Here is a 54,714-nt window from a genome sequence, read left to right on the forward strand (position 1 = left end):
CGACGTCGAGCAGCAAGCGCACAGGATGCACTCGTACAGACCGTCGAGCTTCTCACGCTCTTCCGGGGACTGCAGACGCTCGATGGCCGGGGCCGGCGTGTCGTTCTGCAGGAACGGCTTAACTTTCTCGTATTGCTTGTAGAAGATGCTCATATCCACGACCAGGTCACGGATAACCGGCAAACCTGGCAGCGGACGAACGATCAACTTGTTGCCTTTAACCACGGCAGACAGCGGCGTGATGCACGCCAGGCCGTTTTTGCCGTTGATGTTCATGCCGTCGGAACCGCACACACCTTCACGGCAAGAGCGACGATACGAGAAACCTTCGTCCTGCTCTTTGATCAGCGCCAATACATCCAGCACCATCAGGTCTTTACCACCGGTATCAACCTGGAACTCCTGCATGAACGGCGCAGCGTCCTGATCAGGGTTGTAGCGATAAACACTGACTTTCAACATGGCAGCCACCCTTAGTAAGTCCGAATCTTCGGTTCAAACGTCGGTACCGTCTTCGGCGAGAAGTTCACGGCACGCTTGGTTACGCGCTTGTCACCCGGGAAGTACAGGGTGTGGCACAACCAGTTTTCGTCATCGCGATCTTCAAAGTCTTCACGCGCGTGAGCACCACGGGATTCTTTACGAACCTCGGCGGCGATCGCAGTCGCTTCAGCCACTTCCAGCAGGTTTTGCAGTTCAAGGGCTTCGATACGAGCGGTGTTGAACGCCTGGCTCTTATCGTTGATCTTGACGTTGGCGATGCGCACGCGCAGATCGGCCAGTTGGGCAATACCCTTCTGCATGTATTCGCCAGTACGGAATACACCGAAGTAGTTCTGCATGCAGCTTTGCAGCTCGCGACGCAGGGTAGCTACGTCTTCGCCATCAGTGCGCGAGTTCAGCGCATTCAGACGGGCCAGGGCCGCTTCGATGTTGGCGTCGGTCGCGTCATCGTATTCGATGCCGTCGGTCAGCGCTTTTTCGAGGTGCAGGCCGGCAGCACGACCGAATACCACCAAGTCGAGCAGCGAGTTGCCGCCCAGACGGTTGGCACCGTGTACCGATACGCACGCCACTTCGCCTACGGCGAACAGACCATGAATGATCTCGTCCACGCCTTCAGCGTTTTGGGTGATCGCCTGGCCATGAATGTTGGTCGGCACGCCGCCCATCATATAGTGGCAGGTTGGAACAACCGGAACCGGTGCAACTACCGGGTCAACGTGTGCGAAGGTCTTGGACAGCTCGCAGATGCCTGGCAGGCGGCTGTGCAGCACTTCTTCGCCCAGGTGATCGAGCTTGAGCAGTACGTGGTCGCCGTTCGGGCCACAGCCGTTGCCGGCAATGATTTCCTTAACCATCGAACGGGCTACAACGTCACGGCCAGCAAGGTCTTTCGCGTTCGGCGCATAACGCTCCATGAAACGCTCGCCGTGCTTGTTGATCAGGTAACCACCTTCACCACGGCAACCTTCTGTAACCAATACACCGGCGCCGGCGATGCCGGTCGGGTGGAACTGCCACATTTCGATGTCTTGCACTGGCACGCCGGCACGCAGTGCCATGCCAACGCCGTCACCGGTGTTGATCAGGGCATTGGTGGTCGACGCGTAGATACGGCCTGCACCGCCCGTCGCCAGAACAGTAGCCTTGGCGCGGATATAGGTGGTTTCACCGGTTTCAATGCAGATGGCGATCACACCGACGAATGCGCCGTCGGCGTTCTTCACCAGGTCAACCGCGTAGTATTCGTTCAGGAACGTGGTGCCGGCTTTCAGGTTGCCCTGATAAAGCGTGTGCAGCAGCGCGTGACCGGTACGGTCGGACGCGGCGCAGGTACGGGCAGCCTGCCCGCCTTTACCGTAATCCTTCGACTGGCCGCCGAATGGACGCTGGTAGATACGGCCTTGCTCGGTACGGGAGAACGGCAGACCCATGTGGTCCAGCTCGAACACCGCGGCCGGGCCTTCCTGGCACATGTATTCGATAGCGTCCTGGTCACCGATATAGTCGGAACCCTTGACGGTATCGTACATGTGCCAGCGCCAGTCATCGTTCGGGTCGGCGGAGGCGATGGCGCAGGTAATGCCACCCTGGGCCGATACGGTGTGGGAACGGGTCGGGAACACCTTGGTGATCACGGCAGTCTTGTGACCGCCCTGTGCCAGCTGCAGCGCAGCGCGCATGCCAGCACCGCCGCCACCAATAATGATGGCGTCGAATGAAATAGTTGGAATGTTAGCCATGAATCAGATACCCCAAAGAATCTGCACACCCCAGACGAAGTAAGCGAACATCGCGATGCCGCATACTGCCTGGAAGAGGAAACGTACTGCGGTCGCGGACTTGCCCAGCGCCATTGGCGTCAGGTAGTCGGTCGCGATGGTCCACATGCCAACCCAGGCGTGAGCACCCAGGGCAACAAGGGCCAGCAGACTGAAGATTCGCATCGCATTGTGGGAAAACAGGCCGTGCCATTGCTCATAGCCGATGCCCGGATTTGCGACGAGGTATCCGATCAGGAAAATGAAATAAGCCGCGAGAACAACCGCAGACACACGTTGTGCCATCCAGTCATAGAGGCCCGAACGCGATAGGTTCGTAACGCTGGTTACCATATCCAAACTCCTGCCAGAACGATCAGCACCACGGAGATGGCGATGATGATTTTCGAGCCCAGGCGGCCGCCTTCCAGCGTCTCACCGATGCCCATGTCCATGATCAAGTGGCGCACACCGGCTACCAGGTGATACAGCAGAGCGGACAGGAGGCCCCATGCTACGAACTTGGCCAGCGGGCTGGTCAAGCATGCCTTCACCTCGGCGTAACCTTCCTCGGAACCCAGGGATTTGCTCAATGCATAAAGCATGATGCCCAAGCCCAGGAACAGGATGATGCCGGAAACACGGTGCAGGAACGACGTAACGCCGGTGATGGGGAGTTTGATGGTCCTTAGGTCTAGGTTTACAGGTCGTTGGCTATTCACGGCTTTTTTCACACTTAAGAGCCCCTAACAATCAGGGCAAAGTTGTCGGGGAGTGCACTGGTCAGGTAAGCACCACCCAGGGAGTGCGACCCCCAATGAAAGCAAGCCCAAAAGCCCTTGGCGGTCGGTGGCCGAGTATAGACAGTTAGGTTACTAATGACAACGCGCTCACCTCACCCTAATAGCGGATTGCGCTGGCGGGATAAAAGGCGTAAACGGCAGTCAATTTCGAGGAAAAAGTACGGTTAAAGCCTTCTGGGGCAAGACTTTAGGCAAATTGACATCTGAATTTATCTCACTATAGTGGTGCGGGCCCTGCGTGGGGGGTCTGTCTGATGATTTGAAGCATAAATAGGAGGCCACATGGCTGACAAAAAAGCGCAGTTGATCATCGAGGGCGCAGCCCCCGTCGAGCTGCCCATTTTAACCGGCACCGTTGGTCCCGATGTTATCGACGTACGGGGCCTGACGGCCACGGGCCGTTTCACTTTCGACCCAGGCTTCATGTCGACCGCCTCTTGCGAGTCGAAGATCACCTATATCGACGGCGATAATGGCATTCTGCTTCACCGCGGCTACCCGATCGAACAACTGGCTGAGAAGTCGGACTACCTGGAAACCTGCTACCTGCTGCTAAATGGCGAATTGCCAACAGCCGAGCAAAAAGCCCAGTTCGTCAGCACCGTGAAGAACCACACCATGGTTCACGAGCAGTTGAAGACCTTCTTCAACGGCTTCCGTCGCGACGCCCATCCGATGGCCGTCATGTGCGGCGTGGTCGGCGCCCTGTCGGCCTTCTATCATGACTCCCTCGACATCAATAACCCGCAGCATCGCGAAATCTCCGCGATCCGCCTGGTTGCCAAGATGCCGACCCTGGCCGCAATGGTTTACAAGTACTCCATGGGCCAACCCATGATGTACCCGCGCAACGACCTGACGTACGCGGAAAACTTCCTGCACATGATGTTCAACACGCCGTGCGAGATCAAACCGATCAGCCCTGTGCTTGCCAAGGCCATGGACCGGATCTTCATCCTCCACGCCGACCACGAACAGAACGCCTCGACTTCTACCGTGCGTCTGGCAGGTTCTTCGGGTGCGAACCCGTTCGCCTGTATCGCCGCCGGTATCGCCGCACTGTGGGGCCCTGCCCACGGCGGTGCGAACGAAGCCGTGTTGACCATGCTCGATGAAATCGGCGATGTCTCGAACATCGACACATTCATCGCCAAGGCCAAGGACAAGAACGACCCGTTCAAGTTGATGGGCTTCGGTCACCGGGTCTACAAGAACCGCGACCCGCGCGCCACCGTCATGAAACAGACCTGCGACGAAGTGTTGAAGGAACTGGGTATCAAGAACGATCCGCAACTCGAACTGGCCATGCGCCTGGAAGAGATCGCCCTGACCGACCCGTACTTCATCGAACGCTCGCTGTACCCGAACGTCGACTTCTACTCGGGGATCATCCTCAAGGCGATCGGCATTCCAACCAGCATGTTCACCGTGATCTTCGCCCTGGCGCGGACCGTGGGCTGGATCTCCCACTGGAAAGAAATGCTCTCCAGCCCGTACAAGATTGGCCGCCCGCGCCAGCTGTACACCGGCTACGAGTCGCGTGACATCACCAAGCTGGAAGATCGCAAGTAAGCACTGGCTGCAAGCTGTACTGAGAACGGCCTCCCTTAGTGGAGGCCGTTTTTGTTTGTGCCGCCTGACATACCGCTTTCGCGAGCAAGCCCGCTCCCACAGTTGACCGTGTACATCCTTTGAAATGCGGTCAACTGTGGGAGCGGGCTTGCTCGCGAAAGCAATAGCCCAGGCAACACAGAACCCCAGGCAAAAAAATGCCCCAGCGTTTCGGCCGGGGCATTTCTTATTTAGTTACAACCTTAGTGATTAACCGCCCCGCTCGCCCCCAGGCCAGTTTGCGAACGCACAAACTGCGGGAAGTACAGCGCACGCTCTTTCTCTGCCGCCGCCGACTTGTCGGTGATGGAGAAGAACCAGATGCCGACGAACGCAATGATCATCGAGAACAGCGCCGGGTACTCGTACGGGAAGATGGCTTTTTCGTGGTGCAGGATCGAGACCCAGATGGTCGGGCCCAGCACCATCAGGCCAACGGCACTGATCAAGCCCAGCCAGCCGCCAATCATCGCGCCACGGGTGGTGAGGTTTTTCCAGTACATGGAAAGCAGCAACACCGGGAAGTTACAGCTGGCCGCAATGGAGAACGCCAGGCCGACCATGAACGCAATGTTCTGGCTTTCGAACAGGATACCCAGGCCGATAGCCAACACGCCCAAGGCGATGGTGGTGATCTTCGATACGCGAATCTCATCCTTGTCGTTGGTCTTGCCTTTCTTGATCACGCTGGCGTACAGGTCATGGGACACCGCCGAAGCACCGGCCAGGGTCAAACCGGCAACCACCGCGAGGATAGTGGCGAACGCCACGGCCGAGATGAAGCCCAGGAAGATACTGCCACCCACCGCATTGGCCAGGTGCACTGCCGCCATGTTGTTACCGCCCAGCAAGGCGCCTGCCGCATCTTTGAACGCCGGGTTGGTGCTGACGAGCAGGATCGCGCCAAAGCCGATGATAAAGGTCAGGATATAGAAGTAGCCGATGAAGCCAGTTGCATAGAGCACGCTCTTACGCGCTTCCTTGGCGTCGCTTACGGTGAAGAAGCGCATCAGGATGTGCGGCAGGCCAGCGGTACCGAACATCAGTGCCAGGCCCAGGGAGAATGCCGAGATCGGGTCTTTCACCAAGCCGCCGGGGCTCATGATCGCTTCACCTTTAGGGTGAACCTTGATCGCCTCGGAGAACAGGGCGTTGAAGTCGAAGTTGACGTGCTTCATCACCATCAGCGCCATGAACGAGGCACCGGACAGCAACAGCACTGCCTTGATGATCTGCACCCAAGTGGTCGCCAGCATGCCGCCGAACAGCACGTACATGCACATCAAGATACCCACCAGGATGACCGCTACGTGGTAGTCCAGGCCGAACAACAGCTGAATCAGCTTGCCCGCACCAACCATCTGCGCGATCAGGTAGAACGCCACCACCACCAAAGAGCCACACGCGGACAGGCTGCGGATCTGGGTCTGGCCCAGGCGGTAGGAGGCAACGTCAGCAAAGGTGTACTTGCCCAGGTTGCGCAGGCGCTCGGCGATCAGGAACAGAATGATCGGCCAGCCCACCAAAAAGCCGATCGAGTAGATCAGGCCGTCATAACCGGAGGTATAAACCAGTGCGGAAATCCCCAGGAAAGACGCCGCCGACATATAGTCACCGGCAATCGCCAGGCCATTCTGGAAACCGGTGATCTTGCCGCCAGCCGCGTAGTAATCGGCCGCCGACTTGTTGCGCTTGGACGCCCAGTAGGTGATGCACAAGGTGGCACCGACAAACGCGACAAACATCACGATGGCCGAGATGTTCAGCGGTTGCCTTTGCACTTCACCGGTCAATGCATCCGCCGCCCAGACGGCCGGAGCAAAGAGCGAAGCGCCGAATACTGCCAGTAGACGCCGGATCATTGCGCAGCCTCCTTGAGAATCGCATTGTTCAGGTCGTCAAACTCGCCGTTGGCCCGCCGCACATAGATGCCGGTCAGGATAAAGGCCGACACAATCAGCCCGACACCCAGGGGAATGCCCCAGGTAATCGACGAGCCAGGGCTGAGTTTTGCCCCCAGCACTTGTGGCCCGTAGGCGATCAACAGGATGAAACCGGAGTAAAGCCCTAGCATGATCGCCGAGAGAATCCAGGCGAACCGTTCCCTTTTTCTCACCAGCTCCTTGAAACGCGGGCTGTTTTGAATCGAGAGGTAAATGCTGTCGTTCATTGTTTTTATCCTCGCAGCACAGCTTTTTTATTATTGGTACGTATCCACTGTATGCGGCTGCACAAAGGGTTCCAGACGACCTTAGTATTAGAACGACATGAGGGTTATCGCCAGTTTTGCACTGACTGAATTGACAGGTTTTGACCCAGAAACGACAAAGCCCGCCTGACGACAACGCCAGACGGGCCTGCAAGGTGCTATCTAGACACTTCGGGGTTTATTTACCGACCCACTCGGCAACACGCTCAGGGTGCTTGGCGACCCAATCCTTGGCCGCTGCATCAGGCTTGGCACCTTCTTGTATCGCCAGCATGACTTCGCCGATTTCGTCCTTGGAAGCCCACTGGAATTTCTTCAGGAAGGCTGCGACTTCCGGCGCTTTCTTCTCCAGGCCCTTGCTGCCGATGCTGTTGACGGTTTCAGCAGCACCATAAATCCCTTTTGGATCGTCCAGGAAACGCAGTTTCCACTTGGCGAACATCCAGTGTGGCACCCAACCGGTAACCGCAATGGACTCCTGTTTGTCTTCGGCACGGGTCAGCTCGGCGATCATCGCCGCGCCCGAACTGGCTTGCAGCTTGTAGTCGAGGCCATATTGCTTGATGGCTTCGTCGGTCTTGAGCATCACACCTGAACCCGCGTCGATGCCGACGATTTTGTTCTTGAAGGTAGTGTCAGTCTTGAGGTCTTCGATGGACTTGGCCTTGACGTACTCCGGCACGATCAAGCCGATCTTAGCGTCCTTGAAGTTGGGGCCGTAATCGACCACCTTGTCCTTGTTCTTGGTCCAATACTCACCGTGGGTGACCGGCAGCCAGGCAGAAAGCATGGCGTCGAGCTTACCGGTGGCAACACCCTGCCACATGATCCCGGTGGCGACCGCTTGCAGTTTCACGTCATAGCCGAGCTTTTGCTTGATCACCTCTGCCGCCACGTGCGTGGTGGCAACGCTGTCCGACCAGCCATCTACGTAGCCGATGCTCAGGGTTTTGCTGTCGGCGCTGGCCAGTGTGGAGCTCATCGCAACTACCAGAGTGGCAGCTGCGCCCAAGAGTCGTCGCATCTTCATTGTGCTTCCCCGAAAGTGCTGCGCCCAGCGGATGCCGAGCGACGTCAACCTGTTGTTCTGTGGTGCACCGCGCCCCCTTCACGCGCATCGATCCGGCTGCTGCGCCGTCAGTGGAGTGCTGACACCTCGATCATCGACCTGACTGGACTTGGAACCTGCTCTGTCAGCGACCTTGTACAAGCAAGAAACGACATCACATCGCCAGTAGGACGCTTTGTAGGACTTGACGCCAAAATCCCGCCCGAACTTTGCATGTCAAAATTATGCTGCCCCACTGGGACTCGCCAAATCCGGGTAAGATGCGCGCCTTTGCTCTTCCAGATAAGCCGACCATGCCCGCGAATGCCCGCTTCCCTGCCCTGCCCTATTTCTTTGCCTTGCTCCTCGGCCTGTTGGCCCTGATCGGTTACTGGTATGGCCTCGGCCGGCCCGTGATGTTGCCAGACGTTGCCAGCGCTACGCACAAGATGCAGTGCGCGTCCTACACACCGTTCGACAAAGACCAATCGCCGTTTGACCAGCCGTTCAGGCTGCGCCCTGAACGCATGGACGCCGACCTGGCCCTGCTAGCCACTCGCTTTGAATGCATTCGCACCTACTCCATGACCGGCCTGGAAGCCTTGCCGGACATGGCGCGCAAGCATGGGCTGAAGGTGATGGCCGGCGCCTGGGTCAGCAGCGACCCGGTGGCGACCGAAAAGGAAATCGACCAGTTGATCGCCTCGGCCAACGCCAGCCCGGATGTCGTGACGTCGGTGATCGTCGGCAACGAAGCCCTGCTGCGCAAGGAAGTCACCGCCGCGCAACTGGTAAAGCTGATTCAGAACGTCAAACGCCAGATCAAGCAGCCAGTGACTTACGCGGACGTGTGGGAGTTCTGGCTGCAACACCCGGAAATAGCTCCGGCGGTGGATTTCCTGACCATTCACCTGCTGCCGTATTGGGAAGATGATCCGTCCGGCATCGACCAGGCCCTCAAGCACGTGGGCGATGTGCGCCAGACCTTTGGCAACAAGTTTGCGCCCAAGGACATTCTGATCGGTGAAACCGGCTGGCCCAGCGAAGGCCGCCAGCGCGAAACCGCGGTGCCAAGCCGGGTCAACGAAGCCAAGTTCATGCGCGGCTTTGTGGCCATGGCTGAGGCCAATGGCTGGCGTTACAACTTGATCGAAGCGTTTGACCAGCCCTGGAAGCGCGCCAGCGAAGGCGCCGTAGGTGGTTACTGGGGCCTGTTCGATGCCGATCGCCAGGACAAAAGCATCCTCGCCGGGCCGGTGACTAATGTGCCGTACTGGCCACTGTGGCTGGGCGTGGGTGGGATTATCCTGTTGGGCACCTTGGCGCTGGGTGGGCGTGTACGCAGCACGCGCGCTGCCATTGTGCTGCCGCTGCTGGGTGCAGTCGCCGCCTGCTCCATAGGCACCTGGGCTGAGCTGAGCCGCGTGACCGCACGCTTCAGTGAGGAATGGGTGTGGGCAGGTTTGCTGATGGTGTTGAACTTGTTGGTGCTGGCTCACGCCGCGCTGGCTTTGAGCGCGCGGGAAGGCTGGCGTGAGCGGGCGTTCAACTGGCTGGAGCAGCGTGCAGGCTGGCTGGTGGCGATCGCCGGGTTTGCCGGCGCAGTGATGATGTTGGCGTTGGTGTTCGACCCGCGTTATCGCAGCTTCCCGAGTGCGGCGCTGGTGTTGCCTGCCCTGGTATACCTGGTACGTCCGGTAACGGGGCCGCGTCGGGAGATTGCGCTGCTGGCTTTTATCATCGGTGCCGGCATCGCGCCGCAGTTGTACCGTGAAGGGTTGTTGAACCAGCAGGCTTGGGGTTGGGCGGTGGCCAGCTTGCTCATGGTTGTGGCTTTGTGGCGTTGCTTGCGGGTGCGTAAGGCTTAAGACCGCTTTCGCGAGCAAGTTGAAGCGTCGAACCGCCGCTTCGACTTACTCGCGAAGAGGCCCTATCAAGCAGCCCGAGGCTTCCTGACCAATCGCAACCCCGCAATCACCACCGCAAACACCGCAAACGCAGTGTTGTACAACGCCAGCGCCGGCAACCCGAACACCATCCCCAGCACTGCCAACCCCCATCCCGCACGACCCGGCACGAAAAACGCCAGCACCGACGTAACCAACGCCGCCCAGCCGAGCACCCTGAAGTGAATCATCAACCCCAGGTTCGAACGCAGCTGACATTCCCAGCGGCTGGCTTCATCGGCGCAGATGCCAACCCACCGGCCATCTTCCATAAAGCCGTAACGCGCGCCATAACTGGCGGCCAGCCACAACGGCAAGGCAATAAGCAGCAAAATCAGCGGCAAACGACGGGACATGGGGTACTCCGATAGGCAAAAACGGCGCTCAGCTTAATGCTCCGGCGGCCGTTAGCAAGGTGTACGCGCAGATAACTGTTCACCAATGCGCGGCAAAGTGTATCTTCTCGCTACTATTACCCCGATTCCGACGTTATTTTCCGACTTTTCGTGCCGAGAGCTGGCACTTCGGTGGCAACGCGGTGGTCATAGCCTGCGAACTTTATTAAGCACGTTTCCTCCTAGGGATTAAGTCATGCTCCGTTCCTTGCGCTGCGCTGCCTTGTTGGGCAGCCTTTTTTTGAGTGCGTCAGCACTGGCCGTCGACATCGACCAGGCCACCTATGGCTTCCCTTTGACGAATCCGTTCGAAGCGACCATCGCCACTACCCCGCCTGACCTTCGGCCGAAATTGCCGAGCGATGACGAGATCAACCAGTCCGACTACACCCTGAACATGCGCCCCGAGCGCGAGTTCAGCCTGCCGGACAACTTCTGGGCGGTGAAGAAACTCACCTACCGCATCGCCAAGCAGGATCGCGCCGCGCCGTTGATCTTCCTGATCGCGGGCACCGGCGCGCGGTTTGACAGCAGCATCAACGAATACCTGAAAAAGCTGTATTACCAGGCCGGTTACCACGTGGTGCAGCTGTCGTCGCCCACCAGCTTTGACTTCATCAGCGCCGCCTCGCGCTTCGCCACCCCGGGTATCACCCAGGAAGACGCCGAGGACATGTACCGCGTGATGCAAGCCGTGCGCGCGCAGAATGCCTCGCTGCCGGTGACCGACTTCTACCTCACCGGCTACAGCCTCGGCGGCCTGGATGCAGCGTTTGTCGCCAAACTCGATGAGACCCGCCGCAGCTTCAACTTCAAGAAAGTGTTGCTGCTGAACCCGCCGGTCAATCTCTACACCTCGATCACCAACCTCGACAAGCTGGTACAGACCGAAGTCAAGGGCATCAACAACACCACCACCTTCTATGAGTTGGTGCTGAACAAGCTGACCCGCTACTTCCAGCAAAAGGGCTACATCGATCTGAATGACGCCCTGCTCTACGACTTCCAGAACTCCAAGCAGCACCTGACCAACGAACAGATGGCCATGCTGATCGGCACCTCGTTCCGCTTCTCGGCCGCTGACATCGCCTTTACCTCGGACCTGATCAACCGCCGCGGCCTGATCATCCCGCCGAAATACCCGATCACCGAAGGCACCAGCCTCACGCCGTTCCTCAAGCGTGCGCTGCAATGCGACTTCGACTGCTACCTCACCGAACAAGTGATCCCGATGTGGCGCGCGCGTTCCGACGGCGGCAGCCTGTTGCAACTGGTCGACCAAGTCAGCCTGTACGCCCTCAAGGACTACCTGCACACCAACCCGAAGATCGCCGTCATGCACAACGCCGACGACGTGATCCTCGGCCCAGGCGACCTCGGTTTCCTGCGTGAAACCTTCGGCGATCGCTTGACCGTCTACCCGCTGGGCGGCCACTGCGGCAACCTTAATTACCGCGTCAACGCCGACGCCATGCTGGAGTTCTTCCGTGGCTAAATATCTTCTGCTGCTTGCCGCCTTGATGTGCGCAGGCGTGGCCAATGCCGACAACAGCAAGGCTCACGAACCCACCGTGGTTGGCTCAGACGGCTTCAAGGAGCCACTGACCAAGCTCAAGTTCAACCCGGGCCTGGACCAGCGTGAATTCGAGCGTTCAACGCTCACCGCGCTCAACGTCTACGACCCGCTGGAAGCGTGGAACCGTCGCGTGTACCACTTCAACTACCGCTTCGACCAATGGGTGTTCCTGCCCGTGGTCGACGGTTACCGCTACGTCACCCCAAGTTTCCTGCGCACCGGCGTGAGCAACTTCTTCAACAACCTGGGCGACGTACCGAACCTGTTGAACAGCCTGCTGCAGCTCAAGGGCCACCGCTCCCTGGAAACCACCGGGCGCCTGTTGGTCAACACCACCATCGGCATCGCCGGCCTGTGGGACCCTGCTACCGCCATGGGCCTGCCGCGCCAGAGCGAAGACTTCGGCCAGACCCTGGGCTTCTACGGCGTGCCTGGCGGCGCGTACCTGGTGCTGCCGGTCTTCGGCCCCTCAAACCTGCGCGACACCGGTGGCTTGCTGGTCGACTACACCGCCGAAACCCAAATCAACTTCCTCAATGTGGCTGAAGTCAGCTCCAACCACCCGGAAATCTGGGCCCTGCGCGCGGTCGACAAGCGCTACCAGACCAGCTTCCGGTATGGTCAGATGAACTCGCCGTTCGAGTATGAGAAGGTGCGGTACATCTATACGGAATCGCGCAAGTTGCAGATTGCAGAGTAATCAGCGCCACAAAAAAAGGCCATTCGATTGAATGGCCTTTTTTATTGCGATTGGATCAAGTCTTCGCGGTTTTCCAGAGCTTACCCACTGCGCTGACAACGGCCAGCACCACCGCCCCCGCAACAATCCCCGCCACGCCATTCAGCAGCGTCGGCACCAACCATGCCACGCTACCCGCGCCCTGGCTGACCGTCTCGATCCAGTGATGCACCACGGGTACGCCATGGGTGAGAATCCCACCGCCCACCAGGAACATCGCTGCCGTGCCGATGACCGACAGGCTCTTCATCATGTAAGGCGCCGCGCGCAGGATGGCACCACCGATATTGCGTGCCACCTGGCCAGGCTTCTGGGTGAGCCACAAACCCAGGTCATCCAGCTTGACGATGCCGGCCACCAGCCCGTAGACGCCCACGGTCATGACGATGGCAATGCCCGACAGCACAACCACCTGCTGCATCAATGGCGCGTCAGCCACGGTGCCAAGGGTGATGGCGATGATTTCGGCGGAGAGGATGAAGTCGGTGCGGATTGCGCCCTTGATCTTGTCCTTTTCGAAGGCCACCAGGTCGGTCGCCGGGTCGCCAACAGCTTCGACCAACTGGGCGTGTTCAGCTTGATCTTCATCCTTGCTGTGCAGGAACTTGTGCGCGAGCTTCTCAAAGCCTTCGAAACACAGGTAGGCACCGCCAAGCATCAACAAAGGCGTCACCGCCCAAGGCGCAAATGCGCTGATCAACAGTGCGGTGGGCACCAGGATCAATTTATTGATAAACGAGCCCTTCGCCACCGCCCACACCACGGGGATTTCCCGCTCAGCCCGCACCCCGGAGACCTGCTGGGCGTTGAGTGCCAGGTCGTCACCCAGCACGCCGGCAGTCTTCTTCGCCGCCATTTTTGTCATCAGGGCAACGTCATCGAGTACGGCGGCGATATCGTCGATCAACACCAACAAGCTGCTTCCTGCCATGAATCGGACTTCCGTAAGAGTGAGATGGCGCGAGCATAACGCGGCGCACAGCTTTGCGGGCACATTGTTGAGGCTCGCGGATGGCCGGTGCTACCATGCGCAACCGCCTGTACTGGCAAGGAAACCTCTGGTTTATGAGCACCATTCGCGAGCGCAACAAAGAAAAGATCCTGCGGGCGGCCAGCGAGGAGTTTGCCGACAAAGGCTTCGCCGCGACCAAAACCAGCGACATCGCCGCCAAGGCCGGGCTGCCCAAGCCCAACGTGTACTACTACTTCAAGTCCAAGGACAACCTCTACCGCGAGGTGCTCGAAAGCATTATCGAGCCGATCCTGGCCGCTTCCACGCCGTTCAATCCTGAGGGCGAGCCTTCGGTGGTGCTGAGCAACTACATCCGCTCGAAGATCCGCATTTCCCGCGACCTGCCGTTTGCCTCAAAGGTCTTCGCCAGCGAAATCATGCACGGCGCGCCGCACTTGAGCGCTGATCAGGTCGAACAACTCAACGCCCAGGCCAAACACAACATCGCGTGCATCCAGAGCTGGGTGGATCGCGGCCTGATCGCAGCGATTGACCCCCATCACTTGATGTTCAGCATCTGGGCGGCGACGCAGACGTATGCGGATTTTGACTGGCAGATCTCGGCGGTGACCGGGAAGACCAAGTTGGATGAGGCAGATTATGAGGCGGCGGCATTGACGATTATTCGGTTGGTGTTGAAGGGGTGTGAGTTGGACTGAGAGACCGGGGGTGCCTGTGCCATTCGCGAGCAAGTCGAATCGTCGCACCGCTGCTCCCACAGTTGATCCGCGCCAGACACACAATGTATGAACACAGCAGATCCAATGTGGGAGCGGGCTTGCTCGCGAATGCGCCCTCCCAGACACATCCAGCCAAAAGCCTGCCATTCAGCATCAGCCACCTGGATCTAGCCTCTCAGAACCCCCACTGAAGAGAGGCCATGGAATGCCTGATTTAGCTACGTCACATCGCCTGCGTATCGGGCTCTTCAGCGAACCCAACCGCATTTACCTGATTACCACCAATACCCACGAACGTGTGCCGATATTCAGTGACTTTCATCTGGGCCGTTTGGTGGTCTGGCAATTCAGGCTTGCCCAGTATCAAGGATTAGCAAACTCGCTAGCCTGGGTGGTGATGCCCGACCATTTCCACTGGCTGCTCGAACTACAAAAAGGCTCACTGGGGGATCTGATGTGCCAAGTGAAATCCAAAAGCACTCGAAGCGTAAACGGGGCTACCGGGCGCAAAGGTCGGCTTTGGCAAACCAGCTTTCATGATCGCGAGCTGCGCAAGGAAGATGACTTGGTGAAAATGGCCAGGTATGTGGTGGCCAATCCATTGCGCGCCGGGCTGGTGACGCGGATTGGCGACTATGCGTTGTGGGACGCGATTTGGGTTTAGAGCCGGGACCGAGCTGCCGCCTTCGCGAGCAAGCCCGCTCCCACATTTGACCGTATTCACAAATATAGATGTGTGAACCCAATCAAGTGTGTGCGGGCTTGCTCGCGAAGAGGCCATATCAGTCAACCAAAAATCAAGCAGACACCCCCGCATCCGCCATCAACCCCACCCCCTCAATCGCTGTAATCGCACACTGCTCATCAATATCCGACGTATCCCCGCTGATCCCGATCGCCCCCAGCACCACACCCTCGTGACTTCGAATCAACACCCCGCCCGGCGCGGGTACTACGCTGCCCTGCCCCAAACTGTTCAACGCCGCGATAAACGCCGGGCGCTGCTGCGCGTCCAGCGCCAACAGGCGTGAGCCTTTGCCCAGGGCTATCGCGCCCCAAGCCTTGCCGATGGCGATTTGCGGGCGCAGTAGGCTGGCGCCGTCTTCGCGTTGCAACGTGACCAGATGGCCGCCGCTGTCGAGTACTGCGATGGTCAGCGGCGCCGCCGCAATGGTGCGCCCTGCGCTGAGGGCCTGGCTGACCAGTTGGGTAGCGAGTTTCAAGGTTAAAGCGCTCATGGTGCCGTCCTTCTTTTGTTATTGGGAAAGCGGTGGAGGTCTGAGAGATCAGATGCTCGATCAATTAAATAGAACACAATGATATTTATTTTTGTATACAATATTTTCAAACAAAGTCGCCATACGTCGATAAAACTCGCTCTTAAGGCCATCCGACGAACGCGCAGGCCAGAAAATAAAATGCATTGACCTGCGCAGGCGGCCGTGAATACACTTCAAGCAGAAACCACTTGTATACAATTACAAAACGCAAGAGGCACCAAAACAATGAGCAAAATGAGAGCAATCGAAGCCGCCGTCCTGGTGATGCGCCGTGAAGGCGTGGACACCGCCTTCGGTATCCCAGGCGCCGCGATCAATCCGCTGTACTCGGCCTTGCAGAAGGTGGGTGGCATCGATCACGTCCTTGCTCGCCACGTTGAGGGCGCCTCGCACATGGCGGAGGGGTACACCCGCACCAAGGCCGGCAATATCGGCGTGTGCATCGGCACCTCGGGCCCGGCGGGCACTGACATGGTCACCGGCCTCTACAGCGCCTGGGCTGACTCGATCCCGATCCTGTGCATCACCGGCCAAGCACCCCGCGCCCGTATGCACAAGGAAGATTTCCAGGCCGTCGACATCACCAGCATCGTCAAGCCAGTGACCAAATGGGCGACCATGGTGATGGAGCCCGGCCAAGTGCCCTACGCGTTCCAGAAAGCCTTCTATGAAATGCGCTCCGGCCGCCCAGGTCCGGTGCTGATCGACCTGCCGTTCGACGTGCAGATGGCCGAGATTGAATTCGATATCGATGCCTACCAACCGTTGCCACTGGCCAAGCCACGGGCAACCCGCATCCAGATCGAAAAAGCCCTGGCCTTGCTGGACCAGGCCGAACGCCCACTGCTGGTCAGCGGTGGCGGCGTGATCAATGCCGACGCCAGCGAGTTGCTGGTTGAATTTGCTGAGTTGACGGGTATCCCTGTGATCCCGACGCTGATGGGCTGGGGCACCATCCCGGACGATCACCCGCAGATGGTCGGCATGGTCGGCCTGCAAACCTCCCACCGCTATGGCAACGCGACGATGCTCAAGTCGGACGTGGTGCTGGGCATCGGTAACCGTTGGGCCAACCGCCACACCGGTTCGGTGGAGGTCTACACCGAAGGCCGCACATTCATTCACGTCGACATTGAGCCGACGCAGATTGGCCGCGTGTTCACCCCAGACCTGGGCATCGTTTCCGACGCAGGCTCGGCACTGACGATGTTCATTGAAGTGGCCCGCGAGTGGAAAGCCGCTGGCAAGCTCAAGGATCGCAGCGCCTGGTTGAATGACTGCCAGCAGCGCAAAGCCACCCTGCACCGCAAGACCCACTTCGACAACGTGCCGGTCAAACCGCAGCGCGTGTACGAAGAGATGAACCAGGTGTTCGGCAAAGACACGTGCTACGTGAGCACCATCGGCCTGTCGCAGATTGCCGGCGCGCAGTTCCTGCATGTGTACAAGCCACGCCACTGGATCAACTGCGGCCAGGCCGGCCCGTTGGGCTGGACCATTCCGGCGGCGCTCGGCGTAGTCAAAGCCGACCCGAGCCGCAAAGTGGTGGCGTTGTCCGGCGACTATGACTTCCAGTTCATGATCGAAGAGCTGGCGGTGGGCGCGCAGTTCAAGCTGCCGTACATCCACGTGGTGGTGAACAACTCCTACCTGGGCCTGATCCGCCAGGCCCAGCGCGGGTTTGAAATGGACTACTGCGTGCAGTTGTCCTTCGACAACCTCAACGCCCCGGAACTCAACGGTTACGGCGTGGACCACGTGGCCGTCGCCGAAGGCCTGGGTTGCAAGGCCCTGCGCGTGTTCGAGCCAAGCCAGATCGCGCCTGCCTTGCGCCGCGCCGAGGAAATGATCGAAGAATTCAAGGTCCCGGTGATCGTTGAGATTATTCTGGAGCGCGTGACCAATATTTCCATGGGCACCGAGATCAACGCCGTCAACGAATTCGAAGATCTGGCACTGGTCGGCAACGATGCGCCGACTGCCATTTCCCTGCTCGATTAAGGAGAACCTTATGCCGCGTTTCGCCGCCAACCTGTCCATGCTGTTTACCGAACAGGACTTCCTTGCTCGCTTCAAAGCGGCCGCCGATGCTGGCTTCGAAGGTGTCGAGTACCTGTTCCCCTACGAATTCAGCTCCGCTGAAATCAAGGCGCAACTCGACGCCCATGGCCTGACCCAAGTGCTGTTCAACCTGCCGGCCGGCGACTGGGCGAAGGGCGAACGCGGCCTGGCCTGCCACCCGGACCGCGTCGAGGAATTCCGAGCTGGGGTCAAGCTGGCGATTGCCTACGCCGAAGTGCTGGGCAATACCCAGATCAACTGCCTGGCGGGCATTCGGCCACAAGGCGTGGATGATGAAACCCTGGAAAAAACCTTTGTCGCCAACCTCAAGTACGCCGCCGACAAGCTGCAAGCGGTGGGCATCAAGCTGGTGATGGAAGCGATCAACACCCGCGACATCCCGGGTTTCTACCTGAACAACACGGCGCAGGCCCTGTCGATTCGCGAGCAAGTGGGCAGCGCCAACCTGTTCCTGCAATACGACATCTATCACATGCAAATCATGGAAGGCGACCTGGCCCGCACCATGGCCGCGCACCTGGGTGAGATCAACCACATCCAGCTGGCGGACAACCCGGGGCGCAATGAGCCGGGGACTGGGGAGATCAACTACCGCTTCCTGTTCGAACATTTGGACCGGATTGGGTACCCGGGGTGGGTTGGCTGTGAGTACAAGCCGTTGACTACCACCGAAGCGGGTTTGGGCTGGCTCAAAACCCACAACGCCATCTAACAGACACAACACAAAACAATGTGGGAGCTGGCTTGCCTGCGATAGCGGTGTAGCAGGCAATCAGTCTGTAACTGAACGATTGCCATCGCAGGCAAGCCAGCTCCCACAGTAGATCTTCGGTGTTTGGCAGACCGAGCTGGGCCTGCCTATCGAATAACAAGAGGATTTTCATCATGGCTAAAATCGGATTTATCGGCACCGGCATCATGGGCCAACCCATGGCCGCCAACCTGCAAAAAGCAGGTCACCAACTGTTCCTGTCCGAGCACCACGGCAAGGCCCCGCAAGCGCTGATCGACGCCGGCGCCGTGGCCCTGGCCAACCCGCAGCAAGTGGCGCAGGAAGCCGAGTTCATTATCGTCATGGTCCCCGATACCCCGCAGGTCGACGACGTGCTGTTCCGCGCCGACGGCGTGGCCGCAGGCCTGTCGCCCAACAAGGTAGTGATCGACATGAGTTCGATCTCTCCCACGGCGACCAAGGCTTTCGCGGCCAAGATCAACGAAGCTGGCGCGCAGTACCTCGACGCGCCGGTATCCGGTGGTGAAGTCGGCGCCAAGGCCGGCACACTGAGCATCATGATCGGTGGCGAGCCACAGACCTTCGAACGCGCCCTGCCGCTGTTCCAGGCCATGGGCAAGAACATCACCTTGGTGGGTGGCAATGGCGATGGCCAGACCGCCAAGGTCGCCAACCAGATCATCGTCGCGCTGAACATCCAGGCGGTGGCCGAAGCGCTGCTGTTCGCCGCCAAGAACGGCGCCGACCCGGCCAAAGTGCGTGAAGCGCTGATGGGGGGCTTTGCGTCATCGAAGATCCTCGAAGTGCATGGCGAGCGCATGATCAAGGGCACCTTTGATCCGGGCTTCCGCATCAATCTGCACCAGAAGGACCTCAACCTGGCGCTGGCGGGTGCCAAGGAGTTGGGGATCAACCTGCCGAACACGGCGGGTACGCAGCAGGTGTTCAGCACGTGCACGGCGATTGGCGGCGGGAATTGGGACCATTCGGCGCTGATTAAAGGCTTGGAGCATATGGCGAATTTTTCGATTCGCGATAAGTAAGACACACAGCTCCCACTTTGAAATGCGGTCGAATGTGGGAGCGGGCTTGCTCGCGAAAGCGGTGTATCAGTCAGCATGGATGTTGAATGTCAAACCGCATTCGCGAGCAAGCCCGCTCCCACATTTGATCGCATTCCAATACTCAAGTTTGCTGCACACCTAATAACAAGAACCCCCCCGGGAGCCCGCTTATGTCGGTCGATCCGCAACACCTGCTTCGCCAGCTGTTCGCCACAGCTATCGACGCCGCCCACCCCCGGCACGTGCTTGAACCCTGCCTGCCCGACGACCGCAGCGGCCGTGTGATCGTGATCGGCGCCGGCAAGGCTGCCGCCGCCATGGCCCTTGTGGTCGAGAATTGCTGGCAGGGCGAAGTCACCGGCCTCGTCGTCACCCGTTACGGTCACGGCGCACCGTGCCAAAAAATCGAAGTGGTCGAAGCCGCTCATCCCGTGCCCGATGCGGCCGGCCTGGCCGTGGCCAAGCGCGTGCTGGCGTTGATCAGCAACCTGACCGAAGACGACCGCGTGATTTTCTTGTTGTCCGGCGGCGGCTCGGCGTTGCTGGCCCTGCCCGCCGAAGGCATCACCCTGGCCGACAAGCAGGCCATCAACAAAGCCCTGCTCAAATCCGGCGCGACCATTGGCGAGATGAACTGCGTGCGCAAGCACCTTTCGGCCATCAAGGGCGGCCGCCTGGCGAAAGCGGCATGGCCCGCGACGGTCTACACCTACGCGATTTCCGACGTGCCGGGTGACCAGGCCACGGTGATCGCCTCCGGCCCCACGGTCGGTGACCCGAGCACCTCACAGCAGGCCCTGGCGATCCTCAAGCGCTACAACATCGAAGCCCCCGCCTCGGTGCGCAGTTGGTTGCAGAACCCAGCCTCGGAAACCGTCAAGCCCGGTGACCCGGTGCTCGCCCGCAGCCACTTCCAACTGATCGCGCGCCCACAGCAATCGCTTGAAGCGGTCGCGGTAAAAGTCCGCCAGGCCGGTTTCAGCCCGTTGATCCTCGGCGACCTCGAGGGCGAAGCGCGGGACGTGGCCAAGGTGCACGCCGGCATCGCCCGGCAGATCGTGCAGCACGGCCAGCCACTGGCAGCGCCATGCGTGATCCTGTCCGGCGGCGAAACCACCGTCACCGTGCGCGGCAATGGCCGTGGCGGGCGCAATGCGGAATTCCTGTTGAGCCTGACCGACAGCCTCAAAGGCTTGCCCGGCGTGTACGCCCTGGCCGGTGACACCGACGGCATCGACGGTTCGGAGGACAACGCCGGCGCCATCATGACTCCGTGCAGTTATGCCCGCGCCGAAGCCCTGGGCCTGTCAGCCAGCGACGAGCTGGACAACAACAATGGCTACGGCTATTTCGCCGCGCTCGACGGTTTGATCATCACCGAGCCGACGCGCACCAACGTCAACGATTTCCGCGCCATCCTGATTCTTGAGACTGCCAACCATGACGCCTGACAAGAAGGTCAAAATCCTCGCCACCCTGGGCCCGGCCACCGACGGTATCGATGACATCCGCGAGCTGGTGGAAGCCGGGGTGAATATTTTCCGGCTCAATTTCAGCCACGGCGATCACGCCGACCACGCCCAGCGCTTCCAGTGGATTCGCCAAGTCGAACGCCAGTTGAATTACCCGCTGGGCATCCTCATGGACCTGCAAGGGCCGAAGCTGCGGGTCGGGCGTTTTGCCGAGGGCAAGGTGCAACTAATGCGCGGCCAGGCCTTGCGCCTGGACCTGGACCCGACGCCGGGTGATCAGTGCCGGGTCAACCTGCCCCACCCGGAAATCATCGCGGCGCTGGAACCGGGCATGGACCTGCTGCTGGACGACGGCAAGCTGCGCCTGCGGGTAATCACCAAACACGCGGACGCCATCGACACCACGGTGCTGAATGGCGGCGAATTGTCTGATCGTAAAGGCGTCAACGTCCCACAAGCCTTGCTGGAACTCAGCCCACTGACCGCCAAGGATCGGTGCGATTTGAGCTTCGGCCTGGAGCTGGGTGTGGACTGGGTGGCGCTGTCATTCGTGCAACGCCCGGAAGATATCCGCGAAGCCCGCGAGTTGATCGGCGACAAGGCGTTTCTGATGGCGAAGATCGAGAAGCCGTCCGCCGTGCAGCACCTGCGGGAAATCGCCGAACTCAGCGACGCGATCATGGTGGCCAGAGGGGACCTCGGCGTGGAGGTGCCGGCAGAAAGCGTGCCGCAGATCCAGAAAGACATCATCAGCACCTGCCGCCAGTTGGGTAAGCCGGTGGTGGTGGCCACACAGATGCTTGAATCCATGCGCTTCTCCCCAGCGCCGACCCGTGCCGAGGTAACGGACGTCGCCAACGCCGTGGCCGAAGGGGCGGACGCGGTGATGCTGTCGGCCGAAACCGCGTCCGGCGAGTACCCGCTGGAAGCCGTGCAGATGATGAGCAAGATCATCCGCCAGGTGGAAAACGGCCCGGATTACCAAACCCAGCTGGATGTCAGCCGGCCCAAGGCGGATGCCACGGTGTCGGACGCCATCAGCTGCGCGATCCGCCGCATCAGCAGCATCCTGCCGGTGGCGGTGCTGGTGAACTACAGCGAGTCCGGCAGCTCCAGCTTGCGCGCGGCGCGGGAACGGCCGGTGGCGCCGATCCTCAACCTCACGCCGAACCTGTCCACGGCGCGGCGGTTGAGCGTGGCGTGGGGCGTGCATTCGGTGGTGAATGATCGGCTGCGCCAGGTGGATGAGGTGTGTTCCACGGCGCTGGAGATTGCCCAGGCACAAGGCATGGCGCAGCGCGGGGATACGTTGGTGATTACGGCGGGGGTGCCGTTCGGGCAGCCGGGCTCGACCAACTCACTGCGTATCGAGACGTTGATTTAGCGTCTGTAAGGGCCCCTTCGCGAGCAAGCCCGCTCCCACTTTCGACCGCGTTTTACCTGACTGAACGCGATCGAATGTGGGAGCGGGCTTGCTCGCGAAGGGGGCAACTCGGTCTGACTGAATGACCCCAAATGCACAACCCATCCTGCCCCGACTGGGCCGAAGCCCTGCTCAACGGTTTCAGCCAGATCTTCCTGCAGCGCCAGCCGCTGTGTGGCCTGCTGTGCCTGCTGGCCATCCTGATCGGCGCCCCCGCCTTGTTCGGCGGGGCGTTGCTGGGTGGTGTGGCGGGGTTGCTCACGGCTCAGCGCCGCGGCTATCCCAAGGCTGAGCGCCAGGCCGGCCTTTATAGCTACAACGGCGTGTTGCTGGGCGTATTGATCAGCCATTGCTTCGCCTGGTCGGCCTTGTTGCCACCGCTGATCCTGGCGTGCGGTGGCTTGAGTGCGATCCTGACCCGGCAATGGTTGAAGCGCGCCAGTCAGCCCGATGACTTGCCAGCGTATACCGCGCCTTTTGTCGTACTGGGTTGGTTGCTACTGGGCATGGTCCCGGAGAGTACACTTACCCTGAGCGAACCCGACACCTTGAACATCCTCACGGCACCTTTTATCGGACTCGCCCAAATCATGCTGCTGGACCAGCCCATCGCCGGGGCCCTGATTGCGCTGGGCTTGTGGCTGGCCAACCGCCGCGCCGCCGTGTGGGCCTTGATTGGCGCCAGTGTCGGCGTGCTGATTGCGCTGTGGCTGGACGAACACGCCAGCGCCCTCCTCGGCCTGCACAGCTACAACCCTGCATTGGCAGCGCTGGCATTGAGCCAAGTGCGCCGGCAACCCTGGCTGCCGCTGCTCGGCATCGTGCTGGCGATCCTCCTCACGCCGGGCTTTGCCGCCCTGCACCTGCCCGCGTTGACCGCGCCATTCATCCTTGCTTGCTGGCTGGTGCGCGCAGGCGGTCGCGTGCTACGCAAACCCTGCATGGACAGGCCCTTCGAATCCCCCTAGGCTTGCCCGATATCAGTTTCAGGCGGGATTTATGGACAGCAACAACGACTGGCGCCAGCGGCTCTACGTCATGGTTTTTCAAAGTGACACCAAGGCCGGACGGCGTTTTGACGGCATCCTGCTGCTGATCATCCTCGCCAGCCTGGTGATCGTGATGCTCGACAGCATCGACCAGATCCACCAGAACTACGCTGACGTGCTGGCCTATATCGAGTGGGGGTTTACCCTCATCTTCCTGATCGAGTACGGGCTGCGGCTGTACTGCTCGCCCAAACCGTTGCGCTATGCCTTCAGCTTTTATGGGCTGGTGGACCTGCTGGCCATCGTGCCCGGCATCCTCGCGCTGTATTACAGCGACGCGCAGTACCTGCTGATCATCCGCATCATCCGGATGCTGCGGATTTTCCGCGTGCTCAAGCTCAGCCCGTACCTCAAGCAGGCCAATTACTTGATGGCGGCGCTGCGCGGCAGCAAGCAGAAGATCGTGGTGTTCCTGGTGAGCGTGTGCACGCTGGTCACGGTATTCGGCACCTTGATGTACGTGATCGAAGGCCCGGAACACGGCTTTACCAGCATCCCCAAAGGTATTTACTGGGCCATCGTCACGCTGACCACCGTGGGCTTTGGCGATATCGTGCCGAAGACGCCGCTGGGCCAGGTGATTTCGTCGCTGGTGATGATCACCGGTTATTCGATCATCGCCGTGCCTACCGGTATTTTCACCGCCGAACTGGCGAGTGCCATGCGCGGCGAACAGCTGCAGACCGACTGCCCGGTGTGCAAGAAAGACAGCCATGAGCCCAACGCCGCGTTCTGCTCGCGGTGTGGGAGTAATCTTTTTCGTAAAGTGGAATAAGCAAAGTGCGTTTTAATCTTTAAACGTCTATGCGCCGCCAGCTATAGTCGCTGGCAAAATGCCCTCACGCGTACAGTAACCTTCTCGAACAACAAGGAATGAGCAGTGAAAAAACTCGTTAGCGCCTCTCTTCTGGCCGCCGGCCTTGCCCTGGCGGGCGCCGCACAGGCTGCCCCGGTCACACTGCTCAACGTCTCCTACGACGTGATGCGCGATTTCTACAAGGACTACAACGCCGCCTTCCAGAAACACTGGGAAGCCGAGCACCCAGACGACAAGCTGACCCTGCAGATGTCTTTCGGCGGTTCCAGCAAACAAGCGCGCTCGGTCATCGACGGCCTGCCGGCTGACGTCATCACCATGAACATGGCCACCGACATCAACGCCCTGGCCGACAACGGCAAATTGGTGCCGGACAACTGGGTCACCCGCCTGCCGAACAACAGTGCACCGTTCACCTCCGCCACCGTATTCATCGTGCGCAAAGGCAACCCGAAAGCCCTGAAAGACTGGCCGGACCTGCTCAAGGACGGCGTGCAAGTGATCGTGCCCAACCCGAAAACCTCGGGTAACGGCCGCTACACCTATCTCTCGGCCTGGGGTTATGTGCTGAAAAACGGCGGTGATGAAGAGAAGGCCAAGGCCTTCGTCGGCAAACTGTTCAAACAGGCGCCTGTGCTGGACACCGGCGGCCGTGCGGCTACCACGACCTTCATGACCAACCAGATCGGCGACGTGCTGGTGACCTTCGAGAACGAAGCTGAAATGATCGCCCGTGAATTCGGCCGTGATCAGTTCGAAGTGATCTACCCAAGCGTCTCTGCCGAAGCGGAGCCGCCGGTGTCGGTGGTCGACAAGGTGGTCGAGAAGAAAGGCACCCGCGTGGCTGCCGAAGACTACTTGAAGTACCTGTGGTCGCCGGAAGGCCAGGAGATCGCGGCGAACAACTACCTGCGCCCACGTGATCCGAAAGTGCTGGCCAAATACACCGACCGCTTCCCGAAAGTTGACTTCCTGTCGGTGGAGAAGACCTTTGGTGACTGGCGCACGGTGCAGAAGACTCACTTCAATGATGGTGGGGTGTTTGACCAGATCTATTCCGGTCAATAAGCCCTGGTTCAAAAGCCCCTGAGTTCAGGGGCTTTTGCTTTATGCAGGGATACACCACACACCCTCACTGCCTGTACCCTTCCTGGGAAACGGCGCATCGACTTCAAACCCAGCCCCCTTCAACCGCAGTCGCCCGGCCGGACCGTTCGGGAACTCACTCGCGGCGATGGGCACCACCACAAAGCCACTCTTCTCACCGCAGGCCTCGCTGACGGCCAGTGCAACCGTGGCACGATCAAACGTGACACGACCTTTTGATGGTGAGAACTGTGCCGAGAAATCCACGAGCATCTCGTCGGGCGCCTCTTCAACCTGATAGCTGCCGCTCATGCTGATAGACCCGGCCACAGCGCTCATGGGGACCATGAGGCGTACCGTGTCGGGGTGCTTCAGCTGTGTAATGACAGGATCAATGACCCGCGCCAGGTGCCGATTGCGCTCGCTAATCTCCTCGGCGATCCGTCGATTCAGCGCTGCATCAGGCACATCGACGCTCTGCCTCACGTTCGCCAGCAAACGTTGGACGGGAGTTTGCCCCTCGATGATTGACTGCCACCCATTGGCGTCCAGACGGTCCAGGATATAAATGGCCAATGCGCCCAACGCGTAGCTTTCGCCATCCAGAGACAAGGCTGCAGCGCTCGGGAAGCGTGCCATCACGCCTTGCGCCCAGGCTTCAGGCTCATCCGCAGCAACACTCGCAAAAGTCCGAGCAAGCCCTTCTATGTATTCGGCGGTGCCTTCGAGAATGTCGTAGTAGCGAATGTCCTGAGCCTCCAGGGCAAATTCGGTCTGCCAACGGTCATGCCAATAGCGCGCCTTGCCCAACGCCTGGGGATCACCTTGCAGCGATGCATATAAGGCGTTGATCAAGTGTTGCCGGTACTGCCTGGGCTGGGCCTGAAGAGGATAACGCCCGGCGCGCGAGCCCGAAATCAATTGCCAACCGGCCTGACCAAAGAAATGAAAGGCTTCATGGGTTGCCAGTGCAAACAATGCTGGCACTGCGCTGGGATTGTTGAGCATGTTGCGCGCTTCAACCTCTGGCAAGGTTTGACCCAGGCCCATATAGACGGTGGGTCGCCCCTCCCACAGCAGTTCCTTGAAGGATTTGTAATCCGACGAAAAACCAAGCGCGTGTACAGGTCCCGCCGCAATCGCCCGATAACCGTTTGCATCGATCAGCCAGGCCGAAACGCCGTCGTACACCAGAATCTGCGCCTGAGCATAAAATCCGGTCTGGCCTTTCAGGCGCTCCATTGTTGCCAGCCTCGGCCAGGCGGATGCGGTAGCCGCGGCCATCCGCTCGACGTAAACCGTGTGAGTGATCGTTTCGAGCTGTTTTTCAGCGGCGACTGTGATGACCGGTACGAGCAGGCAAGGCATCAACATCTGGATAATCCGCATAGTGAGGTTCCTGTCTTGATTCAGCCTGCGAGCGTGCATGCGTCGAATCTACGACAGGCAGCCCCTGCGGCCTTGCCAGACAAGTCCTGTAACTGCGTCGGAACCAGCCTATATGAAAAAGCCAACTACATAGGGGGTGTTACGCCATCTTTGCCGGCCGAGATGGCCTGGGCAGTGACCGTCCCATCCGCCCCCTGCGCCGCAAACAACACCACCTTCACCCCCGCCTTGAGCAAGCTGCGATCCCCTGGTTCCAGGTTGACGATCGGCACACCCTCCGGCACCACGATCTTCTTCTCGCCGCCTTTGTACTTCACGGTCAGGGTACGGCCGTTGCTGACCACCAAGTCGCCAACGGTGCCGTTGGTCATGCTGCTGCCTTCTTTCAAATCAAACGCGCGGTGCCCTTCGCCCGTGCCGGCCATGGCCGGTGGGAACACATGCACTTCAAGCGCAGTCAACGTGCCATCAGCATTGGGCATGGCCGCCGAACCGATGTAACTGCCGGGCTTGATCTCGTCGATCTTGGCCAGGGTGACGGCGCGTACTTGAGTGGCCTGTGTCAAATGCACCGTGACGTCTTCGCCGCTGTTGACCTTGACCTGCATCGTATCGCCGTCCATGGCGGTGATGGCGCCGCGCACGCCCACGCGCGGGGCCTCGGCAGCCTGGGCCAGCCCTACGGCCATGGCGGCAGCAAGCGTGGAAGCCAGGAGCATCTTGTTCAACGTGATCTTCATTGCAATGGATTTCCTGTTTCGGCGGTTGTTTCTGAATGTATCATCCCCCTTCGCGCAGAAAGTTAACGATTCACTCATCATTACCGGGCATGGGTGTTATCACTGCCACCAGCCTACCCAGGCTACGGTGTTGTCTTTAGGCTCGCCCCACTTCCTTCGCTTTTATGAGAACACCATGAACGCTACTTCCCACGCTACAAGCACCATGACCCGGAGCATGGTGATGCTGTTTGCGTTTTGCTGCGGCGCCATCGTCGCCAACATCTACTACGCGCAACCGATCATCGAACTGATCGCGCCGGACATCGGCCTCACGCCTGCCATGGCCAGCCTGATCGTATCGCTGACGCAAATCGGCTACGCCCTTGGCTTGTTTTTCCTGGTGCCCCTGGGCGACCTGCTGGAAAACCGCAAGCTGATGATCGCCACTACCGTGCTCGCTATCGCCAGCCTGCTGGGGGCAGCGTACACCGAACAACCCAACCTGTTTTTGCTGGTGTCGTTGCTGATCGGCTTCAGTTCGGTGTCGGTGCAGATCCTGATCCCGCTGGCCGCGCACCTGGCGCCCGCCGAGTCCCGTGGCCGTGTAGTCGGCAGCATCATGGGTGGCCTGTTGCTGGGTATCCTGCTGGCCCGACCGGTGTCCAGCGTGGTCGCGGACCACTTTGGCTGGCGCGCAATGTTCATGGCGGCGGCGGCGTTGATGGCATTTATCAGCGTGGTGCTGATGCTGACCATTCCTAAACGTCAGCCGGATCACTCCGCCAGCTATGGCCAATTGCTGGGTTCATTGGGCACCTTGCTGCGTCAGCAACCGGTACTGCGCCAACGGGCGTTCTACCAGGGCTGCATGTTCGCCACCTTCAGCCTGTTCTGGACCGCCGCCCCACTGGAGCTGGCGCGTAACCACGGCCTGAGCCAAAGTGAAATCGCGCTGTTTGCCTTGGTCGGTGCCCTGGGTGCCATCGCCGCGCCTATCGCAGGTCGCCTGGCCGACGCCGGCCATACCCACCGCGCTTCGTTGCTGGCCATGCTGTTTGCCGCGCTGAGCTTCCTGCCAGCCTTCGTACATCCGTTGTACAGCGTCATCGGCCTGGCCGTGACCGGCGTGGTCCTGGACTTCTGCGTGCAGATGAACATGGTGCTTGGCCAACGCGCCATCTACGCCCTCGACGCCAACAGCCGCAGCCGACTGAACGCGCTGTACATGACCAGCATCTTCATCGGCGGCGCTTTCGGCTCGGCGATTGCCAGCAGCGTGTATGAACACGGCGGTTGGCTGGGTGTGATGCTGGTGGGCAGCGCGTTTCCGTTGCTGGCGCTGTTGCGGTTCCTCAGCGCTTCGCGTCAGGCCACGGCTGCCACCGCTTGAGTGACGGGTTTAAGGCTGGTGTTTTCCCGCGGATGCCTGGCCGGACGGCGAGGTTATCAGGCTTATCAGCTGCGCGAAAAACGCTAACAGGGTGATGGCAAACATTTGGATCAAGCCGGCGGCGCCTTCCAGTGTCTTATCCTGCAACGGGGCGGGTGCAGGGGCAGGCGTCGGCGTAGGTAAAGGCTGGACGTTAGGTGTCTTACCGCCCCCCTGCACGTCGGCTGGCTTGATCTCCCCTTTGCTCTTGACTACCAGGTCTGCGTTGCCCGTGCCTTTCAGGTCAATAGCCAGGCTTGAGAGGCCCGTACGGGGGTCATGCTTGAGCATCGCCTCACCCGCTCGCCCGGTGAACCGGTCAGTAAACACCAGGGCCCCCACACCCGCGTCCTTCATGGCGCCCGAAACGTCGATCTTATCGGTGCCGCTGGTGAAGTCCTCGATCATGTCAGGGTCGGATGGCGTGGAGTCGCTGGCCTTGTCGTAGACAAAGGTGTCTGCGCCGCCACCGCCTCTCAGGGTGTCGCCCCTCCCACCCCCCTTGAGCAGATTACCGGCTTCATTCCCCGATATCGTGTCCCGGCCAGAGCCGCCAATCGCGTTTTCAATCGTGCAACCCTTGGCAATGGACACATTGCCCTTCAACCCACCTACGTCAGAAAACGATTCGGCATTCAGGTTGATGTTCTGGTCCTGGGAAAAGCCGGAGAAATCCAGCGTGTCGACACCACCACCGTCCCAGACACAGAACACGGGTTTGTCCTTGGCGCTATTGAGGCTCATCGCCTCTCGCTCGGTATTGGAATTGAAGCCATAGGTGGTGTCGGTGTTACGGGTTTGGTGGTTGGCCCCGTACAAGCGTTGCGCCGCCGCGATATCGTCCATCATCGGCGCAGAGGGGTTCTGCCCCTTGAAGTCGTGCCCCTTCTGATTCTTCTCCGACCAATAACTCATCACCGTGCGCGCCTTTGTATCCTCGGCGTAGACCGCGCCGTTCTGGTAATTGGAGCCACCGCCGTTGTAGTTCCCCGGATGGTGCAGGCCAATGGCGTGGCCCACTTCATGGATCGCAGTGACTGAAAAGTGACTGCCCAATGCCGGCGACCCGCTCTCTCTTAGCGTGCCGATCGTGGCAGATGTGTTGGCAGTGGAGCGACCGGGAAATGTGGCAACCCCACGATCACCGCGAGGGTTATTGCGGATATTGAGCGTGCCGTCCGAGTTGCCTGACTGCTCGCGAAAATTGATATTGGCTACGTCCTGCCAGGACTGCACCGCCTGGCGGACGCGTTGCTGCTGTGGTTTGGTGAAACTGTTGTCCACCGTGTAATTCACGTCGACCTTCGAGTCGCCGTTACGGTCATGAAATCGCAGGTTGTCCCGCGTGATGTGTTGGGCTGCCTGGTCCGTGGTGTAAGTCGGCTTGTTACCAGCCCCCACACCAAACGGGCCGGGGTCCGATACCGGTAGGTTGTGAAGCGGAATAACGCTACGCAGGTCATAATTGTTCATTGTGCGGCACCTTTGGTTTTAATAAATAGGGCCGGCCAACGGATCGTCGGCCAATCACTCCAGAGGTAAATTCGCACGTTGAAAAATCTGATACCAACGCAGATTTGGTTCTAACCGCAACACCTGTGAGCCCCGAAACACAAGGCGATACACCCAGGAATTCCTTTGCAATTTAAACACTCGACAACACAAATGCCCGGGCGGTATCGAGTTGTTTTGGCAAGAGAAAAACAAAATCTAAAAAAGCAGTGGTTACTCAAGTACGCCGTTTTTCCAGCGCTGAGGACACATCCATTAACCCTTCCTCAGGACCGCACCAGCTTCTCAAGCGCAGCATCCGCCAGGAAGGAAGAACGGCTCTTGATCTTATGCTCACGCACATAACGGTCGATGCGCTGGATGACATAACCAGGCAACGTCACATTGACCTTCTCGGTCTTGCCCAGGTAGGGCGAGATGTCCAATTCCAACATCCCCCAACCCATGCCGGCGTAGTCTTCGTGCGCGTGATGATTGGCGACCGACGTTGGCATCGGAATCGGCCCACCCTCTGCGGCAATCTCTTGCAGCCTGATGTGCGCGACTTCCACTGCGGCCTTGTAGGCCTCTTCAAAACTGTCCCCGGCCGTGACCGCGCCTGGGATATCGGGGATCTGGATACCGGTGGCGGTGAAGTCATCGCCCCATTCGATACAGATTGGGTATTGCATGAATATTCTCCTTAAAACTCAAACAGGCCGGCGCGTTTCCTGATGCTTCTGACAGTGCCCAGCGGCAAATCCTTTTTAGGATGGGGAGCGGGGATCGTGTACGGGTTATAGCGGTGGGTGAATATATGATGACTGCCCGTAACTCGATCCAACACCCAGCCTGCCTCTTGCAGTTCCTTGATCAATAACCTGCTTTGCACCTCAGCATCCTTGGCCTGGCCTGAATAAAAATAACCCTAGAGTTATCTTTACTCAAACATAAAATGACCAATCCTGACTGACGGCTGTTTTACCGGATGTTGAAGGCCCATCTGCTCAACGCTTAAACACATGACACACGCAGGCCATCGCCTTAGGCTTGGGCGCCGCCAACCCAAACAGGAATCACCGATGGACCGCCTCACCGCCATGGAGACCTTCGTCCACGTTGTCGAGACCGGCTCTTTCTCCGCTGCCGCCAAACGCCTGGGCATTGGCCAGCCCGCCGTCTCCAAAAGCATTGCGCAACTGGAGACGCGCCTGGCGGTGCGCCTGGTACTGCGCTCCACACGGGGCCTGACGACGACCGAGGCAGGCCTGGCCTTTTTCGAGAAAGCCAAGCGCGCCATCGATGAAGCCAACGCGGCCGACGACGCCGCCCGTGGCGCAGGCGCGGGACTCACCGGCAACCTGCGCATCAGCGCGCCGGTGACCTTCGCCCGGATGCATATCATTCCTCACCTGAGCCCCTTCCTCTCGCAGTTCCCCGAATTGAATGTGGACGTGGTGCTCGACGACCGCAGCCTCAACCTGGTCGAGGAAGGCATCGACGTGGCCCTGCGCATGGGCAACCTGAATGATTCAAGCCTGACCGCGCGCAAGATCGGTGAATCGCCGTGCATCATCCTGGGCACTCCGGCCTACTTCGAACGCTTCGGCGAGCCCCTCACACCGGCGGACTTGCTGCATCACGAGGCAGTCATCTATACCCGCGGCGAAGGCTCGCACTGGGCCTTCACTCAGGGCGACACAGAGCACCCGATCGTCGCCCACGGCCGCGTGCGCGTCACTGCGGCTGAAGGTGTACGCGCAGCCGTGTTGAGCCATTTGGGGCTGACATTATCGTCCACCTGGATGTTTGCGCCGGAACTGGCCAGTGGCGAAGTGAAACCAGTACTGACCGACTGGACGTTGCCGGCCAGGGACTTATGGGCGGTGTTCCCCACCGGCAGGATGGCGAGTGCCAAGGCGCGGGCGTTTGTCGAGTATGTGCAGGGATTATCGTTGTAGGACCGTACTGTCGAAGCGGGGGATGCGGCCATTCAGCGAGGGCCAATAGCTGAACGCGATAGCGCTGGCAAATAAGCTCGGCTGACGCTGCAACATTGCCAGAATCGCGTTCGAGGCGATGGTCAACGCGAGCGTCTGCCCTGGGCAATGGTGTCGCCCAGAACCAAAACTGAAGACTCGCCGTTGCGCACGTTCAAGCTGGAACGTGTCAGGGTCCGGGTTCGCATCAGGGTCGCGATTGGCCGCCGCCAGCAACACCAGAATAGTATCCCCCGCCTCTACAACACGGCGGCCAATCGTGCAGCGCCCGGCAACGAATCGCCGTGTGTTTTGCACCGGCGAATCATAGCGGGCCACCTCCTCCACCAACGCGGTGACCAGGGTCGGCGCGCGCTGGATCTGTTCGACCAGATCCGGACGCCGCGAGAGCAACACCAGCGTATTGCCGATCAGGCCAGCCGTCGCTTCGCAGGTCTGCGACAACAGTCCAATCAGGTTGGCATTCAGCACTTCAGCGTCCTGCCAATCCCCCCTGCGGATCAGTGCCAGCAACCCTGTTTCCTCAAGCACGCCACTGAACACCTGCCTCAATTGCGACACGCCTGCATCGGCATTCTGCAGTTGAGCTGCGTTGCTCAAGGGCGAGAGGCAGGCCACGAAGTCCCGGGTTGAATCAGCAACGGTTTTTAACTGCTCGCTGGGCACGCCCAATAGCTGTGCAACCACCAATACCGGCAGGGTGAACATCCATTCATCCGGGGTATTCATACGGGAGCTGAGTTGCTTCACTACGACAGCCATTTGCTGCGTGTCGAGAGCGGCCAGCGCCGGTTCGATGATCGCCCTCGGGCAGCGATGGGCAGCGCCTTCATTCATGCGCATCAACCGCGCGAACACCTGGCCTGCTGCACGTTGCGCAATGGCGGGAGGCACCGGTTCATGGGGTGGGCGAACACGGCAGTCAGGGTGCGCCAAAACAGCCCCGACCGTCTCTGCGCGGCTGGCGACCCACAGCCCAAGTTCGGCATCGAACAGCAGCTCTTCATTACGCCGCAAACGGGCGTAGTAGGCATAGGGGTCTGCATGGGTGGCGGCTTCAAGCGGCGTCATTGAGTACGTCCTGTTCAAAAAGAACCGTTACTATCGGCGCTCTCGCACGGTGATGATTCGCTCAGGAACGAAGTATGAACGCCCACGACGATGACGCCGCACTCTCACACATCGCCGGCGCAATTGCAGAACCCGCACGCACTCGAATGCTCTGTGCGCTGATGGACGGCCATGCGCGTACCAGCACCGAAATGGCGGTGATTGCCGAGGTCAGCGCATCCACCGCCAGCGCTCACCTAGCCAGGCTCAAGGAGAACGGTTTGATCGAACTGCACACCCAAGGCCGTCATCGTTACTACCGCTTGGCGGGGGCCCATATCGCCCAAGCCATCGAGAGCCTGATGGTGATCAGCCGCCACAGCGCCAAGGCGTTTGTGCCGAACACGCCCAGTCGCCTGCAGTTCGCGCGTACCTGTTACGACCATATGGCCGGCACACTCGCCGTGCAGTTGCACGACCATTTCATAGCAACCGGATGGTTGGCCGGCGACGGTAATTACCAGCTCACCGCGCCGGGTGAGAAAGCCATGCTTGACCTGGGTCTGGATGTCACCGCACTGCGGGCGCAACGCCGTCGCTTTGCCTGTGGTTGCCTGGACTGGAGCATGCGCCGCCCACACCTGGCCGGCGCATTGGGCGCGGCGTTGCTGCAAAGCATGATCAGCCGTGGATGGGTGACCCAGGACCTGGACAGCCGCGCATTGGGAGTGACGCCCAAGGGGCGCAAGGAATTGGCGGGTCGGTTTGGAATAGAAACAGCAGGGTAATGAAGATCAACTGTGGGAGCTGGCTTGCCTGCTCCCACAGGGTTTAGGGGCCCAGATAGTCAAGCGCATGCCGAGTGCCCGTGGTCGAGGCAGCACAGCAGGCGCTCGACCGTATGCTCCAGCGGGCCGGAATTATCCAGTAGGAACAACCCCGCACCGTTGCCGTCGATCAGCTCGGCGGTGAACTGTGCATTGCGTGCCAGGCGCGCTTCAATATCCGCCAGCGCCTCACGCCCCCGTGCGATCAAGCGCTGGCGCAACACCGCCTGATCCACCGTCAGCAGCAACACCAGCGACGTCGGATAACGCTCTCGAGTCTGCGCCAAGTGCGCGCGCGAGCCGTTGACCAGCACGTCGTGCCCCGCCGCCAGCCAGTCGTCGATCGCCTTGGGAATGCCATAGGACAAGCCATTCGCCTGCCAACTGAGGGCAAACGCGCTCTCGGCCTGCATCGCGGCAAACCGCTCCGGGCTCACACCTCGCGCGGCCTCGCCCACCGCTTCTGCCGAGCGGGTGATGACGCGGCGCACGATGTGGCAACCGCGCTCGGCCAAACGCGGACGTGCGGCATCCAGCAGGCTGTCCTTGCCCGAGCCGGAAGGCCCGATGAGATAGATCAACCTGCCTGCCATCAGAACACCCTCGTTACTTGTCGCCGGTCACCAGGCCGACGGCGCACACATTACCCCAGGAAGGCCGGTTCGCCACCGGGTATTTCGTTGTTTACAGTAGCGTACCCTGGGCTGATGGCCGAGGAGATCTCCTGTGGCAGCTTCATTGGATGAAGGCAGGCGTTTCAAGCCATGAAAAAGGCGACCCGAAGGTCGCCTTTTGTCATTGCGCGTACTGCTTGCTCAACCCCGGCGGTACACCCTGCACGTCGGTCTCTTCCCACGGCCCGTTCGGGCTGATGGAGCGGCTCCAGCCGTTGCTCCAGCGGTAATACGTGCGCTGGCGGTAGAAGGTGTCGGGCTGCTCTTCCAGCACATACACCTGCATCTTGCCGTCCCAGTGGCTGGCGGCGCCTGGAGGTGGTGCGAAGGTTGGCGATTTGGTTGGCACTGGTTTCGGCGGCGGGGTCACCGGACCGGAAGGCTTGGTGCCTGGCTGGGTCGACGGGCCCGACGGTGGGATGGTCGGGCCGGTAGGCGCAGGAGGTGGCCGGTGGACCGCACAAGCGCTCAGGCCCAATACCAGGCTGAGCAGGGTGATGCGTGCGAGTGCGGTCATAGGCGTTTCCTCAAGTTTACTTATCCGGACTGTCGATGGTCAGCTGCTGCAGCGCAGTGGTGGAGCTGGCCAGGGGTTGGCTGCGGCCGATCCACTCGCCCGTGGTCGGTTGACCGGCCCGGGATATGCGCGCAACCAGTTGGACTTCGGGGAAGTTCGACAGTTTCAACTGCGGCATCATCGCGTCGCTATCGCCCAATTCGACGGTGATCGGCAGTTCGGCGACGGTGACGCGCTTGGCTGCCAACGGTGCAGGCGGGCCTTTCACGGCGCGGGCGAAGATGAATACGCTGTCGGTTGGCAGCGCCTTGGCCTTCACGTCGGCGGACACGTCCACCCGGACGTTCATCACGGATTTTTGAGGGGCGACGGTGCCGCCGCTCTCTTTCAGCTTCTCGGCCGCACGGTCGATGCCGCCTTGCAGCGCCGCGCGGGAATTGTCTCCCGGCGGCAATTGCGCCAGCAGACGGTTCCAGTAATCGATCGCTTCCTGATAACGCTGACCTTCAAACGCCGCGATACCCAGCAGGCCAAGGCTGGTGACTTCCTTCGGATCGAGCTTCAAGGCTTCGTCAGTCAGGGCCTGAACCTTGGGCGACCACTGTTTATTGTCGGCAAAGTACTGCGCCTGGGCCCACTGGCCGAGCAGCTCCGGCTGGCGACCGGCGATGGCCACGGTGCGCTCGAAGACTTTCGCGGCATCGGCGGAACGGTCCTGAGCCATGTAGGCGCGACCGAGGAAATACAGGCCTTCCGCCGAATCCGGCTGCGCGGCCGCGGCGCGCTCCAGGCGCTGGGTCATGTCTTCCATGGACACTGGCGGCTGGGAGAATTCGCGGGTCAGCTCGACCTTGTCGCTCGCGCCGTAATGCAGGTACAGCGCAACGCCCAGGACAGGCACCAAAAAGGCCGCCAACAATGGCAGCGGCTTGCCCAAACGCGATTCGCGAGGCTTTTCCACGCCTTCGGTGTCAGCCAGCAATTCGCGGGCAGCTTCGGCGCGACCGGTGTCGAGTTGCGCGGCATTCAGCACGCCTTCGTCCTGCTGCACTTGCAGCTCGGCGACGCGCTCCTGGTACAGCGCCACGTTCAGCGCGGTCCGGTCCTCTTCACGCTGGGCACGGCGGCCACGCAACACAGGGATCAACAGGAAACTCAGGGCAATCAGTAGCAGCAAGCCGGCTGCGAGCCAGAAATCAATCATCAGTCTTGGTGTCCAGCAATTGGTCGAGGCGTTTACGCTCTTCGGGGGACAGCGCGTCGGAACCATCGGTAGGCGCGGCGCGGCGGCGGCGCACGATCACGGCCATCACCACCACGCCGGCCAGCAACAGCCCGGCAGGGCCGAACCAGAGCAGCGCGGTCTTGCCGGTGAGGGCCGGTTTGTAGCGCACGAAATCACCGTAGCGGTCGACCATGAAGTCGATGATCTGCTGGTCGTCCTTGCCCTCCCCCAGCATGCGGAAGATCTCTCTGCGCAGGTCGGTGGCGATGGGCGCGTTGGAATCGGCGATGTCCTGGTTCTGGCATTTGGGGCAGCGCAGTTCCTTGGTGAGGTCGCGGAAACGCTCACGCTCGGCGTCGTTGGCAAATTCGTAGGTGTCGATGGCGGCGTGGGCCACGCCAGCCAATCCGAGCGCCAGAACAGCGGCGGCTAACAAGCGCTTCATGGCTTGGCCTCATCGACCAGCGCCTGGTACTTGGCGGCCAATTGTTCGCGCCAGACCACCTCATCGATCACACCCACGTATTTGTCGCGGATCACGCCCTTGGCATCGATGAAGAAGGTTTCCGGGGCACCGTACACGCCAAGGTTCAGGCCGAGGTTGCCGTCTTCATCACGGATATCCAACTGGTACGGGTTGTGGAACTCGGCCAGCCACTTCAAGGCCGCTGCGTTGTCGTCCTTGTAGTTGATGCCGTAGATCACCACGCCCTTCTCGGCCAGTTTGTTCAGCACCGGGTGTTCGACGCGGCACGAGATGCACCAGGTGCCCCACACGTTGACCAGTGCCGGTTTGCCCAGCAGGTCGGCCTGGGTCAGGGTCTTGTCGCCCTGCACCGTCGGCAGGCTGAACGCGGGGAACGGTTTGCCGATCATTGCCGAGGGCAACTCGGCCGGGTCCAGGTACAAGCCGCGATAAAGGAACACCGCCACCACCAAAAACAACGCCAGCGGCACAACCATCAACCAACGTTTCATACCGCCGCTCCCTGGCCGAGGGCTTCACGCACCCGGCTCTTGACCTTGACCCGATAACGCCGGTCCAGCGCGGCGAGCAAACCACCGAAACCGGTGAGCAAACCGCCGAACCAGATCCAGCGCACGAACGGTTTCACATGCACGCGCACCGCCCAGGCACCCTCGCCCAGCGGTTCACCCAATGCCACATAGAGGTCGCGGGTGAAACCGGCGTCGATCCCGGCTTCGGTCATCATCGAACTCTGCACGGTGTACAGGCGTTTTTCCGGGTGCAGCACGGCGATTTCCTTGCCGTTGCGGACGACACGCACGGTGCCTTTGTCTGACGTGAAGTTCGGGCCTTCAAAGTGCTTGGCGCCTTCGAAGATGAAGTGGTAACCGGCCAGGTCCATCGACTCACCGGGCGCCAGGCGCAGGTCGCGCTCGGCGCTGTTCTGGCTGGAAAGCACCACGCCCAGGGCGCACACGGCGATACCGATGTGGGCGATCTGCATGCCCCAGTAGCTGCGGGTCAGCGTCGGCAAGCCTTTGAGCAGTCCCTTGTGGCGGGTTTTGTCGAAGATGTCACGCACGCCGGCCAGCAATACCCAGGCAGCGAGCAGGAAGGTCGCGAGCACTGCCCAGTTGAAGTCGCCATAAGCGAAGCCGGCGATCACCGCCAAGGCCACGCTGCCGAGCAACACTGGCATCAGCATGCCGGCCAGCCATTTCACCGGGGTGTCTTTCCAGCGCACCAGCATGCCGACCGCCATCACCACCATCAACAGGCCCATCAACGGGATAAACAACGCGTTGAAGTAAGGCGGGCCGACCGACAGTTTGGCGCCACTGAGGGCATCCAGCACCAGCGGATACAGAGTGCCAAGCAGGATCATCGACGCGGCCACCACCAGCACCAGGTTATTACCCAGCAGCAGGGTTTCCCGCGACCACAGGTTGAAGCCGACCTGGCTCTTGACCACCGGGGCGCGCAGGGCGAACAGCGTGAGTGAGCCGCCCACCACAAACAGCAGGAAGATCAGGATGAACACGCCGCGCTCCGGGTCGGACGCAAACGCGTGCACCGAGGTCAGCACGCCCGAACGCACCAGGAATGTGCCGAGCAGGCTGAGGGAAAACGCCGCGATGGCCAGCAACACGGTCCAGCTCTTGAACACACCGCGCTTTTCGGTGACAGCCAGCGAGTGAATCAATGCCGTGCCGACCAGCCATGGCATGAAGGAGGCGTTTTCCACCGGGTCCCAGAACCACCAGCCACCCCAGCCAAGTTCGTAGTAAGCCCACCACGAGCCGAGGGTGATACCGATGCCGAGAAACGCCCAGGCGACGATGGTCCACGGCCGCGACCAGCGCGCCCAGGCTGCATCGAGACGCCCGCCGAGCAAGGCGGCGATGGCGAAGGCGAAGGCCACGGAGAACCCCACGTACCCCATGTAAAGCATCGGCGGGTGCACGATCAGGCCGATGTCTTGCAGCAGCGGGTTGAGGTCGTGCCCGTTTACCGGGATCTGCGGCAAGATGCGCGTGAAGGGGTTGGAGGTCATGATCAGGAACAGCAGGAAACCGATGCTGATCATGCCCATCACCGCCAGCACCCGCGCCAGCATCACTTGCGGCAGTTGGCGCGAGAACACCGACACGGCGAAGGTCCAGCCGCCGAGGATCAACGCCCACAGCAGCAACGAACCTTCGTGGGCGCCCCACACGGCGCTGAATTTGTAGTACCACGGCAGCGCGCTGTTGGAGTTATTGGCGACATAGGCGACGGAAAAGTCGTCGGTCATGAAGGCGTAGGTCAGGCAGCCAAACGCGAACAGCAGGAACGCGAACTGGCCCCAGGCGGCCGGCTGCGCCAGGCTCATCCACAAGCGGTCACCGCGCCAGGCGCCAAGCAATGGCACCACGGCCTGGACGATGGCAAAGCACAGGGCGAGGATCATCGCCAACTGGCCCAGTTCCGGAATAAACAGTGCGGACGTCATGGCTCAGCCCTCCTTGGCAGGCATTGGCGCGGACTGGCCGCTGTCTTTCAACGCTTTGGTGACTTCTGGCGGCATGTATTTTTCGTCGTGCTTGGCCAGCACTTCATCGGCCACCACTACGCCGTCGGCGTTGAGCTTGCCCAGGGCGACGATGCCTTGGCCTTCGCGGAACAGGTCCGGGAGGATGCCGCGGTAGGTGATGGTCACAGATTTGCTGAAGTCGGTGACCACAAAGGTCACGTCCAGGGAATCGCCGGAACGCTTCAAGGAGCCCTTCTCAACCATGCCGCCAGCACGGATGCGCGTATCGACAGGCGCTTCGCCGTTGGCGATCTGGGTCGGGGTGTAGAACAGGTTGATGTTCTGCTGCAGAGCGCTCAAGGCCAGGGCCACGGCAATGCCGACGCCAGCGAGGATGGCAAGGATGATCAACAGACGCTTTCTACGCAGCGGATTCACTTTTCGGTCTCCCGGCGCAGACGACGCGCCTCTTGTTGCAGGTAACGCTTGCGGGCCAGGATCGGCGCGGCGACGTTGAGGGCCAGCACTGCCAGGCAGATGCCATAGGCCGTCCAGACATACAGGCCGTGGTGGCCCATGGCGATAAACTCGCTGAAAGAAGCAAAACTCATCCACGCGCTCCCAGGCTGCTGTGCACTTCGGCCTTGACCCAGCTGGTGCGGGCTTCACGCTTGAGCACTTCAAGGCGCATGCGCATCAGCAGCACGGCGCCGAAGAAACAGTAGAACCCCAGCACCATCAGCAGCAGCGGCGCCCACATTTCCACAGGCATCGCCGGTTTTTCGGTGAGGGTGAAGGTGGCGCCCTGGTGCAGGGTGTTCCACCACTCCACCGAGTATTTGATGATCGGGATGTTGATCACACCGACAATCGCCAGCACCGCGCAGGCCTTGGCGGCGCTGTCACGATTGCTGATCGCATTGCCCAGGGCAATCAGACCGAAGTACAGGAACAGCAGGATCAACATGGACGTTAGTCGCGCATCCCACACCCACCATGACCCCCAGGTCGGCTTGCCCCAGATCGCGCCGGTGACCAGCGCCACGGCGGTCATCCACGCACCGATGGGCGCGGCGCATTGCAGGGCAACGTCTGCGAGCTTCATCTTCCACACCAGCCCGACCACGCCGCACACGGCCAGCATCACGTAGCAGGACTGGGCCAGCATCGCGGCGGGAACGTGGATATAAATGATGCGAAAGCTGTTGCCTTGCTGATAGTCCGGCGGCGCGAAGGCCAGGCCCCAGACCAGGCCGATGCCGATCAGCAACACGGCAGCGATGCTCAAACACGGCAGCAGTTTGCCGCTGATGCCATAGAACCATTTGGGCGAGCCGAGCTTATGAAACCAGGTCCAGTTCATTGCTGTTTCCATCACGGTTGCTTCTTGTCGTGGCAAGAAGCGTAGGGTCTTTACTGACTGAACGTATAGCGCTCAGTCAGACCTCATTATTCGCCAACGCTGATCTTCAGGCCGGCCGCTATAGCAAAGGGTGTCAGGGTTACCGCCAGGGCGGTCAGGCTACCAAGCCACAGGAGGTAACCGGTCGCCGGCATGCCCATGAGCGCGGCTTGCAACGCACCGCTGCCCAGGATCAGCACCGGGATATACAAAGGCAGAATCAACAGGGCCAGCAACAGGCCGCCGCGCTTCAAACCCACGGTCAATGCCGCGCCCACCGCGCCCAGCAAACTGAGCACCGGTGTACCGAGCAGCAGGCTCAGGAGCAGGATCGGCAGGCATTCGGTGGGCAGGCCCAGCATCATCGCCAGCAGCGGCGAGAGCAAGACGAGCGCCAGGCCGGAAAAAGCCCAGTGTGCCAGTACCTTGGCCAGTACCAGAAGTGGCAAAGGGTGCGACGAAAGGACCCACTGTTCCAGGGAACCGTCTTCGAAATCACTGCGAAACAGCCCGTCCAGCGAGAGCAGGACGGATAAAAGTGCGGCGACCCACACCAGTCCCGGGGACAAGGTTTGCAACAGTTTAGTCTCGGGGCCGACCGCCAACGGGAACAACGCGATAACAATGGCGAAGAATACCAGCGGGTTGGCCAACTCGGCCGGGCGACGACACAGCAGCCGCGCTTCGCGGGCAACCAGCAGGGCGAATACGCTCATGCCGACCACCGCCCCAGGTCTAGGTCACGGTAACCGGCGGGCATGCGATTTAGCGTGTGATGAGTGGTGAGCACAACCAGGCCGCCCCGCTCGCAGTGTTGGGCCAGGTGTTCTTCCAACTGGGCGACGCCTTGTTTATCGAGGGCGGTGAACGGTTCATCGAGAATCCACAACGGCGGGCCGGGCAGATACAAACGCGCCAGGGCCACGCGGCGCTGTTGGCCGGCGGACAGGGTGTGGCAGGGCACGTCTTCGAAACCCTTGAGACCAACAGCGGCCAGAGCCTGCCAAATGGCATCGCGCGCAGCAGGATGATGCAGGGCGCTGAGCCAACTGAGGTTTTCTTCGGCGGTGAGCACGTCCTTGATGCCGGCGGCGTGGCCGATCCAGATCAGGTTGCGTGCCAGTTCGGTGCGTTGTTCGTTGAGGGGCTTGCCGTTGAGGCGTACCTCGCCGGCCGTCGGCTGCATCAGCCCGGCCAGCAGGCGCAGCAAACTGGTCTTGCCGCTGCCGTTGGGGCCACTGATCTGCACCATGTCACCGCCCGCCAGCCGCAGTTCGAGATGCTCGAACAGCAGGCGCAGGTCGCGTTCACAGGAGAGCGCTACGGCTTCAAGAAGAGGGCTGGTCAAAAGATCGCGGGCCTTTACGGTTCAAGTCGGCGGTGCAGCGGCCGTTAAAGAGAAATGCACAATAACGGCTTTGGCGACCGATTTTAGAGAGCTGGATCAAATAGTTGTGAGGTTTTTAGCGCTCTCTTTGCAGACGGGCGGCATTATACATGTGATGCCCTACTCTAAAGAGGGCAATTTCCCCAGAGACGACGCGCGCGATGACCGGTGAGATCAACCTTCCTACGCTTCCACCTGCTACTGCGGCCGGGCCCAGCCTTGCGCCTGCGGCCGGTGAATTGCTGAAACTGCTGGAGCCGCAGATCGGCTTGATCGACCCCGGGAAAACCGCGAACGCCGAAGTGATCGCCCTGAAACAAGGCGGTGAAGCCTTTCAGTTGCTACTCAAATTGACCTTGGAAGGTGGCCGCCAGACCCTGGTGCAAGCCAGCAGCGCCCAACCCTTGCCGCTGGGCAGCAATGTCGCGGTCAGCCAGACGCCCGCCGGCAACCTGACGCTCAGCCTGCAGCAGGCCTTGAGCGCGAATGTAGCCGCCCTCACCCGCATCGATACCAATCAGATGCCGGTGGGCACGCTGTTGCAGGCCAAGGTGCTGACCACCCAAATGCTGCCCCAAGGCACGGCGCAACCGGCGATTTACCGCTCACTGGTGACCGTGCTCAACAGCGCACTGACGGGCGCCACCCTGACCGTGGAAAGCCCGCAGCCGTTGCGCGTCGGCAGCCTGCTCAGTGCCGTGGTGCAGAACGCGCAAACCTTGAATTTTGTACCCTTGAGCGGGCTCAAGGATCAGTTGGCCGTCACGCAGCAACTGTCGACCCAACAAAGTCGCCAAGGCTCGCTGGATGCGGTGTTCACTGCGCTGCAAAACCTGCCGCGCGGCGACAGCACCTCCGCCAACCTGCGCGCCGCCGCCGACCGTTTGCTGGCCGCCTTGCCGGATTTGGCCCAGGTCAGCAACCCCAAGGTGCTCGCGCAAGTCATCCAGAACAGCGGGGCGTTTCTTGAAGCCAAGCTGCTTGCCGGGCAAAACCCGCAAGTTCCCCCACTGGACATGAAAGGTGCCTTGCTGCGCCTGGTCGCGGACTTGTTGCCCGCCCTGCCCGCCAGCACCAACCTGAACGCCATCCTCGCCGCCAATACCCTGGCCCAGGTGCTGCCCAACTTCGTACGCAGCCCGCTGAACACCCTCGGCCAAGTCAGCGCCCGACAGCTGCCCGCTGGCTTTCCGCTGCCCGAACGCCTGATGGCCAAACTGGAAGGCGAAGGCGACCTGGAAAACCTGCTGCGCCTGGCCGCCGGGGCTATCTCGCGCTTGCAAAGCCATCAACTGTCGAGCCTGGAGCAGACCGGCACCACCGCCGACGGTCGCCTGCAAACCACGTGGCAGTTGGAAATCCCTATGCGCACCCTGCAGGACATCGTGCCCTTGCAGGTCAAGTTCCAGCGCGAAGAACCGGCGCCGGACAAAGACCAGCCCGAACGCAAAGACAAGAAGGACGCCAAACAGATGCTCTGGCGCGTCGAGTTGGCGTTTGATATGGAGCCACTGGGGCCGTTGCAGGTCCAGGCGCAACTGAGCCAGGGCAAACTGTCCAGCCAACTGTGGGCGACCCGGCCATTCACCGCCAGCCTGATCGAAAGCCACTTGGGCAACCTGCGCGAACGCCTGGTGACCTCGGGCCTCAACGTCGGCGACCTCGACTGCCACCTCGGCACCCCGCCGCGCGGGCCCAAAACCGGATTGGAGCAACGCTGGGTGGATGAGACCGCATGAAAAACCCAAGCCCACCGCGCCAGGCGATTGCCCTCAAGTACGACGGCCAGCAGGCACCCAACCTGACGGCCAAGGGCGATGATGCCCTGGCCGAAGCGATCCTGAAGTTGGCGCGGGAAAATGAAGTGCCCATCTATGAAAACGCAGAGCTGGTGAAGCTGCTGGCGCGCATGGAGTTGGGCGACAGCATTCCGGAGGAGTTGTACCGCACGATTGCCGAGATCATTGCGTTTGCCTGGACGTTGAAAGGCAAGTTTCCGGTGGGGTATGACCCGCATGCGGGGCCGGTGGAGCGCGACGTGACCGAACGTGGGGATGACTACTGAATCAGCCGGGCATCACACCGGCCAACACGCGGGCCGCGACCGACGTGGCAACGGGCTTGCGCTGCGCATGCTGCTTCAACGCCTGCTCGAACGTCTGCCCCTCGTACCGCCGCAATGCTGCACCGAACGCGCTGGCCTGAGCCGGCGGAAGTGGAGCAGTGAAGGCCTCGATGAACTGCGCGTTAATGACGGTGTTGCGAACATTGTCTATCTCCGCCTTGATGGAACGGCTATCTCGGGCAGTAACATGATCGAACAGGACCTGATCCTTGATCACAAACGCCTTCGTACCTGGTGCGCGCTGGGCGACGAGCACGTTTTGCTGACCGTCCCAGGCCGACAGTGAATACTCTTTGAGCCTGCCCTGATTGCTCTTGACCGACTCGATACTCTGGCCACGATGCTCCAGACCCGCACTGAAAAACTGGCTCAGGACATTGAAGTCCATCACCGCCTCATCCGTCCCACGTTTGAGAATCCGGCAGCACAAGGTCGCCAGGTCCACCTGGATATCATGGAAATGCAGCTTGGGCGCTTGGCTCAAACGTGCGACATCGGCGATCTTCTGATTGAAGTCATTTGGCCACAGGTACAACGCGTCCCGCGTCAATGGCTGCCCCAAGCGCTTTTCCATAGGCCCCATGAACTGCTGAACCAGTGCCGCGCCCTGATCATGCACTTGCAGCATGCTGGTACCGGGCATACGGTTCTGGATCATATTCTTCACAACATCGGTGTTGAGCGCGAACTGGCCAGTCAGAAAGGTGGTTTTACCCGCTGACGGCGCACCGCGAACTATCGAGACATCTTGCGACACGGCAGGTGCCTGGTCGTGGAGGATTGACTGGAACTGCGTCAGGTACTTCTCTGCCAACTGCGCCGTCAGATTTTTCAGGATGTTGGCATTGAGGCTTTCCACCTCAGGCAGCCAGACGTTTCTTTTGCCCAGAGCCTGCGCCAGTGTTGGCATACTGCTGTCAGCCGCAGCCGGGTTGGACCAGCCCAACCGCTCGTTATCCTGCAGCCGTTGCAACTGCCCTGGGTTGCGCGTCAACGCCTGCCAGGAAGTAATATTCGGATCGGCGATCATGCAGGCAAGTCGCTCTCGATAATTGTCCTCGGAAGGCGGCCGGCCAATCAATTCGCTCAAGACCCTACGCGCATTGGTTGAATTGATTGAGGCTGCAGTGAGCATGCCGGGCTCGGCGTAAACGGGCGCCTCCACGCTATTAATGGATGTAGCACGTTGGATAGTCATCGTCAGTCCTCCAGTTAACCAGAACTCGGCAAATTAGCCTGCCCGCTCAGGTTTACTCATAGGACTTTTCTTGAGCGTCAGTCAGCCACCGATGAACTGCGCGTCAGCCCATTACTTCACTCAAAGGAATGAAGTTGACCCGGTCGCCAATCGTCAATGTCGTGCCTTCCAACACCTCCACAAACCCTTGCGCCCACGCCGCACTGCGCAGCACGCCGGAACTCTGGTTGCGATAGATGATCGCCTGGCCCTGCTCGATACGCCCGCGCAGGTATTCGCGACGATTGCCCGGTTTGGGCCACACGAACCCCACCGGCACTTCAAAGCGCAGCGGCTCGACATCTTGCACGCCTTGACGGCGCAACAAATAAGGGCGCGCTAGCAGCGCAAACGTCACCAGCGTCGAGGCCGGATTGCCCGGCAGGCCGATCACCGGCACGCCTCGGAAGTGGCCGAAGGTCAGCGGCTTGCCTGGCTTGATCGCCAGTTTCCACAGCGCCAGCTCACCCTCTTCACGCAGGGCAATGCCGAGGAAGTCCGCCTCGCCTACCGACACACCGCCGGTCGACAGGATCAGGTCGACATTGCCCAGATCGGCCAGGCGAGTGCGGGTCCGGTCCAAGTCATCGGGCAGGATGCCGGCGTCGATCACTTCGCAACCCATGCGCGCCAGCCATGAGCAGAGCACGCCACGGTTGCTGTTGTAGATCTGCCCCGGCCCGAGCGGCAAGCCCGGCTCGATCAATTCATCGCCGGTGGACAACACCGCCACACGCGGTCGGCGTACTACTGCCAGGCAATCACGGCCAAGGGAAGCGGCCAGGCCCAGCTCAATCGGGCCCAGGCGCGTGCCGGCCGTTAACACAAGCTCGCCTACGGTGGTTTCCTGGCCTTGGGGGCGGATGTTCTGATCGATGTGCAGGGCTTCGGTGAAGCTCACGCGCTCGTCGGCGTGAACCACAGCGTTTTCTTGCATTTCCACACAGTCAGCACCTTCGGGAACCGGCGCGCCGGTGAAGATCCGCGCGCAGGTGCCGGTGGCCAGGGGCTGTGGCGACTGACCTGCGAAGATGCGCTGGCTCACTGCCAACGGTTCACCGGTCCAGTCCGCCAAGCGCACGGCGTAACCGTCCATGGCGCTGTTCGGCCAAGGCGGCAGGTCGAGCGTAGAGATCAGGTCCTGGGCCAATACACGGCCATCGCAGTCAGCCAGGGGCAGCGTTTCCTGCTCGCGGATCGGCGCGGCTTCGGCCATCGCCAGCAGTTTTTGCAAGGCCTCTTCCACCGGCATCAGGGCGCCGGTCTTGCCAGGCTTACCCACGGGATTCACAAGGCTCGGCCTGCTTCAGGTGCGGTACGAAGTTGCACGGGCGATGACGGTTGTCCAACTGCTCGGCGAGGATGCCATCCCAGCCGGTACGCACCGCATTGGTGGAACCCGGCAGGCAGCACACCAGGGTGCCATTGGCCAAGCCTGCCAATGCGCGAGACTGCACGGTAGAGGTGCCGATATCAGCCACGGATATCTGGCGGAACAGCTCGCCAAAACCGTCGACCTGTTTATCGAGCAGGCAACTGACGGCCTCAGGCGTGCTGTCACGGCCGGTGAAGCCGGTGCCGCCGGTGATCAACACCACTTGCACCACGTCTTCGGCGATCCAGTGGGCGACTTGGGCGCGGATTTTGTAAAGGTCGTCCTTGAGCAGCACGCGCTCGGCCAGGGTATGGCCAGCGGCGGTGAGACGGTCGACGAAGACCTGGCCCGAGGTGTCGGTGTCCAGGGTGCGGGTGTCACTGACGGTCAATACAGCGATATTCAGGGGTACGAAGGGCGCATCTGCCTTGGCGTTCATGGCACGGTCCGGTTGTCGAAGGAACAGCCCGATGTTATATCACAGGCCCCCCTTTTGCTGCCGTTGCGGAACCGCCATGCCTATCGACTCATCCCCCCTGCCGTGTTCGATCCTGCTGCTATCCGGTGGGCGCGGGCAGCGCATGGGCGGCCAGGACAAAGGCCTGTTGGATTGGCGTGGCCAGCCCTTGATCGCGCATCTACAGAGCCTGGTGCGACCGCTCACGGATGACCTGATCATCTCGTGCAACCGCAACCCGCAACAGTACGCCGTCTATGCCGACCAACTGGTGAATGACGACAGCCCGGACTTTCCCGGCCCGCTCGCCGGTATCCGTGCGGGACTCGCCGCCGCGCGCCACGCGCACCTGCTGATATTGCCGTGCGATGTACCGCATATCGACGCCCGATTGCTCGCCGACCTGCGGCAGACAGCGCAGCGCAACCCGCTACTGCCAGTGATGGTGCGCCATGGTGAATTCTGGGAACCCTTGATCTGCATCATCCCTACCCACCTGCAAACTGAGGTAGAACAGGCATGGCGTGCGGGTGAACGCAGCCCACGCAAGATCTTCCTGCAACTGGGTGGCGTGGGACTGGAGTGCCCGGCGGATGACCCGCGACTGGCCAACCTTAATACGCCCGAGCTGTTACAGACGCTGTCGGGCATGTCAGAATGAACCTCGCATCAGGAACTTTGTCGGCGCCGCACGCGTCACAAGGTCAGCAATTAAAAAGTATTCTCTCGGAGACAAACTCATGACTCAACGGACCATCGCCGCTCTCATGCTTGCACTGGGCCTCGCCACCCTCGCCGGTTGCGCCTCGCCGACAGTGATCACCCTGAATGACGGTCGCGAAATCCAGGCCGTCGACACCCCGAAATACAATGAAGATTCGGGTTTCTACGAATTCGAACAACTTGACGGCAAGCGCACCCGCATCAACAAAGATCAGGTTCGCACCGTTAAAGACCTGTAAGTCTTAGCGTTTGCCACAAGGCCCGCCTCGCGCGGGCCTTGTCGTTTCCGAGGGGTTACCAGTCCAGGGTGATCTCGCTGCGGAAGCTGCGCTCTACGCCGGTGACCGGGTCGATAAAACGCACGCCCTGGGCCAGCAGCTTGAGTGGGTTGGCGTAGTCGTCCACCGCGTCCTTGATCACATCCGGGTAGAACGGGTCGTTACAGATACTCGCGCCAAGTGCGGCCATGTGCACACGCAACTGGTGCTTCTTGCCGGTCACGGGAAACAGGCCGTAGCGCCATAGATCGCCATTCTTTTCGCGCACTTCCACAGCCGTTTCAGTGTTGGCGGCGCCAGACCCCTCCTGCATACGAAAGAACGGCTCGCCATCGACCAGGCGGCTTTTATGCACCCTGGGGAACGCCAGTTCAGGCAAGGCCGGTGCGATGGCCTCGTAGAATTTATCGATCTTGCGCGTGGGAAACAGTTGTTGATACGCGGAGCGGCTGGCCGGGTTGGCCGAGAACAGCACCAACCCCGCCGTATGCCGATCGATGCGATGCAAGGGCACCAGCGATGGATTGTCGAGGCGGCGAATCAGGCGCCGCAGCAGGGTTTGCTCGACATATTCACCGGCCGGGGTCACGGGCAGGAAATGGGGTTTGTCTGCCACCACCAGGTGCTCGTCGGCGTACAGGATGGTTTCCTGTACGGGGATGATTTTCTCGTTGGGCACTTCGCGGAAGTAATAGATGCACAGCCCTTCCTTGTAGGCCAGGTCCTGGCTGATCGGGCTGCCGTTGATATCCAATACGCGGCTGCGGGCGATGCGGTCCAGCCAATGTTCACGGCTGATCGCCGGGAAGTGTTCGCACAGGCAATCCAGCACCGTCGCCCAAGGGCCCGGTGGCAAGTACAACGTACTGGCTTGATGCTCGGAGGCGATAAAAACAGAAGTGGACATGCAGATGCTCAAGCCTTGGGAAAACCGGCAGGCATTATCCCGCATTGCGCGGGATTGAGCCTAGGGCGAATCTCAGGCCTTGGCCAACGCGGCCCGCAGAACCTTCGAGGCACTGGCGGCGTCGGTGAACTCCTTGAGCCAGCGCAGCACGTCCACCGCTTCCCAGCGGCCCGGGTCGTACAACGCGTACAACAAGCCCTGGTAACCCACCACATCCAGCTGCTTGTGATAACCGGCGCGCTGGAACAGCGCCTCGATCTCGGCGAAGCAAGTATTGAAATGCACTTTATTAAACGGCGTCTTGCCTTCCGTGACCAGGCCGTCAAGGCGCAGCTCGTTCACCGCGTCGCGCACGACATCGGCGGACATGCGATTGACGCTGCTTTTCAGTTGTTCAACATTCACCACGGGCGTTCCCTCTATTCAATCGCTGTACAAACATACAGTAACGTAATAATCGGAAACCTGCCATCGCATAAAACTCAGCGAAGGAAGGCGACAACCTGTTGTGTGTCGAATGGCCAATCCAGTTCCGCCCCGGTGTCTACCCGGCGAAGCACCGGGATCCGCAGGCCGTAGGCTTCGGTCAGGTCTTCGGGGTCGGTGATATCCACCAGTTCCACCAGCAACCCGTGTTCGACGAGCGGCATGATTTCGGCTTCGGCGATTTCACAAAGATGGCAACCCAGGGTGCCGAATAACTGGCATTCAGGAAGCATGGCAATGGACCTGGTCAGAAAACAGGCCACCATTCTAAGCTCGGTTACGGCCTCTCGCCCACCCTCACTAAAACCCTGACCCAGGTCACCATGGCGTATAACTGATTCGGCGATTCTCGCGGCTTTTTGCCTGCCCCCTAGCAACGGAGATGCGTGTGTTTGCCAACCTGCTGATCATTTTGGCCTCATCCCTGGTGGTGATTGCGCTGTTTCGCCGGTTGCGATTGCCGCCCGTGCTGGGCTACCTGTGCGTCGGCCTGGCCGTGGGGCCCACCGCGCTGGACTGGGTGAATGACAGCGAGGACCTGCCCGACCTCGCCGAACTCGGTGTGGTGTTTCTGCTGTTCTCCCTGGGCCTGGAATTTTCCCTGACCAGGATGCTCGCCTTGCGCCGTGTGGTGTTTGGCCTGGGCAGTTTGCAGGTGCTGGGGTGCGCAGTACTGCTGGGCGGATTATTGATGGCCTTTGGTGTGGCGCCGGGCATCGCCCTGTTGCTGGGGGCCGGGCTGGCGTTGTCATCCACGGCGATTGTCAGCAAGGAGCTGACCAGCCTTGGTGAAATCTTCAGCAGCCACGGCCAGAACGCGATTGGCGTGTTGCTGTTTCAGGACGTAGTGGCGGTGTTGCTGCTGACCCTGGTGCCGGTGTTTGCCGGCACCGGTGAGCAAGCCTGGTACCTGGCGCTGCCGCTGACACTCGGCAAAACCGTGTTCTTGTTTGTCGGCCTGCTGCTCGCCAGCCGTTGGCTGTTGCCGCGTTTGTTCCGCGAGGTCGCCGCCTCCCATTCGGCAGAGCTGTTTGTGCTGCTGGCGCTGGTGATTGTGTTGCTGACCGCCTGGCTCACCCACCTGCTTGGGCTCTCCCCTGCGCTGGGTGCGTTCCTCGCCGGCATGTTGTTAGGGGAAAGCCACTACCGCCATCAGATCGAGGCGGATATCCGCCCGTTTCGCGACATCTTGCTGGGGCTGTTTTTCGTCAGCATCGGCATGCTCATCGACCTGCAACTGTTCGTCAGCCATAGCCTGCTGATCCTCGGCATGACCCTGGCATTGATGGTGGCCAAAGGCTGTGTGGTCGCCGCGCTGGTCAAGCTGCGTGGCAGCGACAGTGAAACCGCCTGGCGCAGTGGCCTGGCCCTGGCCCAGGGTGGCGAGTTCTGTTTTGCGTTGATGGCGCAGATGCAGCAAAGCCGTCTGATCCCGGATGAATTCAACGGCCTGCTGCTCGCTGCCACGTTCTGTTCGATGTTGCTGACGCCGCTGCTGTTGCGCGCCGCACCACGCATTGCCCTGCGCCTGCACCGCAAGCCCAACCAGCAAGTGCAGTTGGAAGAAATCACCGCGCTGAACGCCGAGTTGCGCGGGCACGCAGTGATTTGCGGGTATGGACGCGTAGGCCAATCCATCGGACGTTTCCTGCGCAATGAGCAACAGGCGTTTATCGCCCTGGATGACGACCCGGAACGGGTCCAGGAAGCCACGACCGAAGACAGCAGCGTGCATTACGGCGATTGCCGGCGTGGTGCCCTGCTCAGTGCAGTCGGCCTGGAGCGTGCACGGTTGGTGGTGATTGCGGTGGACAACAGCGACGTTGCCTTGGTGGTGTTGAAAGAAGCGCGCCGGATCAACCCCGAAGTGCCGATTCTGGTGCGCACCCGCGATGACAGCCAACTGGCCGAACTGAAAGCCGCGGGCGCCAATGAAGTGGTGCCCGAGCTGTTGGAGTCGAGCCTGATGCTCGCCTCCCATGCCTTGATCCTGCTAGGCCTGCCGGACCAACAGGTACAGGCGCGTGTCGATGAAGTGCGGCAGAACCGCTATCACCTGCTGCACGGTTTTTACTCGCACCCGAACAACGCAGAAGAGGCGCCGATCAATCCTGACTGACCGCGCCGATCTTGTGGATCGACAGGTCCGCGCCGTAGTACTCCTCTTCCTGGCTCAGGCGCAGCCCGGTCACGCGCTTGATCACGCCGTACACCAACAGGCCGCCGGCCAGCGCCACCAGCACACCGAGGGCGGTGCCGATCAACTGGCTGATCAGGCTGACACCCCCCAGCCCACCGAGGGCGGTCTGGCCGAAAATGCCACAAGCGATGCCGCCCCACACCCCGCACAGGCCGTGCAACGGCCACACACCCAGTACGTCGTCGATCTTCCAGCGATCCTGGGCCGCGATGAAGAACCACACGAACACACCACCGGCGACTGCCCCCGTGACCAGCGCGCCCACCGGGTGCATCAGGTCGGAGCCCGCGCAGATCGCCACCAGCCCGGCCAATGGACCGTTATGCAGGAAGCCTGGGTCATTGCGACCGATGACCAGGGCCGCAACCGTGCCGCCGACCATGGCCATCAGCGAATTGACTGCCACCAGGCCACTGACGCCGTTTAGGGTTTGCGCGCTCATCACGTTGAAGCCAAACCAACCGACGATCAAAATCCACGAGCCCAACGCCAGGAACGGAATGCTCGACGGCGCAAACGCTACCAGGCGCCCGTCGCGGTAGCGCCCATTGCGCGGGCCAAGCAACAACACCGCCGCCAGCGCCAGCCAGCCGCCCATGGCGTGCACCACCACGGAACCGGCAAAGTCGTGGAAGCTGGCGCCAAAGGTCGCGAGCAGCCACGCCTGCAGGCCGAAATTGCCGTTCCACACCATGCCTTCGAAAAACGGGTAGATAAACGCCACGATCAACGCCGTTGCACAGAGCTGCGGCGCAAACCGCGCACGCTCGGCGATACCGCCGGAAATAATCGCCGGGATCGCCGCCGCGAAGGTCAGCAGGAAAAAGAACTTCACCAACCCATAACCATGATCGGCACTGATCACAGCGGCCGGTTGCATGAAGCTCACACCGTAGGAGATCCAATAGCCTATAAAGAAATAGGCCAGCGTGGAAATGGCGAAGTCGCTGAGGATCTTCGACAAGGCGTTGACCTGGTTTTTCTGGCGCACGGTGCCCACTTCCAGGAACGCGAAGCCGGCGTGCATGGCCAGCACCATGACCGCACCGATCAGGATAAACAGGGTATTGGAACTATGGACGAGGGTGTCCACTGCACTTTGCAGATTTTCCATGGAGGTTGGCAGGCCTGTAATAAAGGCAAAAAGCACCAAAGCGGTTCAAGCCAGGGTTGCGCGCACTAAATTGGCACCGCCGGCCCCACCCCTCTACAGAGGATGTGAACCGCTTTAGCGCAGCGATCAACACAACAGGCCGTTGCCGAAAGGGTTTTTCCGCGGGTTTCAGTTATTTAGGGTAAGGTTTTTCAAGGCATTGCCTAAAGCCGCCCGGATTCAGCGCAAGCCCCGGGGCCTGCGCACCAAGGCAAAGCAAAAGCTGTACCAGACAATTGCACTGAACCTTCACCGATGCCGGTGACTCGAAACCACTACGTATCGAACCGACGTACCGATCAGCCAATCACGGAGATAACCATGGCCAGAAGAACTGCAAAGACTGCTCAAGAAATATTGATGGCGGATTTTCAAACCTTGGTGACTGACACCGAACGGTTGCTGGATGACACCAAGGTGCTTGCCGGTGACCAGGCCGATGAGCTGCGTGCGAAGATTCATGACACGCTGCTGCAGGCCCGCGAAACCCTGAAACAGACCGAAGAGTCCCTGCGCGAACGTGGCCAGGCGGCGGTCACCGCCACTGAAGATTACGTGCAGGCCAACCCTTGGCAGTCGGTGGGCATTGCCGCCGGCGTGGGCTTTCTGATCGGCCTGTTGGCCACAAGGCGCTAATCATGTCTATCGGCGAAACTGGCTCGTCCACGGGCACTACCTCAAGACGTTTGGGCGCGGCCGTGTTGGGCTTGCTGCACAGCCACGTCGAATTGTTTGGCATTGAATTGCAGGAACAGAAGGCCCGCACCGTCAGCCTGCTGCTGTTTGCCGGCCTGGCGCTGGTGTTTGCGCTGCTGTTGCTGGTGGGGCTGTCGACCTTGGTGATGATCCTGGTGTGGGACACCGGCTACCGCCTGACCGGGATCATCTGCCTCTGCGTGTTCTACACGCTGGCCGCAGCGTTCTGCGGGGTACGCTTGAAAGCGGCGGTGTTCGATGAGTCCACGCCGTTCCACGCCACCCTCGAAGAGCTGGCCAATGACCGGGAGCGCCTGCTGCCATGACTCAACTACCGACAAACACCTCACGGCGGGAAATGCGCAAGGCGTTGATTCGCCTGCGCATGGAAATGCACCGCCAGGAGATTCGACACGAATCCCAGCAATTGATGTCGCCCTTGAACAAGGTGCGCAACCTGGGCCAGAACTTTCAGGACGGCCTGGGCATCAAGCACGCGCCGCTGTGGGGCGTGGCCGCTGTGACGCTGATGGGCTTCTTTACCGGTAAGGGCGCCAAGGGCGGCGGTATCGGCAGCCTGACGCGCATGGTGCGCCTGGGCGCCGGCTTGATCCCGCTGATCAAACTGGCCATGCAGGGTTCATCGCGCAAAGGTTGAGCCTGGCTGGCTGCATTCTTGCTAACAGAATCGGCC

59 protein-coding genes (1 of these 59 cut by a window edge) are annotated in these 54,714 nt (G+C 60.6%); 25 read left to right on the plus strand and 34 right to left on the minus strand.

Annotated elements, in window-relative coordinates; genetic code table 11:
* The 4 genes in view from BFP95_RS08915 to sdhC are tightly spaced (at most 11 nt apart) and all read right to left on the minus strand, a layout consistent with a single transcriptional unit that may run on beyond the window.
* On the minus strand, positions 1-462 hold the 5' portion of the coding sequence (locus BFP95_RS08915; RefSeq protein ID WP_003172807.1) for a succinate dehydrogenase iron-sulfur subunit. Its footprint begins 243 nt before the window's first position; 462 of the gene's 705 nt are visible here — the first part of the coding sequence; the start codon lies at positions 460-462; the stop codon falls past the left edge of the window.
* 11 nt (positions 463-473) lie between these two features.
* The gene (gene sdhA, locus BFP95_RS08920; RefSeq protein ID WP_065872671.1) at positions 474-2,246 is read right to left on the minus strand and encodes a succinate dehydrogenase flavoprotein subunit; all 1,773 of its coding nucleotides are present in this window, start codon (positions 2,244-2,246) and stop codon (positions 474-476) included.
* Between the two features lie 3 nt (positions 2,247-2,249).
* Positions 2,250-2,618, minus strand: coding sequence for a succinate dehydrogenase, hydrophobic membrane anchor protein (gene sdhD / locus BFP95_RS08925; protein WP_032889156.1), 369 nt, complete (start codon positions 2,616-2,618; stop codon positions 2,250-2,252).
* Positions 2,612-2,998, minus strand: a complete 387-nt coding sequence (gene sdhC / locus BFP95_RS08930) for a succinate dehydrogenase, cytochrome b556 subunit (protein ID WP_094950716.1) — start codon at positions 2,996-2,998, stop codon at positions 2,612-2,614. Before sdhC ends, sdhD begins: the two co-directional genes overlap by 7 nt.
* 351 nt (positions 2,999-3,349) lie before the next feature.
* Here sdhC and gltA point away from each other — a divergent pair, with 351 nt between their 5' ends.
* A complete protein-coding gene (gene gltA, locus BFP95_RS08935) occupies positions 3,350-4,639 on the plus strand; it encodes a citrate synthase (protein ID WP_014717728.1) in 1,290 nt (429 codons plus the stop codon).
* A 242-nt stretch (positions 4,640-4,881) separates the two neighbouring features.
* Here the strand turns inward: gltA and BFP95_RS08940 are convergent, their stop codons facing one another.
* The 3 genes from BFP95_RS08940 to BFP95_RS08950 all read right to left on the minus strand — a co-directional run bounded on the left by BFP95_RS08940 (position 4,882) and on the right by BFP95_RS08950 (position 7,917).
* A complete protein-coding gene (locus tag BFP95_RS08940) occupies positions 4,882-6,540 on the minus strand; it encodes a cation acetate symporter (RefSeq protein ID WP_065872672.1) in 1,659 nt (552 codons plus the stop codon).
* Entirely contained in the window at positions 6,537-6,848 is a 312-nt protein-coding gene (locus tag BFP95_RS08945; RefSeq protein ID WP_049709234.1) for a DUF485 domain-containing protein, read from the minus strand. Before BFP95_RS08945 ends, BFP95_RS08940 begins: the two co-directional genes overlap by 4 nt.
* A gap of 217 nt (positions 6,849-7,065) precedes the next feature.
* Entirely contained in the window at positions 7,066-7,917 is an 852-nt protein-coding gene (locus BFP95_RS08950) for a glycine betaine ABC transporter substrate-binding protein (RefSeq protein WP_065872673.1), read from the minus strand.
* A gap of 332 nt (positions 7,918-8,249) precedes the next feature.
* Here BFP95_RS08950 and BFP95_RS08955 point away from each other — a divergent pair, with 332 nt between their 5' ends.
* Entirely contained in the window at positions 8,250-9,803 is a 1,554-nt protein-coding gene (locus tag BFP95_RS08955; RefSeq protein WP_065909881.1) for a glycoside hydrolase family 17 protein, read from the plus strand.
* Between the two features lie 65 nt (positions 9,804-9,868).
* On the opposite strand, the gene BFP95_RS08960 is transcribed toward BFP95_RS08955, so the two are convergent.
* Positions 9,869-10,237 (minus strand): hypothetical protein, encoded by a 369-nt coding sequence (locus BFP95_RS08960; RefSeq protein WP_065872675.1) that lies wholly within the window; start codon positions 10,235-10,237, stop codon positions 9,869-9,871.
* A gap of 235 nt (positions 10,238-10,472) precedes the next feature.
* On the opposite strand from BFP95_RS08960, the gene BFP95_RS08965 reads away from it, so the two are divergent.
* Together BFP95_RS08965 and BFP95_RS08970 are read left to right on the plus strand one after the other, a co-directional pair.
* Positions 10,473-11,771 carry a serine/threonine protein kinase gene (locus BFP95_RS08965; RefSeq protein WP_065872676.1) on the plus strand — a complete coding sequence of 433 codons (1,299 nt, stop codon included), beginning with the start codon at positions 10,473-10,475 and terminating at the stop codon, positions 11,769-11,771.
* Complete coding sequence (locus tag BFP95_RS08970) at positions 11,764-12,552, plus strand: MlaA family lipoprotein (RefSeq protein ID WP_065872677.1); 789 nt, start codon at positions 11,764-11,766, stop codon at positions 12,550-12,552. The genes BFP95_RS08965 and BFP95_RS08970 overlap by 8 nt, the downstream gene beginning before the upstream one ends.
* Positions 12,553-12,607: 55 nt before the next feature.
* On the opposite strand, the gene BFP95_RS08975 is transcribed toward BFP95_RS08970, so the two are convergent.
* On the minus strand, positions 12,608-13,522 hold the full coding sequence (locus tag BFP95_RS08975) for a DUF808 domain-containing protein (RefSeq protein ID WP_065909882.1): 915 nt from the start codon (positions 13,520-13,522) through the stop codon (positions 12,608-12,610).
* Positions 13,523-13,656: 134 nt separating this feature from the next.
* On the opposite strand from BFP95_RS08975, the gene BFP95_RS08980 reads away from it, so the two are divergent.
* Entirely contained in the window at positions 13,657-14,262 is a 606-nt protein-coding gene (locus tag BFP95_RS08980; RefSeq protein WP_065872758.1) for a TetR/AcrR family transcriptional regulator, read from the plus strand.
* Between the two features lie 226 nt (positions 14,263-14,488).
* Entirely contained in the window at positions 14,489-14,947 is a 459-nt protein-coding gene (locus BFP95_RS08985; protein ID WP_065909884.1) for an REP-associated tyrosine transposase, read from the plus strand.
* A gap of 133 nt (positions 14,948-15,080) precedes the next feature.
* Here BFP95_RS08985 and BFP95_RS08990 read toward each other — a convergent pair whose 3' ends face one another.
* Positions 15,081-15,521, minus strand: coding sequence for a GlcG/HbpS family heme-binding protein (locus BFP95_RS08990; RefSeq protein ID WP_065872680.1), 441 nt, complete (start codon positions 15,519-15,521; stop codon positions 15,081-15,083).
* 267 nt (positions 15,522-15,788) lie between these two features.
* Between BFP95_RS08990 and gcl the strand changes: the two genes are divergently transcribed.
* The 8 genes from gcl to BFP95_RS09030 all read left to right on the plus strand — a co-directional run bounded on the left by gcl (position 15,789) and on the right by BFP95_RS09030 (position 25,271).
* Complete coding sequence (gene gcl, locus BFP95_RS08995) at positions 15,789-17,564, plus strand: glyoxylate carboligase (RefSeq protein ID WP_065882459.1); 1,776 nt, start codon at positions 15,789-15,791, stop codon at positions 17,562-17,564.
* Between the two features lie 10 nt (positions 17,565-17,574).
* Positions 17,575-18,357 carry a hydroxypyruvate isomerase gene (hyi, locus tag BFP95_RS09000; RefSeq protein ID WP_065872682.1) on the plus strand — a complete coding sequence of 261 codons (783 nt, stop codon included), beginning with the start codon at positions 17,575-17,577 and terminating at the stop codon, positions 18,355-18,357.
* Between the two features lie 173 nt (positions 18,358-18,530).
* Positions 18,531-19,421: a 2-hydroxy-3-oxopropionate reductase gene (locus BFP95_RS09005; protein ID WP_065909886.1), complete on the plus strand. Its 891-nt coding sequence runs from the start codon at positions 18,531-18,533 to the stop codon at positions 19,419-19,421.
* A gap of 191 nt (positions 19,422-19,612) precedes the next feature.
* Complete coding sequence (locus BFP95_RS09010) at positions 19,613-20,893, plus strand: glycerate kinase type-2 family protein (RefSeq protein WP_065882456.1); 1,281 nt, start codon at positions 19,613-19,615, stop codon at positions 20,891-20,893.
* Positions 20,883-22,298, plus strand: coding sequence for a pyruvate kinase (gene pyk, locus BFP95_RS09015; RefSeq protein ID WP_065909887.1), 1,416 nt, complete (start codon positions 20,883-20,885; stop codon positions 22,296-22,298). Before BFP95_RS09010 ends, pyk begins: the two co-directional genes overlap by 11 nt.
* A gap of 131 nt (positions 22,299-22,429) precedes the next feature.
* Positions 22,430-23,305, plus strand: a complete 876-nt coding sequence (locus BFP95_RS09020) for an urea transporter (RefSeq protein WP_065872685.1) — start codon at positions 22,430-22,432, stop codon at positions 23,303-23,305.
* A gap of 31 nt (positions 23,306-23,336) precedes the next feature.
* Positions 23,337-24,161: an ion transporter gene (locus BFP95_RS09025; protein ID WP_049709249.1), complete on the plus strand. Its 825-nt coding sequence runs from the start codon at positions 23,337-23,339 to the stop codon at positions 24,159-24,161.
* Positions 24,162-24,266: 105 nt separating this feature from the next.
* Positions 24,267-25,271, plus strand: a complete 1,005-nt coding sequence (locus BFP95_RS09030; RefSeq protein WP_065909888.1) for a sulfate ABC transporter substrate-binding protein — start codon at positions 24,267-24,269, stop codon at positions 25,269-25,271.
* Between the two features lie 39 nt (positions 25,272-25,310).
* Here BFP95_RS09030 and BFP95_RS09035 read toward each other — a convergent pair whose 3' ends face one another.
* Both BFP95_RS09035 and BFP95_RS09040 read right to left on the minus strand, forming a co-directional pair.
* A complete protein-coding gene (locus BFP95_RS09035; protein WP_065882454.1) occupies positions 25,311-26,678 on the minus strand; it encodes a hypothetical protein in 1,368 nt (455 codons plus the stop codon).
* A gap of 125 nt (positions 26,679-26,803) precedes the next feature.
* Complete coding sequence (locus BFP95_RS09040) at positions 26,804-27,418, minus strand: DUF5666 domain-containing protein (protein ID WP_065882453.1); 615 nt, start codon at positions 27,416-27,418, stop codon at positions 26,804-26,806.
* A gap of 175 nt (positions 27,419-27,593) precedes the next feature.
* On the opposite strand from BFP95_RS09040, the gene BFP95_RS09045 reads away from it, so the two are divergent.
* Entirely contained in the window at positions 27,594-28,790 is a 1,197-nt protein-coding gene (locus BFP95_RS09045) for an MFS transporter (protein ID WP_083207090.1), read from the plus strand.
* 9 nt (positions 28,791-28,799) lie between these two features.
* Here the strand turns inward: BFP95_RS09045 and BFP95_RS09050 are convergent, their stop codons facing one another.
* The 3 genes from BFP95_RS09050 to BFP95_RS09060 all read right to left on the minus strand — a co-directional run bounded on the left by BFP95_RS09050 (position 28,800) and on the right by BFP95_RS09060 (position 31,212).
* Positions 28,800-30,302 (minus strand): M10 family metallopeptidase C-terminal domain-containing protein, encoded by a 1,503-nt coding sequence (locus BFP95_RS09050; RefSeq protein WP_065909889.1) that lies wholly within the window; start codon positions 30,300-30,302, stop codon positions 28,800-28,802.
* A gap of 305 nt (positions 30,303-30,607) precedes the next feature.
* Positions 30,608-31,012, minus strand: a complete 405-nt coding sequence (locus tag BFP95_RS09055; protein ID WP_065872691.1) for a type II toxin-antitoxin system HicB family antitoxin — start codon at positions 31,010-31,012, stop codon at positions 30,608-30,610.
* Between the two features lie 11 nt (positions 31,013-31,023).
* A complete protein-coding gene (locus BFP95_RS09060) occupies positions 31,024-31,212 on the minus strand; it encodes a type II toxin-antitoxin system HicA family toxin (protein WP_065872692.1) in 189 nt (62 codons plus the stop codon).
* A 190-nt stretch (positions 31,213-31,402) separates the two neighbouring features.
* Here BFP95_RS09060 and BFP95_RS09065 point away from each other — a divergent pair, with 190 nt between their 5' ends.
* A complete protein-coding gene (locus BFP95_RS09065; RefSeq protein ID WP_065872693.1) occupies positions 31,403-32,281 on the plus strand; it encodes a LysR family transcriptional regulator in 879 nt (292 codons plus the stop codon).
* On the opposite strand, the gene BFP95_RS09070 is transcribed toward BFP95_RS09065, so the two are convergent.
* Positions 32,270-33,391 (minus strand): cytochrome P450, encoded by a 1,122-nt coding sequence (locus tag BFP95_RS09070; protein WP_065872694.1) that lies wholly within the window; start codon positions 33,389-33,391, stop codon positions 32,270-32,272. The two genes, BFP95_RS09065 and BFP95_RS09070, sit on opposite strands and share 12 nt — an antisense overlap.
* A gap of 74 nt (positions 33,392-33,465) precedes the next feature.
* On the opposite strand from BFP95_RS09070, the gene BFP95_RS09075 reads away from it, so the two are divergent.
* Complete coding sequence (locus BFP95_RS09075) at positions 33,466-34,158, plus strand: ArsR/SmtB family transcription factor (protein ID WP_065872695.1); 693 nt, start codon at positions 33,466-33,468, stop codon at positions 34,156-34,158.
* A gap of 59 nt (positions 34,159-34,217) precedes the next feature.
* On the opposite strand, the gene phnN is transcribed toward BFP95_RS09075, so the two are convergent.
* From phnN to ccmA, 11 genes are all read right to left on the minus strand, one after another.
* Complete coding sequence (phnN, locus tag BFP95_RS09080; RefSeq protein WP_065872696.1) at positions 34,218-34,790, minus strand: phosphonate metabolism protein/1,5-bisphosphokinase (PRPP-forming) PhnN; 573 nt, start codon at positions 34,788-34,790, stop codon at positions 34,218-34,220.
* A gap of 202 nt (positions 34,791-34,992) precedes the next feature.
* Positions 34,993-35,388, minus strand: coding sequence for a hypothetical protein (locus BFP95_RS09085; RefSeq protein WP_065872697.1), 396 nt, complete (start codon positions 35,386-35,388; stop codon positions 34,993-34,995).
* Between the two features lie 16 nt (positions 35,389-35,404).
* On the minus strand, positions 35,405-36,592 hold the full coding sequence (ccmI, locus tag BFP95_RS09090; RefSeq protein ID WP_065872698.1) for a c-type cytochrome biogenesis protein CcmI: 1,188 nt from the start codon (positions 36,590-36,592) through the stop codon (positions 35,405-35,407).
* A complete protein-coding gene (locus BFP95_RS09095; RefSeq protein ID WP_043050428.1) occupies positions 36,585-37,058 on the minus strand; it encodes a cytochrome c-type biogenesis protein in 474 nt (157 codons plus the stop codon). The genes ccmI and BFP95_RS09095 overlap by 8 nt, the downstream gene beginning before the upstream one ends.
* Positions 37,055-37,591: a DsbE family thiol:disulfide interchange protein gene (locus BFP95_RS09100; RefSeq protein WP_010211784.1), complete on the minus strand. Its 537-nt coding sequence runs from the start codon at positions 37,589-37,591 to the stop codon at positions 37,055-37,057. The genes BFP95_RS09095 and BFP95_RS09100 overlap by 4 nt, the downstream gene beginning before the upstream one ends.
* Complete coding sequence (locus BFP95_RS09105) at positions 37,588-39,573, minus strand: heme lyase CcmF/NrfE family subunit (protein WP_065889464.1); 1,986 nt, start codon at positions 39,571-39,573, stop codon at positions 37,588-37,590. Before BFP95_RS09105 ends, BFP95_RS09100 begins: the two co-directional genes overlap by 4 nt.
* A gap of 3 nt (positions 39,574-39,576) precedes the next feature.
* Positions 39,577-40,032, minus strand: coding sequence for a cytochrome c maturation protein CcmE (gene ccmE / locus BFP95_RS09110; RefSeq protein WP_065872700.1), 456 nt, complete (start codon positions 40,030-40,032; stop codon positions 39,577-39,579).
* Positions 40,029-40,205: a heme exporter protein CcmD gene (ccmD, locus tag BFP95_RS09115; RefSeq protein WP_049709263.1), complete on the minus strand. Its 177-nt coding sequence runs from the start codon at positions 40,203-40,205 to the stop codon at positions 40,029-40,031. The genes ccmE and ccmD overlap by 4 nt, the downstream gene beginning before the upstream one ends.
* Positions 40,202-40,957: a heme ABC transporter permease gene (locus tag BFP95_RS09120; RefSeq protein WP_065872701.1), complete on the minus strand. Its 756-nt coding sequence runs from the start codon at positions 40,955-40,957 to the stop codon at positions 40,202-40,204. Before BFP95_RS09120 ends, ccmD begins: the two co-directional genes overlap by 4 nt.
* A gap of 86 nt (positions 40,958-41,043) precedes the next feature.
* Positions 41,044-41,712 carry a heme exporter protein CcmB gene (gene ccmB, locus BFP95_RS09125; RefSeq protein ID WP_017734375.1) on the minus strand — a complete coding sequence of 223 codons (669 nt, stop codon included), beginning with the start codon at positions 41,710-41,712 and terminating at the stop codon, positions 41,044-41,046.
* Positions 41,709-42,344: a cytochrome c biogenesis heme-transporting ATPase CcmA gene (gene ccmA / locus BFP95_RS09130; RefSeq protein ID WP_065872702.1), complete on the minus strand. Its 636-nt coding sequence runs from the start codon at positions 42,342-42,344 to the stop codon at positions 41,709-41,711. Before ccmA ends, ccmB begins: the two co-directional genes overlap by 4 nt.
* Before the next feature lie 200 nt (positions 42,345-42,544).
* On the opposite strand from ccmA, the gene BFP95_RS09135 reads away from it, so the two are divergent.
* Both BFP95_RS09135 and BFP95_RS09140 read left to right on the plus strand, forming a co-directional pair.
* Positions 42,545-44,122 (plus strand): flagellar hook-length control protein FliK, encoded by a 1,578-nt coding sequence (locus tag BFP95_RS09135; RefSeq protein ID WP_065872703.1) that lies wholly within the window; start codon positions 42,545-42,547, stop codon positions 44,120-44,122.
* Positions 44,119-44,448, plus strand: a complete 330-nt coding sequence (locus BFP95_RS09140; protein WP_065909891.1) for an EscU/YscU/HrcU family type III secretion system export apparatus switch protein — start codon at positions 44,119-44,121, stop codon at positions 44,446-44,448. The genes BFP95_RS09135 and BFP95_RS09140 overlap by 4 nt, the downstream gene beginning before the upstream one ends.
* 1 nt (position 44,449) lies before the next feature.
* Here BFP95_RS09140 and BFP95_RS09145 read toward each other — a convergent pair whose 3' ends face one another.
* The 3 genes from BFP95_RS09145 to moaB form a co-directional block, all read right to left on the minus strand.
* Complete coding sequence (locus BFP95_RS09145; protein WP_139114655.1) at positions 44,450-45,706, minus strand: hypothetical protein; 1,257 nt, start codon at positions 45,704-45,706, stop codon at positions 44,450-44,452.
* 103 nt (positions 45,707-45,809) lie between these two features.
* On the minus strand, positions 45,810-47,036 hold the full coding sequence (gene glp / locus BFP95_RS09150) for a molybdopterin molybdotransferase MoeA (protein WP_065909893.1): 1,227 nt from the start codon (positions 47,034-47,036) through the stop codon (positions 45,810-45,812).
* Positions 47,020-47,559 carry a molybdenum cofactor biosynthesis protein B gene (moaB, locus tag BFP95_RS09155; protein WP_048729884.1) on the minus strand — a complete coding sequence of 180 codons (540 nt, stop codon included), beginning with the start codon at positions 47,557-47,559 and terminating at the stop codon, positions 47,020-47,022. The genes glp and moaB overlap by 17 nt, the downstream gene beginning before the upstream one ends.
* Positions 47,560-47,635: 76 nt before the next feature.
* Between moaB and mobA the strand changes: the two genes are divergently transcribed.
* Positions 47,636-48,238: a molybdenum cofactor guanylyltransferase MobA gene (gene mobA, locus BFP95_RS09160; RefSeq protein WP_065872707.1), complete on the plus strand. Its 603-nt coding sequence runs from the start codon at positions 47,636-47,638 to the stop codon at positions 48,236-48,238.
* Positions 48,239-48,317: 79 nt separating this feature from the next.
* The gene (locus BFP95_RS09165) at positions 48,318-48,539 is read left to right on the plus strand and encodes a YgdI/YgdR family lipoprotein (RefSeq protein WP_010211805.1); all 222 of its coding nucleotides are present in this window, start codon (positions 48,318-48,320) and stop codon (positions 48,537-48,539) included.
* 55 nt (positions 48,540-48,594) lie between these two features.
* Here the strand turns inward: BFP95_RS09165 and BFP95_RS09170 are convergent, their stop codons facing one another.
* The 3 genes from BFP95_RS09170 to BFP95_RS09180 all read right to left on the minus strand — a co-directional run bounded on the left by BFP95_RS09170 (position 48,595) and on the right by BFP95_RS09180 (position 50,204).
* Positions 48,595-49,485 (minus strand): pseudouridine synthase, encoded by an 891-nt coding sequence (locus BFP95_RS09170; protein ID WP_065909894.1) that lies wholly within the window; start codon positions 49,483-49,485, stop codon positions 48,595-48,597.
* Between the two features lie 72 nt (positions 49,486-49,557).
* Positions 49,558-49,893, minus strand: a complete 336-nt coding sequence (locus BFP95_RS09175) for a transcriptional regulator (protein WP_065872709.1) — start codon at positions 49,891-49,893, stop codon at positions 49,558-49,560.
* 74 nt (positions 49,894-49,967) lie between these two features.
* A complete protein-coding gene (locus BFP95_RS09180) occupies positions 49,968-50,204 on the minus strand; it encodes a glutaredoxin family protein (RefSeq protein WP_065882540.1) in 237 nt (78 codons plus the stop codon).
* A 149-nt stretch (positions 50,205-50,353) separates the two neighbouring features.
* Here BFP95_RS09180 and BFP95_RS09185 point away from each other — a divergent pair, with 149 nt between their 5' ends.
* Complete coding sequence (locus tag BFP95_RS09185; RefSeq protein ID WP_083207091.1) at positions 50,354-52,090, plus strand: cation:proton antiporter; 1,737 nt, start codon at positions 50,354-50,356, stop codon at positions 52,088-52,090.
* Here BFP95_RS09185 and BFP95_RS09190 read toward each other — a convergent pair.
* On the minus strand, positions 52,077-53,285 hold the full coding sequence (locus BFP95_RS09190) for an ammonium transporter (RefSeq protein ID WP_065872710.1): 1,209 nt from the start codon (positions 53,283-53,285) through the stop codon (positions 52,077-52,079). The two genes, BFP95_RS09185 and BFP95_RS09190, sit on opposite strands and share 14 nt — an antisense overlap.
* Positions 53,286-53,645: 360 nt before the next feature.
* On the opposite strand from BFP95_RS09190, the gene BFP95_RS09195 reads away from it, so the two are divergent.
* Genes BFP95_RS09195 through BFP95_RS09205 form a run of 3 tightly spaced genes read left to right on the plus strand, consistent with a single transcriptional unit; the run spans position 53,646 to position 54,678 of the window.
* A complete protein-coding gene (locus tag BFP95_RS09195; RefSeq protein ID WP_065872711.1) occupies positions 53,646-53,960 on the plus strand; it encodes a DUF883 family protein in 315 nt (104 codons plus the stop codon).
* 2 nt (positions 53,961-53,962) lie between these two features.
* Positions 53,963-54,346, plus strand: coding sequence for a phage holin family protein (locus tag BFP95_RS09200; RefSeq protein ID WP_033901397.1), 384 nt, complete (start codon positions 53,963-53,965; stop codon positions 54,344-54,346).
* Positions 54,343-54,678 (plus strand): hypothetical protein, encoded by a 336-nt coding sequence (locus BFP95_RS09205; RefSeq protein ID WP_065882429.1) that lies wholly within the window; start codon positions 54,343-54,345, stop codon positions 54,676-54,678. Before BFP95_RS09200 ends, BFP95_RS09205 begins: the two co-directional genes overlap by 4 nt.
* Positions 54,679-54,714: the final 36 nt, after the last annotated feature.

The sequence above is a fragment of the Pseudomonas sp. 58 R 12 genome, assembly GCF_900005865.1.
Lineage (GTDB): Bacteria > Pseudomonadota > Gammaproteobacteria > Pseudomonadales > Pseudomonadaceae > Aquipseudomonas > Aquipseudomonas tritici.

Excerpts from the sequence above, each read along its gene's own strand:
- pyk (WP_065909887.1), top strand. The coding sequence starts at position 20,883 with ATGACGCCTGACAAGAAGGTCAAAATCCTCGCCACCCTGGGCCCGGCC.
- BFP95_RS08985 (WP_065909884.1), top strand. The coding sequence starts at position 14,489 with ATGCCTGATTTAGCTACGTCACATCGCCTGCGTATCGGGCTCTTCAGC.
- BFP95_RS08990 (WP_065872680.1), bottom strand. The coding sequence starts at position 15,521 with ATGAGCGCTTTAACCTTGAAACTCGCTACCCAACTGGTCAGCCAGGCC.
- BFP95_RS08965 (WP_065872676.1), top strand. The coding sequence starts at position 10,473 with ATGCTCCGTTCCTTGCGCTGCGCTGCCTTGTTGGGCAGCCTTTTTTTG.
- ccmI (WP_065872698.1), bottom strand. The coding sequence starts at position 36,592 with ATGATTGATTTCTGGCTCGCAGCCGGCTTGCTGCTACTGATTGCCCTG.
- BFP95_RS09055 (WP_065872691.1), bottom strand. The coding sequence starts at position 31,012 with ATGCAATACCCAATCTGTATCGAATGGGGCGATGACTTCACCGCCACC.
- gltA (WP_014717728.1), top strand. The coding sequence starts at position 3,350 with ATGGCTGACAAAAAAGCGCAGTTGATCATCGAGGGCGCAGCCCCCGTC.
- BFP95_RS09200 (WP_033901397.1), top strand. The coding sequence starts at position 53,963 with ATGTCTATCGGCGAAACTGGCTCGTCCACGGGCACTACCTCAAGACGT.
- sdhD (WP_032889156.1), bottom strand. The coding sequence starts at position 2,618 with ATGGTAACCAGCGTTACGAACCTATCGCGTTCGGGCCTCTATGACTGG.
- sdhA (WP_065872671.1), bottom strand. The coding sequence starts at position 2,246 with ATGGCTAACATTCCAACTATTTCATTCGACGCCATCATTATTGGTGGC.
- BFP95_RS09165 (WP_010211805.1), top strand. The coding sequence starts at position 48,318 with ATGACTCAACGGACCATCGCCGCTCTCATGCTTGCACTGGGCCTCGCC.
- BFP95_RS09145 (WP_139114655.1), bottom strand. The coding sequence starts at position 45,706 with ATGACTATCCAACGTGCTACATCCATTAATAGCGTGGAGGCGCCCGTT.
- BFP95_RS08955 (WP_065909881.1), top strand. The coding sequence starts at position 8,250 with ATGCCCGCGAATGCCCGCTTCCCTGCCCTGCCCTATTTCTTTGCCTTG.
- BFP95_RS08940 (WP_065872672.1), bottom strand. The coding sequence starts at position 6,540 with ATGATCCGGCGTCTACTGGCAGTATTCGGCGCTTCGCTCTTTGCTCCG.
- BFP95_RS08975 (WP_065909882.1), bottom strand. The coding sequence starts at position 13,522 with ATGGCAGGAAGCAGCTTGTTGGTGTTGATCGACGATATCGCCGCCGTA.
- BFP95_RS09180 (WP_065882540.1), bottom strand. The coding sequence starts at position 50,204 with ATGCTTCCTGAATGCCAGTTATTCGGCACCCTGGGTTGCCATCTTTGT.
- ccmB (WP_017734375.1), bottom strand. The coding sequence starts at position 41,712 with ATGAGCGTATTCGCCCTGCTGGTTGCCCGCGAAGCGCGGCTGCTGTGT.
- BFP95_RS09025 (WP_049709249.1), top strand. The coding sequence starts at position 23,337 with ATGGACAGCAACAACGACTGGCGCCAGCGGCTCTACGTCATGGTTTTT.
- phnN (WP_065872696.1), bottom strand. The coding sequence starts at position 34,790 with ATGGCAGGCAGGTTGATCTATCTCATCGGGCCTTCCGGCTCGGGCAAG.
- BFP95_RS09075 (WP_065872695.1), top strand. The coding sequence starts at position 33,466 with ATGAACGCCCACGACGATGACGCCGCACTCTCACACATCGCCGGCGCA.
- ccmD (WP_049709263.1), bottom strand. The coding sequence starts at position 40,205 with ATGAGTTTTGCTTCTTTCAGCGAGTTTATCGCCATGGGCCACCACGGC.
- hyi (WP_065872682.1), top strand. The coding sequence starts at position 17,575 with ATGCCGCGTTTCGCCGCCAACCTGTCCATGCTGTTTACCGAACAGGAC.
- BFP95_RS09140 (WP_065909891.1), top strand. The coding sequence starts at position 44,119 with ATGAAAAACCCAAGCCCACCGCGCCAGGCGATTGCCCTCAAGTACGAC.
- gcl (WP_065882459.1), top strand. The coding sequence starts at position 15,789 with ATGAGCAAAATGAGAGCAATCGAAGCCGCCGTCCTGGTGATGCGCCGT.
- BFP95_RS08945 (WP_049709234.1), bottom strand. The coding sequence starts at position 6,848 with ATGAACGACAGCATTTACCTCTCGATTCAAAACAGCCCGCGTTTCAAG.
- BFP95_RS09065 (WP_065872693.1), top strand. The coding sequence starts at position 31,403 with ATGGACCGCCTCACCGCCATGGAGACCTTCGTCCACGTTGTCGAGACC.
- BFP95_RS09185 (WP_083207091.1), top strand. The coding sequence starts at position 50,354 with ATGCGTGTGTTTGCCAACCTGCTGATCATTTTGGCCTCATCCCTGGTG.
- BFP95_RS09105 (WP_065889464.1), bottom strand. The coding sequence starts at position 39,573 with ATGACGTCCGCACTGTTTATTCCGGAACTGGGCCAGTTGGCGATGATC.
- BFP95_RS09010 (WP_065882456.1), top strand. The coding sequence starts at position 19,613 with ATGTCGGTCGATCCGCAACACCTGCTTCGCCAGCTGTTCGCCACAGCT.
- BFP95_RS09135 (WP_065872703.1), top strand. The coding sequence starts at position 42,545 with ATGACCGGTGAGATCAACCTTCCTACGCTTCCACCTGCTACTGCGGCC.
- BFP95_RS09005 (WP_065909886.1), top strand. The coding sequence starts at position 18,531 with ATGGCTAAAATCGGATTTATCGGCACCGGCATCATGGGCCAACCCATG.
- BFP95_RS08960 (WP_065872675.1), bottom strand. The coding sequence starts at position 10,237 with ATGTCCCGTCGTTTGCCGCTGATTTTGCTGCTTATTGCCTTGCCGTTG.
- BFP95_RS08950 (WP_065872673.1), bottom strand. The coding sequence starts at position 7,917 with ATGAAGATGCGACGACTCTTGGGCGCAGCTGCCACTCTGGTAGTTGCG.
- BFP95_RS09170 (WP_065909894.1), bottom strand. The coding sequence starts at position 49,485 with ATGTCCACTTCTGTTTTTATCGCCTCCGAGCATCAAGCCAGTACGTTG.
- BFP95_RS09035 (WP_065882454.1), bottom strand. The coding sequence starts at position 26,678 with ATGCGGATTATCCAGATGTTGATGCCTTGCCTGCTCGTACCGGTCATC.
- BFP95_RS09045 (WP_083207090.1), top strand. The coding sequence starts at position 27,594 with ATGAACGCTACTTCCCACGCTACAAGCACCATGACCCGGAGCATGGTG.
- BFP95_RS09040 (WP_065882453.1), bottom strand. The coding sequence starts at position 27,418 with ATGAAGATCACGTTGAACAAGATGCTCCTGGCTTCCACGCTTGCTGCC.
- BFP95_RS08980 (WP_065872758.1), top strand. The coding sequence starts at position 13,657 with ATGAGCACCATTCGCGAGCGCAACAAAGAAAAGATCCTGCGGGCGGCC.
- BFP95_RS09195 (WP_065872711.1), top strand. The coding sequence starts at position 53,646 with ATGGCCAGAAGAACTGCAAAGACTGCTCAAGAAATATTGATGGCGGAT.
- BFP95_RS09085 (WP_065872697.1), bottom strand. The coding sequence starts at position 35,388 with ATGACCGCACTCGCACGCATCACCCTGCTCAGCCTGGTATTGGGCCTG.
- BFP95_RS09190 (WP_065872710.1), bottom strand. The coding sequence starts at position 53,285 with ATGGAAAATCTGCAAAGTGCAGTGGACACCCTCGTCCATAGTTCCAAT.
- BFP95_RS09120 (WP_065872701.1), bottom strand. The coding sequence starts at position 40,957 with ATGAACTGGACCTGGTTTCATAAGCTCGGCTCGCCCAAATGGTTCTAT.
- BFP95_RS09205 (WP_065882429.1), top strand. The coding sequence starts at position 54,343 with ATGACTCAACTACCGACAAACACCTCACGGCGGGAAATGCGCAAGGCG.
- BFP95_RS09095 (WP_043050428.1), bottom strand. The coding sequence starts at position 37,058 with ATGAAGCGCTTGTTAGCCGCCGCTGTTCTGGCGCTCGGATTGGCTGGC.
- BFP95_RS09070 (WP_065872694.1), bottom strand. The coding sequence starts at position 33,391 with ATGACGCCGCTTGAAGCCGCCACCCATGCAGACCCCTATGCCTACTAC.
- BFP95_RS09020 (WP_065872685.1), top strand. The coding sequence starts at position 22,430 with ATGCACAACCCATCCTGCCCCGACTGGGCCGAAGCCCTGCTCAACGGT.
- moaB (WP_048729884.1), bottom strand. The coding sequence starts at position 47,559 with ATGAACGCCAAGGCAGATGCGCCCTTCGTACCCCTGAATATCGCTGTA.
- BFP95_RS09050 (WP_065909889.1), bottom strand. The coding sequence starts at position 30,302 with ATGAACAATTATGACCTGCGTAGCGTTATTCCGCTTCACAACCTACCG.
- mobA (WP_065872707.1), top strand. The coding sequence starts at position 47,636 with ATGCCTATCGACTCATCCCCCCTGCCGTGTTCGATCCTGCTGCTATCC.
- BFP95_RS09100 (WP_010211784.1), bottom strand. The coding sequence starts at position 37,591 with ATGAAACGTTGGTTGATGGTTGTGCCGCTGGCGTTGTTTTTGGTGGTG.